Source organism: Pseudescherichia sp. AS216, from assembly GCF_037152055.1.
GTDB lineage: Bacteria > Pseudomonadota > Gammaproteobacteria > Enterobacterales > Enterobacteriaceae > Pseudescherichia.
Genome location: NZ_JBBCMV010000010.1, coordinates 1 through 56,969 on the forward strand (window position 1 = coordinate 1; position 56,969 = coordinate 56,969).

Genomic DNA, 56,969 nt, shown 5'->3' on the forward strand with positions numbered 1-56,969 from the left:
CTTACCGCTTTTAATATCCCGCACCCGCAGCGTTCCGCCGCCGATAATCACATCCGGCGACGCCCCCGACACGGTGCCGCCGCAGGTGGTGCGGTCCCCGGTGCGCACCGCAGGCTGGCCGTTGATAAACACGCTGTCAGACCCCTCCGCCAGATACCGGGGGCCTGAATGTCTGTCACACAGCACCCGGTCCTCTTCCCGCGGCGTGGTGCCCGGGTCGGCGGAGGCCACGGTGGGCTGCCACATCTCACTGCCCGTCTGCCCGGCGGCAGCGAGCAGCATCCCGCCGTAATCGGCGAAGCTGTCCGGGGACTGCGGCTCCGGGCCCGGCATATCCGCCGGGGTGAGCCTGCCCGCCGCCCGGGCCGCCGGCAGGCCGTTGATAATCACATCCGGCGAGCCGGTGACGATGTTACCCGCCGGCGACGGCGGAAAGAGCATGTCCCCCAGCCCCGCCGCCGCCTGCGTGATGTCGTCCGTGACACCGGCCAGGTTCGCCAGGACGCCGCCGATGATGCCGCTTAACACGCAGCCGGAGCCGATGGCCGCCACCCCTGCGGCCGCCGCGCCGGTACCCAGCAGCGGGGCGGCCACGGTGGCGGCGGCGGCGACGGCCGAGCCGGCGACGGCATACGCCACGCCCTCTGCCATAATGCCGGTGATATCGGCGAAGACGGCGGAGTGAATAATCTCATCGCCCTGCCGGGCCGCGTGGTTGTCGCTCATGATTCAGGCTGTGCTCCTGCGCTGATAATAAAATCCGTCTTGTCTAATGGCGGGCATGTCAGAAAGAGACAATTATTACGCTTACCGCTAATAATAAACGGCCGATGTTTTATTAAATAATTCAGCTTATGAGAGATGCACCTGTACTTTACTCTCTGCGTTTTTCTGCGTTTTGTTTTAAAATGCTATTTGTTTTTATCAATAATTCACCCTGTGAATAATACATATTATTACAGGATGCACTAACGCGATAACCGGGCATTGCGGCCACTTCGTCTATTAAGGTACTTTTTAGATATATTTCACACAGGGAAGATATTTATATTGGGCATATATAAAGCAGGAACCCTTTAATATAGAGAAGAGACTAAAAAACTCAGTTTAATTACGGGGATTATTTCTGTTAGCTGCGATTGCTTGCTAAAAAGCCGGGTGGCGCTACGCTTACCCGGCCTACGAAACATGCACTCGTCTGGGAAACTACTTCTCCAGCGGCCAGAGCCAGGCCGCGCCGCGAACGCCGCTGGAGTCGCCGTGCACCGCCTTGCGGATAGGCGTTTCACACTCCCCGCCAAACACCCAGTTTTTGATCAGCTGCGGCACGGTTTTATAGAGCCGGTCGACGTTACTCATGCCGCCCCCCAGCACGATCACATCCGGATCGAGAATATTCACCACGTGCGCCAGCGACTTCGCCAGCCGCAGCTCGTAGCGGCTCAGCGCCAGCTCGGCAACGGCATCCTGCTCGTCCACCAGGCGAATAATCTCGTTGCCCTTCAGCGGCTGACCGCTCAGGCGATGGAAATCCCGGGCGAAACCGGTCCCGGAGATAAAGGTCTCAATGCACCCCTGCTTACCGCAGTAGCAAGGCACCTCTTCCCGGTAGCGCAGCTCGTCTTCGTCCATCCACGGCAGCGGATTATGCCCCCACTCCCCGGCCGTGCCGTTGCCACCGGAGTGAGCGTGACCGTTAAAGGCGATCCCCGCCCCGCAGCCAGTGCCGATAATCACCGCGAAAACGGTCTGCGCCCCGGCGGCTGCGCCGTCGATGGCCTCTGAGACCGCCAGGCAGTTGGCGTCGTTAGCCAGACGCACTTCCCGCCCCAGGCGTTTACTGAGGTCTTTATCAAACGGCTGACCGTTCAGCCAGGTGGAGTTGGCGTTCTTCACTACCCCCGTGTAGGGGGAGATGGAGCCAGGGATCCCCATCCCCACCGTACCCCGCTGCCCCGTCTCTTTCTCTGCCATCTCGACCAGGGTGGCGATCGTCTCGATGGTCTGCTGATAGTCGTCGCGCGGGGTGGGCAGACGGTGGCGGAACAGCTGTTCACCGCTGTCGCCGAGCGCAATAACCTCTGTTTTCGTGCCGCCCAAATCAATACCTATACGCACAGCGATCTCCTTATTTTTAGCAATATCAAGAGAGTAGAACCCCGTCGGGGGATTAGCAATGCAAGCGGCAAGACAATTCGCTATCATGCCCGCTGCATTTAACGACAAGGCTGTGGAAAATATCATGCTGTGGTTCAAAAATTTAATGGTTTACCGTCTCAGCCGCGATATTGCGCTGCGTGCAGAGGAGATGGAAAAACAGTTATCCGCGCTCTCATTTACCCCATGTGGTAGCCAGGATATGGCAAAAACCGGCTGGGTTCCGCCGATGGGTTCACACAGTGATGCTTTGACCCACACCAACAATGGCCAAATCATCATTTGCGCCCGTAAAGAAGAGAAGATCCTGCCGTCATCGGTCGTCAAGCAGACGCTGGAAGCCAAAATTGCCAAGCTGGAGGCCGATCAGGGCCGCAAGCTGAAGAAGACCGAAAAAGATTCGCTGAAGGATGAGGTGCTCCACTCCCTGCTGCCCCGCGCTTTTAGTCGCTTCAGCCAGACCATGATGTGGATCGATACCGTCAATGGCCTGATCATGGTCGACTGCGCCAGCGCCAAGAAAGCGGAAGATACGCTGGCCCTGCTGCGTAAAAGCCTCGGTTCGCTGCCGGTAGTGCCGCTGACGCTGGAAAACCCTATCGAACTGACCCTGACCGAATGGGTACGCAGCGGCAGCGCGGCGCAGGGCTTCCAGCTCCAGGACGAGGCCGAGCTAAAGGCGATCCTTGAAGATGGCGGTGTGATCCGCTGTAAAAAGCAGGATCTGGTGAGCGATGAGATTGCGGTGCACATTGAAGCGGGCAAGCTGGTGACCAAGCTGGCGCTCGACTGGCAGCAGCGTATTCAGTTTGTGATGTGCGACGACGGCTCGATCAAGCGGCTGAAGTTTGCCGACGAGCTGCGCGACCAGAATGATGACATCGACCGGGATGATTTCGCCCAACGTTTTGACGCAGACTTTATTCTGATGACTGGCGAGCTGGCGGCGCTGGTGCAGAGTCTGGTAGAAGGCCTCGGCGGCGAAGCGCAGCGCTAAGGCAGGACGCACTGTCCCCTCAATGCAGGGGACAGGCAGACGCGTTACAGGTAGCGGCAGAGGTAAGCGCTGGCTTCGGCCACCTGCAGATGAAATTCGCTATGGCCCGGCACGTTGAACACCTCGCCAGCAGAATACGTTTTCCACTCGGTATCGCCGGGCAGCAGCACGTTCAGTGCGCCACTCACCACGGTCATCTCTTCCGGCTGAGCCGTCCCAAAGGTGTACTCACCCTCGGCCATCACGCCTACGCTAGCGCGGCCGGTGCTGCTGCTGGTAAAACCAATGGATTTCACTTTACCGGAAAAGTATTCATTACTTTGAAGCATGGGTGGCCCTTATAAATAAGTGTATGGAAAATCACTATAGGGGCCAGCCTTCATCTCTGTCACGCAAAATTTCTGTCACGAAAATGGCTATAGCAGCAGCTCAGAGGCCAGACGGGCCACCAGCACATTAGAGAGCAGCACCGGCACGTCCAGCGCTTTTTGCAGCAGATCACGGTGTTTTTGGTAATAGCCGAGGCAGTCCAATATCAGTACGTCAGCGCCTTTTGCGATCAGCGCTTTTCCGGCGGCGATAAGTTCGTTTTCGTGACCCTGCAGGGGGCTGGCAACGTCATAGTAAGGGGCCTTCTCTAATAGTTGCCACTTCTCCATCTGGCCTTCGACAAGCGTGGCCAAAGGCACAATGACGCCGACCTGATGTCCATCGACAATAGAGGAGACCAGCGGAGGGATGATTCGGTCAGGCTCCAGCAAAATAGCATGACGGACTGACAGGGAAAGCCCGGTAAAACGCTCGGTGCTCATGAGTAAAATGACGTCGTAGTTTTGTTTATCAATGACGCCGATGAGGGCCTGCAAATCGCGCTCTACCTTCTTGCGCGAAACCTGTGCCACTTCACCACTGTTTAGCAGTGCATGAACGGGCCTCTCCCCCGGCTCGATGGCGTAATCCTCATAAACATCCTGAGGATCCATCTTCCCCAGCAAACTAATTTGGGTGATCTGCTGCGCGTCAATGTGCTCGGTCAGGAGCGGCATCACCACATCAACAGGCACCACACCCACGGTGAGGATAGCCAGGGTTGCACTCATCTTTGTTTCCGCCTTTCATAACGTCAGTCTGCTGTTCTTATCATTATGCTACTGACCTATGCTCTCATAACAATTCTGTAACGTTCAACCTCCCGCTTCTTAAAGGCTGTCTGAATTTATGAAGCGGGAGAGTGTGAGTTACGTTTTATCAGGATCCTCATAGCGCCGTTTAGCATCCAGCGCCTCCTGCTCGCTCTCGTGCTCGCTAATCAGCGAGTCGGGTTCCGGATGATCGGCACGAAGTTGATACCAGGTTACCGTCTCCTGCTGGCCTCCTTTCTCAACGGTAACAATGCGGGCTTCACGCGGGTAAGGCGGTCTTGTAGGCATAGCGCTTCCTTTTTTATTGGTAGAGCTATGAGTATAGCTAAAGGCCACGATCTGCAATTAGCTCGCTCGCGCCAGCAGTAGCGCCGCCTGGATATCGGCTACCACCTGCTCCGGCGTCTGGGCAGCATTGACAATATGATGCGCCGCCTCGCGGTAGAGTGCGTCGCGCTGGGCCAGCACCTCGCTGACCTCCTCGCTTATTGGTCTGCCGGTGAGCGTTGGGCGCTGCGCCTCTTCAGGGAAAGCCTCCAGCCGCTCTGCCAGTACCGCTACCGGGGCGCAAAGATAGATGACCACGCCCGTCTCGCGCATAAAGCGGCGGTTAACCTCGCTGAGAATAATTCCGCCGCCGGTAGCAATCACCGTCGCTGGCGCGGAGACGGCCTGCAACGCTGCGGTTTCACGGGCACGGAAACCGGGCCAGCCCTCTTTTTCAACAATCGTCGCGATGGTCATCTGCGCCTGCTCCTGCAGCGCGTGGTCGGTATCTACAAACCGGCAGTCTCGCACCTGAGCCAGCTCAACACCGATGGTGGATTTTCCACAACCGCGAGCGCCAATTAAAAAGATGGGTAACGTCATGACCTGGAGTTCTCCCCTGTTCCACGATCTGTGGAACACAAATAGTTGAAGCGCCATACTATTACACTAGTACGAAAAATACGTAAATAAAACGTTACGAATTTATGATGATACTGCGATGAATGGCGTGTTTCAGAGTGTAAAGATAAAATGGCATCTGTCGCGCCACCTTACTTTAAAGGGCGTCCCGTTGACAAGTCCTGCCGTGCTCGCGCCAGCAACCACTTATCTAACTCGGCGGCAAAATGCTGGCGATCGCGTTGGGAGAGCGTATCCGGCCCGCCGGTCTGTACGCCGCTGGCGCGCAGGGTATCCATAAAATCACGCATCGTCAGCTTCTCACGGATGGTGGCCTCGCTATAGCGTTCGCCCCGTGGGTTAAGCGCCGCCGCGCCTTTCGCCAGCACTTCTGCCGCAAGGGGAATATCGGCGGTGATCACCAGATCGCCCGGGCTACACAGGCGCACAATTTCGTTATCGGCTACGTCAAAGCCCGCCGGCACCCGCAGAGAGCGGATGAATTTTGAAGGGGGTACGCGCAGGGTCTGATTCGCCACCAGCGTCAGCGGCGTCTGCGTACGTTCGGCTGCACGAAACAGGATCTCTTTAATTACATTTGGACACGCATCCGCATCCACCCAAATTGCCATAGCTGCTCCTGAATAGTTTATGGTCACTATGATAAGCTATAACTCCCCCATTAATCACACATTCAGGGAAAAGGCGATGGAGAAAAAGATCGGATTTATCGGCTGCGGCAATATGGGCAAGGCTATTCTGGGCGGGATGATTGCCAGCGGCCAGGTACAGCCAGAGCAGATTTGGGTCTACACCCCGACACCTGAGAAGGTCGCTGCCCTCAGCAGTCAGTATGGCATCAACCCGGCGCAGAGTGCGCAGGAGGTCGCGCAGATCGCCGATATCGTCTTCGGCGCGGTGAAGCCCAACGTGATGATCAAAACGCTGAGCGAGATCACTTCCAGCCTGAATAAAGAGACGCTGGTGGTATCGATCGCCGCAGGCGTCACCCTTGACCAGCTGGCGCGCGCCCTGGGCCACGATCGCAAAATCGTGCGCACCATGCCTAACACCCCGGCGCTGGTCAATGCCGGCATGACCTCCATCACCGCGAACGCGCTGGTGACCCCGGAAGACGTGGCCGACGTGCTGGCTATTTTCCGCAGCTTTGGCGAGGCGGAAGTGGTGGCCGAGTCGATGATTCACCCGGTGGTGGGCGTCAGCGGCTCTGCGCCTGCTTACGTCTTTATGTTTATCGAGGCGATGGCCGACGCTGCCGTGCTGGGCGGTATGCCGCGCGCGCAGGCCTATAAGTTTGCCGCTCAGGCGGTGATGGGCTCGGCAAAAATGGTGCTGGAGACCGGTAAACACCCCGGCGAGTTGAAGGATATGGTCTGCTCACCGGGCGGCACCACGATTGAAGCTGTGCGGGTGCTGGAGGAGCGTGGATTCCGCGCTGCGGTGATTGAAGCGATGACCAAGTGCATGGAGAAATCCGAGGCGTTAAGCAAACTTTGACAGTTGCGGCTGTAGGCCCGGTAAGCATAGCGCCACCGGGCGTCTCTGTGCCGATGCAGTAATGCCGGGCGGCACTGCGTTTGCCCGGCCTACGTTAGGCACGGTGCGGCTTGCAGGTGATAGCAGTATCTACCAAACAACGTCATGCTGCTACTTCCGTGCGGCCGCGACCGCCTTTTTTGGCTTTGTAGAGCGCCACGTCAGCGGCCTTGAGCCAATCCCGGCAGTGCTCCGTGCCGGGGGTGAGCGGCGCGAGGCCAATGCTAATTTGCAGCGCCAGATGTGGAGCGCAGGGTAGCCGGATCTCCGCCAGCGTATCGTGCACCCGGCTCATCGCCGCAAGCGCGCTGTCAACCGGCGTACCACTCATGATCACCGCAAACTCATCGCCGCCGAAGCGTCCGATAATGTCGCTTCCGCGCAGGGTCATCTGCAGATGGCGGCTAATGGCGATAATCGCCTCATCCCCTACGTCATGGCCATAGGTGTCGTTGATGGCCTTAAAGTAGTCCACATCGATCAGCAGTAGGGTCGCCATCCGCTGGTTGCGTCGGCAGCTCTCAAACTCATTACGCAGCAATATTTCCCAGTGCCGCCGGTTATAGAGGCCGGTCATGCCGTCGCGGGTGCTCATAATGCGCAGGCGCTGCTTCTGCCTGGCGAGGCGGGTGAAGGTACGAAAGCTTACCCAGGCAAACAGCGGCGGATAGAGCAGGATAAACGGCAGGCAAAGCCACCACTCCAGCGGCGCGCTGGTGAAGGTTATCGCCGTGCCGGTAAGCTGGAGCATCACCAGGCTCGCGCCCAGCAGCAGGACGATGCCAATACCAAACAGCCGCGGCCCGCCCATGCCCATCAGCATCAGGCTAACCATCATCACCAGCACCGCCGACGGCATGATGTTCATTCCCATCACGCCGATCCAGATCCCTGCCAGGATAGCATCAATCTTGAGGTTATTGATTTCGGCGGCGTGAGGATCGCTTGAGCGGCTCGCCAGCTGCCAGGCAAGATGTGGCCAGATAAAAGACCAGCTTAAGAGAAATAGCCACCAGCCTCCGGCTACGGGCTGGGAGGTCATCGCGCCACCTAAGGGAAAGAAGAGGCATCCAAGGCCAAAAATACGCGGCAGGCGAAGTCGCCGGGCAAAAAGCTGGCCAGACAGGAAGTGCTCGTCCTGGTTAGGGGTCTCGACCCACTCCTTGTTAACAGCAGTTTTAGAATAAAGATTGTTATCATTCATCATTATTGGGAATATTCTGAAACATTTCCCAAAATTATAGAGAGGTGCGGCGGGGAGAAAGTATGATATTTCGGGTGAGAGGAAGATCACACTCACCCAATAGGGTTAAGCTTACCGGGAGCGTGGATGGTGCAAAAGTCTATTAAGATACTGCTGCAACAGCTCGGTGTCCTGATGCGGTACCTGCGAGTCAGGGCCAGCTACCTCCAGCGCACCTTCAATACTTTGAATTAATGCCTGCTGCTCCGGCTGTGCCATATGACGCAGTAGAGCGGTAACCACAATCTCCAGCGCCTCAACCTGCGCCACCAGCTCTTTAGACTCTTCTTCCTTTTCCGCTAGCTTAACCAGCAGCTCTGCAATCAGGTTTTTCATCGCGTACCATCCTCATACACAACACGTTAAGATTTTCAGCCAACGTTATCATGGCATATTACGTAAAAATAACATTTTTAATACTATTTTTGCGAAGCACCCGCGGCGGTTCGTCGGGTCTGCCTGAGTATGATTGCCAGCTGCCAGATATTGATCAGCACAACCACGGCGGTGGCGATGAACACCCAGCGGAAGCCAGCCATTGCAGAGATACTTGCCCCCATCAATGGCCCGGCGACATTGCCCAGATACATAAACGACTGGTTATAGCCAAAGATGCGGCCGGTCACCTGATCGCTGGAGTATTTCAGTAGCAGGGTCTGCACCGCAGGCAGCATTGCCCCGTCAGCAAACCCCAGCATGAAGCGTAAGATACCCAGCTGAAGCGGCGTGGTCACGAACGACATAGCAAAAAAGAGCGCCACCGCGCAGATTAGCGTTGCCATCAGGATCCGCGACGTGCCGATCCGATCGCCGAGCTTGCCAAGGCGCGGGGCCGACATCAGCGCTGAGACGCCCGGCACCGCGGCAATCATGCCGCTCAGAAAGGCGATATTGCTGCTGTCCGGGGCCAGCGACTGGACAAACAGCGCCAGAATCGGCCCCACCGAGCCGTTACAGAGCTGGATCACCATGGTGGTCACGAACAGGCTTACAATGAGCTTCGGATAGGGCAGGCTGGCAAATACCGCTTTGCCGGTCAGGCGCTGCGCCTTGCTGACGTTGGGCCGTACCCCCTCTTTAATCAGAAACAGGGTCACCAGAAAGCTGACCATCAGCAGCGTGGCGGTGATGAAAAACACCGCTCGCAGGCCAACGTGGTCGGCAAGAAAGCCCCCCAGCAGCGGGCCACCGATAACGCCGCTGATCTGCGCCGTGGAGAGCGTGCTGAGCGCCCAGCCGCTGCGCTCGCGCGGTACCTGGGAGGCCACCAGCGCCATCGCGTTGGGAATATAGCCCGAGGTCAGCCCCATAATGGCGCGCAGAAATAGCAGCTGCCAGACGTTAGTGGCAAACGCCTGCAAAAGGATCGCTATCGCCATGCCCAACGAGGCGCGGAGCAGCATCAGCTTGCGCCCCTTACGGTCGGCAAGGCTTCCCCACATCGGCGAGACGATGGCCGACACCATAAAGGTCACGCTGAAGGTTAGCCCGGACCAGATCGACAGCGCCTCGTGTGAGGTCACGCCCATCTCGGCAATATAGAGCGGCAAGAACGGTAAAATCTGGCTGATCGCAAGGCCGGTAAAGAAGCAGCCAAACCAGACCGAAATAAGATTAACCTTCCAGGATTCCATAAGCATCTGCAATTATTCAGGTTTTAACAGCAGGCTCCAGCATAGCATAACTGTAGATTATGCTTAGCGGCACTTAATGGCATAACCCATAGCCACGCATCCCCAGATGAAAATGGTTGGCATGGGCGGCGTTATAGTCTGGCCCCAGGCCGTTACCATAGTAAGCACAGCTGGCGCTCAGCATCGCCCGCAGCCAGGGCTGGGTTTTATCCTGCTTCCAGCCGCGCAGCACCGTTACCTGCTGCCCGTTAGCGAGACGAAAGCCGCTGATGTCCAGCGCCTCGGCGGTGGCGTGCTCGCTCAGCCGGGCGTTGGCGCGATGGTATATATTGCGGCAGGCGTAGCTGCCAAAATGATCGATGCGCACCAGCTCGCTGGACATATACCGCGCGGTCAACGGCCGGGCCTGCTGCTGTACAAAAAGCGCCGAGCTGAGTGCCAGCGGACAGGAGGCGAGAAAGCTGCTGCTGAGCTTAACCGGGCCAAAATCCCGTACCCGGACGGTGTGGGTCAGCGGGCAGGTGCCGGTGCTGTCGGCGACGGGCTGGGAAGCAATCAGCTTCTTTTGGTTAGCTTCCACCAGCAGGGCATCGCACTGCTCGGGGGTCAGCCGCTTGAGCTTAAACTGGGTAATGCGGCCCGGCGGATCGTCGAGGCGCAGCGGCACAAAGGGGTTGTAGTACGAGGGCAGGTGACGATAGCCCACTATCCCCGCACCGACTATAAGCAAAAAAACGATGGCTCCTGTGCCTCTCACGCGCTCCCCCTTTAATCACCTAAAAACATTATGGCAGAAGCGCGCGAATCACGCGTTTTGCCGTGGTAAGGTATCTTTTTTCCGGATAAGAAGAGTGGATGGGGTGATGGCAAAAATGCGGGTAGGGATCGTTTTTGGTGGGAAATCAGCAGAGCATGAAGTATCGCTTCAGTCGGCAAAAAATATTGTCGATGCTATTGATAAGAGCCGCTTCGAGGTGGTGCTGCTGGGGATTGATAAACAGGGTCAGTGGCACGTCAACGATGCGGCTAACTATTTGCAGAACGCCAGCGATCCGGCACGTATCGCGCTGAATCCTTCCGCTATCAGCGTGGCGCATATTCCCGGCAGAGAGACGGCGCAGCTTATCAACGCCGAGAGCGGTACGCCCCTGCCGGAGGTAGACGTAATCTTCCCTATCGTTCACGGCACGCTGGGGGAGGATGGCTCCCTGCAGGGGATGCTGCGGATGGCAAACCTACCGTTCGTGGGGTCCGGCGTGCTCGGATCGGCGGCCTGTATGGATAAAGATGTCACCAAGCGCCTGCTCCGCGATGCCGGACTGAAGATTGCGCCCTTCATTACCCTCACCCGCGCTAACCGTCAGCGATACGCTTTTGCCGAGGTGCAGGCGCAGCTGGGTCTGCCGCTGTTTGTCAAACCGGCTAACCAGGGCTCGTCAGTAGGCGTCAGCAAGGTCACCAGCGAGGCGCAGTACTATGCCGCCGTCGACCTTGCTTTTACGTTCGATCATAAGGTGGTGGTAGAGACCGGCATTAAGGGGCGGGAGATCGAGTGCGCCGTGCTGGGGAACGACAACCCCGAGGCCAGTACCTGCGGTGAGATCGTGCTCAACAGCGAGTTCTACGCCTACGACACCAAATACATCGATGACAACGGTGCGCGGGTGGTGATCCCGGCGGCGATCGATCCGGCAGTGAACGACGCCATTCGCCAGACCGCCGTTGCTGCCTACGAAACGCTGGGGTGCGCCGGTATGGCGCGGGTCGACGTCTTCCTGACCGACGACAACGATATCGTTATCAATGAGATCAACACCCTGCCCGGCTTTACCAATATCAGCATGTATCCCAAGCTGTGGCAGGCCAGCGGCCTCGGCTATACCGATCTGATCAGCCGCCTGATCGATCTGGCGTTAGAGCGCCATCAGGCCGATAGCGCCCTGAAAAGTAGCATGGCTTAATCCTGCGACTCTGCCGCTGTCTCTTCCTCGGGACGGCGGCGAATTATCAATCCCGCCAGCCAGAAACCGATCGCCCAGGTGACCAGGCCGACCGCGTAGCTTTGCCAGCCCTTCGCTTCAAATCCCAGCAGCCCAACCACGCCGTTAAGAATAAAGATCAGCCCGATAGCAAAGGCGTAGTAGTGCCAGTCACGGCGAATTTTGGCAGGCAGTTTCATAGCAGCTCCGGTAGAGAAAAACAGCATCGCTGCATATTACCTACCGCAAGCCCCTGACGCATGCGGAAAATCCGAAATCGTTAATAAAACGCAACAAAAGTCATGAATTTGTGACTGGAGATGTAAAACCTTAAATAGGGCTAATAATAATGCGTAAATTGTCACCAATCTGATATTGACAATCCTCCTGACCTGTCAAAATCAGCCTGAATTACTGGTGTATTACCAGCTCAATAACGCGTATCGGAGGTCACTATGGCAGAATTTATGATGTCGAAGCCCTTTGCCAACGAGAAGAAACGAGACGCCTCCACGCCGGGCAATATCGCTTATGCCGTCTTCGTGCTGCTCTGCTTCTGGGCGGGTGCGCAGCTGCTGAACGCGCTGATACATGCTCCCGGCGTGTTTGAAAATCTGATGCAGATGCAGGAGAGCAACCGGCCACGCATTGATATGGGACTTGGCGTGGGCACGATTTTTGGTCTGGTTCCGTTTCTCATTGGCAGCGCTCTGCTTGGCGTTATCGCCCTGCTGCTGCGCTGGCGTCACTATTAACGTGACGCCCTAATTACATTAATTCCCTTGCATACAGCGCGCCCGACGTTCATCCACGCGCTTCGCAAACCAGGCTGTTGTCAGGTTGCGGGTGATCTTCGGGCTCTCAAGCTGAATTCCCGGGAGCAGCGCTCTCGGTAGCGTCTTCCCACTCTTCTTCTCCGCCAAACGATAGACCCCTTTATAGAGTTCGGTCTCCTCAAACGCCTGACGATCGCCCTGCTCCAGCTGATCGCGGATCTCAGCGTCGCTGAGGCCCAGCTGCGGCCCTAGCTTGCGCACTGCCTGTTCGGTGCTGCCCGCGTCACGGCTACCGTAGAGGATGACGTCCCCGTCCAGCGCCAGCTTCACGCCGCTGGCCTTGCTGACCGCGCTCTGGAAAGCGGCATTGCGGCTGGCGTACCAGCCAGCGTTAAAGTCGGCGAAGCGGTAGAGCGGCTCGCTGTAGCTGGCTGGGTAGTTAAGCAGGTGGTAAGTCCCGAACCACAGACCGCCGCGCCGGGAGAAGACCTCCTGGCGAACGGTGCCCTCCATCTTCCACGGATAACCCCGGCTATGCTGTTCGGCAAAGGCGATGCTGACCTGCATCGGCCCACCTGTGTGCACAGGGTTAAGAGAGCCAAACAGCGTCTGCCCCAGCGGAACGATGTTAATCAGGTCGTCGAAAATCGCACTAAGCTGCTTCTCGGTTTTAACCTTATCGAGCCGCTCGGCGTAGCTTTTGCCGTTGGGCGAGGGAACCTTCAGCGCGGTGCGCACCACAAAAGCCGGAATGTGCAGCCGCCCGGCGCGCTTCTCAATCTCCTGCCAGGCGATTTTGTTCAGCCCCGGTACGGCAGGATCGGCCTGATAGTTCGACTCCTGCTGCGCCACCGCCAGCACCGAGCAGACGTTCTCCCGCGTTGGCGCAAGGGACTGGCTCTTGAACGCGGTGGCAAGATCCTCAGCCCAGGCGTCACGATCCTTGACGCTGGCAGGGATCTTCTGCCGCACCAGCTTCGCCACGTCCACCGCCTTCTCGCCCTCTTTGAGCGGCGGCGGTTGCGAGGTGCTACAGCCGACGAGGATCGCGCCCGCCAGCAGGGTTAAACCGCGTGATGCTTGCATAGCCGCTCCGGTCATTAGCTGAGTGAGGTTGTCGCGTGTACGACATCCTCGCCGTCAAGTTCACGCTCAAAGGTACGTAAACGCTTATAGATAGACATCAGTTCCACCAGCGTGGTCCATGAGTTGATCAGGTACTGGAACGAGCTGCGCACCTGGTCGAAAACGTTGGTGATCTGGGTCATCAGGCCGAGCGTAATCGTACCGGCAACCATCGATGGAAACAGCAGGAACAGGCCGAAAACGTTGTCGATTTGCAGATAGAAAATGCGCGCAATGTTGAAATACATGTAGTGGAAGTAGAGGCGGAAATAGTTCCGCCGCACCGCGCCAAACAGCTCGCGCACGGTCGGCGGCGAGGCGCGCTCAGGATCGTCCTCGCCATAGACCAGCTCCTTACGGTAGGCCGCTTCGACACGCTGGTTCTTAAACTCCAGCCCCGGCAGCTTGATACCTACCACTGCCAGCAGGCCGGTACCGACCAACGACCAGACGATAGCAGCGATCACCAGCCCGTAGGGAACGTGGCCAACGATCGGCAGCTCCGGCACGTGTGGCGACAGGGCAACAAGGATCGGCAGAAACGCAATCAGCTTCATGATGGCGTTGAGCAGGCTGACCCCCATATCCTCCAGCGTCGAGGAGAAGCGCATGGTGTCCTCCTGCACACGCTGGGCCGCACCCTCAATATGGCGCAGGCGGTGCCAGTTGGCCATGTAGTATTCGTTCATCGCCGTACGCCAGCGGAAAACGTAGTGGCTAACGAAGAAGTTATTCAACACCGCGACGGTAACCGCAATCATCGCGATGCCAAGGAACACCCCTGTTTCATGGTAGAACTGGCCGATGGTTACCTTATGCGGCGCGCTGAGGGCGCGCTGGATCAGATCGTAAAACGGCGCGTACCAGGCGTTAATCGCCACGCTGACCTCGACCATAAACCAGGTAACAAAGATAATCAGCGCGGTGCCGAGAATCGACCAGCGCTGCCAGCGGTGCGGGGCGTAAGTAAACCAGAACAGGGCAAACGCGGCCACGCACAGGGCGTAGTAAGCGTAAAAGATCAGGTAGCTGCCGGACCAGAAGCGCGACGCGCCTATCGGGGTCTCTTTAGACGCCCCTAAAATACGGGTTAACCACTCCCCGCCGCCCGCCTGCCAGAAGATGACGGCGATCAGCGACCACAGGATCGCCGAGAGCAAAAACGGCCCCGGCTTGGGGAAAAAAGATTTAAACATGAAATACTCCTGCGACGGCTCACTCTTATTGTGTCGTTAATTCGCTATGGGTATGAAAATACCGAAGCCAGTGAGATTACCACAAGCGCGCTATGTCAAAAGAAGACATTGTGTTGCAGGAAAAAAGCGTCTGTTTACCCGGCGTTACGCTTGACCGCAAAATAAAGCGCTTTTCCGGGCTTTGCATCGCACCGGTAAGTAGTATAAATACCCTCTATCTCTTTAACTTTTGTGATGGATGCTGTCGTTGAAACGTTGCCTGCTCTTATCCACCCTGTTGTGCGCCCTGACCTTTTCATCAGCCAATGCGGCACAGATCTCCCCCGATCCCGAATTTGCGTCCGATATTGTCGATCGCTATGCCAACCATATCTTCTATGGCAGCGGCGCAACCGGCATGGCGATGGTGGCGATCGACGGCAACCAGCGCGTGTTCCGCAGCTTCGGTGAAACGCGTCCGGGCAACAACGTGCGCCCGCAGCTCGACTCGCTGATCCGCATCGCCTCTATCTCCAAGCTGATGACCAGCGAAATGCTGGTGAAACTGCTCGACCAGGGCGTGGTGAAGCTCAACGATCCGCTCAGCAAGTATGCGCCTCCCGGCGCACGGGTGCCGAGCTGGCAGGGAGCGCCGATCACGCTGGTGAACCTGGCGACCCACACCAGCGCCCTGCCCCGCGAGCAGCCCGGCGGCGCGGCGCAACGCTCGGTCTTTACCTGGCCGACGCGCGATCAGCGCTGGAACTGGCTCTCTACCGCCACGCTGAAAACGGCACCCGGCTCGCAGGCGGCCTATTCAAACCTCGCCTTTGACCTGCTGGCCGATGCGCTAGCCAACGCCGCCGGTAAGCCCTACCCGCAGCTATTCGACGAGCAGATCGCTCGCCCGCTGGGGATGAAGGACACCACCTTTACCCCCTCACCGGATCAGTGCCGCCGCCTGATGGTAGCGGAGAAAGGAGCCAGCCCCTGCGACAACACCCTGGCGGCAATCGGCAGCGGTGGGGTCTACTCCACGCCGGGAGATATGATGCGCTGGATGCAGCAGTTCCTCTCCTCGGACTTCTACGCCCGCAGTAACCAGGCCGACCGGATGCAGACCCTGATCTACCAGCGCACCCAGCTCACCCGCGTGATAGGTATGGACGTGCCGGGCAAAGCCGACGCGCTGGGGCTGGGCTGGGTCTACATGTCACCGAAAGATGGCCGACCGGGGATTATTCAAAAAACCGGCGGCGGCGGTGGGTTTATTACCTATATGGCGATGATCCCCAAAAGCAACGTCGGCGTTTTTGTGGTGGTGACCCGCTCTCCCCTGACCCGCTTTAAAAATATGAGCGACGGGGTTAACGATCTGGTCAGCGAGCTGAGCGGCAACCCGCCGCAGATCGTCCCGGCCTCCTGATCCTCTCCCTCCCTCCGGGGTGATTAACGCCTGTTTTGGCGAAACACCCCGGGGTTGATTGGGTTATAATAGCCCCCTGATTCACCAACCTCAGGCATACCATGACCGATTTAATTAACCGCCCGCGCCGCCTGCGCAAGTCTCCCGCGCTGCGTGCCATGTTTGAAGAGACAACGCTGAGCCTCAATGACTTCGTGTTGCCTATCTTTGTTGAAGAAGAGCTGGACGACTATAAAGCCATTGAGGCCATGCCAGGCGTGGTGCGCATTCCGGAGAAGTATCTCGCCCGTGAGATCGAGCGCTTCGCCAACGCGGGCATTCGCTCGGTCATGACGTTTGGTATTTCCCACCACACCGACGCTACCGGCAGCGATGCCTGGAAAGAGGATGGCCTGGTGGCGCGTATGTCGCGGATCTGTAAGGACGCGGTACCGGAGATGGTGGTGATGTCCGACACCTGTTTCTGCGAGTACACCTCTCACGGTCACTGCGGCGTATTGTGCGATCACGGCGTGGATAACGACGCAACCCTGCTCAACCTGGGTAAGCAGGCGGTGGTTGCCGCTGCTGCCGGGGCTGATTTTATTGCGCCATCTGCCGCAATGGACGGCCAGGTGCAGGCGATCCGTCAGGCGCTGGACGCCGCGGGCTTTACCGATACGGCGATCATGTCCTACTCCACCAAGTTCGCCTCCTCCTTCTACGGCCCGTTCCGTGAAGCAGCCGGGACGGCGCTGAAGGGCGATCGTAAAACCTACCAGATGAACCCGATGAACCGCCGGGAAGCGATCCGCGAGTCGCTGCTCGACGAAGCGCAGGGCGCAGACTGCCTGATGGTTAAGCCCGCAGGCGCGTACCTCGACATCCTGCGCGATATCCGCGAGCGTACCGAGCTGCCTCTCGGTGCGTATCAGGTCAGCGGTGAGTATGCGATGATCAAGTTTGCTGCCCAGGCCGGAGCTATCGACGAGGATAAAGTGATCCTCGAAAGCCTTGGAGCGATCAAACGCGCCGGTGCGGATCTGATCTTCAGCTACTTCGCGCTGGATCTGGCCGAACGAAAAATCCTGCGTTAAATCGCCGTGCCCGGTGGCGCTCTGCCTGCCGGGCCCCTAAAGTTCACCTCCCTGTCACATAAACGCCATCTCGCCCTTCTACTGTCTGCCTAAGACGGATGGAGGAGCCACCATGTTTAGTCTCGACAGCGTTCTTGATGACCTCTGGCCACAGGCCAGGCCCGCCCCCTGGCAACGCAATCTGCTAAAACGCCTGCTCTATGAAGAGGAATTTCAGCAGTTCGCCGCCCGCCATCGCCACCTGAAGGGGCTGGATATGGTTGAGCAGATCCTTGAGCACCTTCGCATCCGCAGCACCCTCTCCGCCCACGACCTTGAGCAGATCCCCGAGCATGGCCCACTCATCATTGTCGCCAACCATCCTACCGGCACCCTCGATGGCCTCGCCCTGCTTCATGCCGTCTCCCGCGTGCGGCGGGATGTCAAAGTCGTTACCAACCGGATGCTGAGTCATCTTCAGCCGCTCAGCTCGCTGTTTATTCCCGTCGATAACCTGGGCGGACGCACGCGTAAATCCTCGCTGCTGCAGATGGAAACGCAGCTCCAGCAGGGCGGCGTGCTGATCTTCTTTCCAGCGGGCGAAGTGTCGCGCCTGACTCGCCACGGCATTGGCGACAGCGCATGGCACAGCGGCTTCGTGAAGCTGGCGGCAAAGTTTCATACCCCGCTGCTGCCGGTATTTATTCGCGCTCACAACAGCCCACTCTTCTACGCCAGCACGCTAATCTCCTCTACCCTGCCGATGCTGCTGCTGATGCAGCAGATGTTTCGCCGCCAGGGCAGCAGCCTGCCTATCACCCTCGGCCAGCGCATTCCCTGGGAGAGCCTGCATAGCCCGCACGCCAGCGCCCGCGAGACGGCGGAGCGGTGTCGCCAGCACGTTATCCGTCTGGGTAAAGGTCTGCCGGGGCTGTTTAAAACCGAGTGCGCCATCGCCCGGCCAGAGCCGCGCCTGACCTTGAAACGCGCCCTGGCGCAGGCAGAGTGCCTGGGCCAGACCGCGGATGGCAAGACCATCTACCTTTGGCAGCGCAACGGCGAAGAGGATGTTCCGGTGCTGCGCGAGCTAGGCCGCCTGCGGGAGATCGCCTTTCGCGCCGTGGGTGAAGGCAGCGGGCAGCGGCGTGATATTGACCGCTATGACGATGACTATTTGCATTTGATCCTATGGGACGAGGCGGATCTGGAGATCGTCGGCGCATACCGCTTTATGCCCACAGCGCAGCAGGTAGCGCAGCAGGGAGTGGGCGGGCTGTACAGCTACAGCCTGTTCCACTACGACGATAAAATGGATGCTATTTTGCAGCATGGCATTGAGCTCGGGCGCAGCTTTATTCAGCCGCGCTACTGGGGCCGTCGCGGGCTGGACTATCTCTGGTCGGGAATTGGTGCATACCTGGCGCGCTACCCGCAGTACCGCTACCTCTTCGGCCCGGTGTCGATCTCTGGCGGGCTGCCTCCGGCGGCGCGGGATCTACTGGTGGCCTTCTACCGCCTCTGGTTCCCGCCGGTGCATCCGCTGGCTGCCTCCCGTCGCCCCTGGCCTGCCTCGCTTCCTGAGGTGCTGGCCCAGTTTACCGGCGACGATTACACCGAGGATCTTACCCGCCTGAAGTCGCTGCTTGGCAACCTGGGCTGCGGCATTCCGCCGCTCTACAAGCAGTATTCAGAGCTGTGTACGCCGGGCGGCGTTCAGTTTATCGATTTCGGTAGCGATCCGGACTTCAACCACTGCGTGGATGGCCTGGTGCTGGTGGATCTCACCCATCTGAAAAGCCAGCGCTATGCGCGCTATATCGGTGCGCATCTGGAGCGTGTTTAACGCCCGGTGGCGCGTGGCGGTGCACGGTTTTAAAGCACTTTGCTCATATCGTTGAAATGGCTGGGGTTAATTTTCTGGCATCGCCTTTGCAGGCTCTCGTCTAACTGTGTAACGGCGAGGCAGCAAATGATGACGATACCCACAACCACACTGAAAAGAACGCTCGGCAGCTTCCGTCTCTGGGGGATTGCCGTTGGGCTGGTGATCTCCGGCGAATACTTTGGCTGGAGCTACGGCTGGTCGCAGGCGGGCACGATGGGTTTTCTCGTCGTTGCGCTGGCCATTGCGGCAATGTACTGCGCCTTTATCTTTAGCTTTACCGAACTGACAACCGCGATTCCCCACGCGGGCGGCCCCTTTGCCTATGCCTACCGTGCCTTTGGGCCGACCGGCGGATTTATTGCCGGGTTCGCCACCCTGATTGAGTTTATCTTTGCCCCACCGGCGATTGCGATGGCTATCGGGGCCTACCTGAACGTGCAGTTTCCAGCGCTGGATGCCAAATGGATCGCCTGCGCGGCCTACGTCATCTTTATGACCCTGAACATTCTCGGTGTCGGCATTGCGGCGACCTTCGAATTGATCGTGACCCTGCTGGCGATCTTCGAGCTGCTGGTGTTTATGGGAGTTGTCGCGCCGGGCTTCTCGTGGAGCAACTTCACCGCCCACGGCTGGGCGGGCGCAGAGAATTTTAGCGGCCTCGCCCTCTCCGGCATGTTTGCCGCCATTCCCTTCGCTATCTGGTTTTTCCTCGCCATTGAAGGGGCCTCGATGGCGGCAGAGGAGGCGAAGGATCCTCAGCGCACCATTCCGCGTGCGCTCGGCGGCGGCATTGTGACCCTTACCGTGCTGGCGATTGGGGTGATGGTCTTTGCCGGCGGCGTTGGCGACTGGCGTAACCTCGCCAACATCAACGATCCGCTGCCGCAGGCAATGAAGACCATCGTCGGTAGCAACAGCGGCTGGCTGCATATGCTGGTCTGGCTGGGGCTGTTTGGCCTGGTAGCATCGTTCCACGGCATCATCATGGGCTACTCGCGGCAGATCTACTCTCTGGCACGGGCGGGCTATCTGCCTGCGCGCCTGGCGACGCTGAACCGTAAGACCCGGACGCCGCACCTGGCGATTCTGGCGGGCGGCGTGGTAGGCATTGCGGCTATCTTCTCGGACTCGGTGATCTCTATCAGCGGTATGCCGCTCACCGCCTGTATCGTGACGATGTCGGTGTTCGGCGCTATTGTTATGTATATCACCTCTATGGCCGCGCTGTTCAAGCTGCGCCGCAGCGAGCCGAACCTGATTCGGCCCTTTAAAGCGCCGCTGTTTCCCTATGCACCGGCCTTTGCGCTGGGCATGGCGGTACTCTGCCTGGTGGCCATGGTCTGGTTCAACCCGCTGCTGGCGCTGATCTTCGCAGCCATGATGCTCGGCGGCTACCTGTGGTTTCGCAGTACGGCCACCGCTCGCGAGCGTGCCGGGCTGGATCCGCAGCTGCGCGCCCTCTCCTGAGGAGGCGACATGTATAAAACGACTCTGGCGCACCGCACCTACCGGTTCGCCAGTCTGACAACGCTGCTGGCAAAAGCCTCCCCGGCTCGCTCCGGGGATGTGCTGGCGGGCATCAGCGCCGACTCTGCCGAAGAGCGCATGGCGGCGAAGATGGCGCTGGCCGACGTGCCGCTACGCGATATTCTGGCGAGCCCGCTGATCCCTTACGAAGCGGATGAGGTCACCCGGCTGATTATCGATACCCACGATCGCGACGCCTTCTCCCTCATCAGCCACCTGACGGTGGGCGATTTTCGCGACTGGCTGCTGGATGATGCCACCGATCCCCTTACCCTGAGTCGCGTTGCCCGTGCCATTACGCCCGAGATGGCCGCCGCCGTCAGCAAGCTGATGCGCAACCAGGATCTGATCCTCGCCGCCAGCCGATGCCGGGTGACCACTCGCTTTCGCAACACCATCGGCCTGCCGGGCCATTTGAGCGTACGCCTGCAGCCCAATCATCCCACCGACGACCTGAAAGGCATTGCCGCCAGCATGCTTGACGGACTGCTCTACGGCGCAGGGGACGCGGTAGTGGGCATTAACCCGGCCAGCGACAGCCTGCCGGTGCTGGAGCGGCTCAATTATATGATGGATGACATCATCAGCCGCTTTGCTATTCCTACCCAGTCCTGCGTGCTGACGCACGTCACCAACACTCTGGCGCTGATAGAGCGCGGCGCGCCCGTCGACCTGGTGTTCCAGTCGGTAGCGGGTACCGAGGCGGCAAACAGCGGTTTCGGCATCAATTTGGCTCTGCTGGCAGAGGCCCGGGAGGCCGCATTGAGCCTTGGCCGCGGCACGCTGGGCAATAACGTGATGTACTTTGAGACCGGCCAGGGCAGCTGCCTCTCTGCCAACGCCCATCACGGCGTCGATCAGCAGACCTGCGAGGCGCGGGCCTACGCCGTCGCACGCCACTTCGATCCGCTGCTGGTCAATACGGTAGTGGGATTTATCGGCCCGGAGTATCTCTATGACGGCAAGCAGATTATCCGCGCCGGGCTGGAGGATCACTTCTGCGGCAAGCTGATGGGCCTGCCGATTGGCTGCGACGTCTGCTACACCAACCATGCGGAAGCGGATCAGGATGATATGGACACGCTGCTGACGCTGCTGTGCAACGCCGGGCTGACCTTTTTGATTGGCGTACCGGGGGCGGACGACATCATGCTCAACTACCAGAGCACCTCATTCCACGATGCACTCTATGCTCGTCGCCTGCTGGGACTAAAGCATGCCCCAGAGTTTGGCGAGTGGCTGACGAAAATGCAGATTATCGATAGCGCGGGCCAGCTGCGGCTCACCGGGGCTAACCACCCGCTGCTGAGCGTGCTTCCGCATGAGGGGGTAGACGTATGAACCATCCTGACGCATGGTCTTTACTGCGCGAGTTTACCGACGCCCGGATCGCCCTTGGCCGCAGCGGTGCAAGCCTGCCGACCCGGGAGGTGCTCAGCTTCGGTCTGGCTCATGCCCAGGCTCGCGATGCGGTCCACCAGCCTTTTGACAGCGAGCCGCTGACGCAGCAGCTCTCGGCCCTCGGTCTGCATACCCTGGACGCCCACAGCGCCGCGGCAGACCGCCATATTTATCTCAACCGTCCAGATCTTGGACGTAGGCTGAGCGACGAGAGCCGCGCTGCACTACAGGCCAGCCGGGTGCCTGCCCACGATCTGCTGCTGGTCATTGGCGACGGGCTCTCTTCCCATGCGGTGCATCGTCAGGCGGTGGCGCTGATTACCGCTCTGCTGCCCTATCTGCATACGCTGGGGCTGACCACTGGCCCGGTAGTGCTGGCGCACCAGTCGCGGGTGGCGCTGGGAGATGAGATTGGCGAGACGCTGAAGAGTAAAGCGGTGGCTATGTTGATTGGCGAACGCCCCGGACTATCATCCCCGGACAGCCTCGGCGTCTACCTGACCTGGCAGCCGACACGCACCCGGCTGGACTCGGAGCGCAACTGCATCTCCAACATCCGCCCGGAGGGGCTGCGTCATGAGGCCGCTGCCTTTAAGCTCGCCTGGCTGCTGGAGCAGGCTTTTTTACGCCGCCTGACCGGCGTTAAACTGAAAGATGAGAGCGATAACCCGGCGCTGCATGAACGGGTAAAGCCCAGCCTTGCCGGGTAAATGGCCTTGCGCTATGCCTTCACCTGCTTTACCGGCCAGCAGACCGGTGCGACGCCATTGAGGGCCGGTTTAGCGAACAGATAACCCTGGAAGTGCTTAATGCCGGCAGCTTCCAGCCAGCACCACTCCTCTACCTTCTCGACGCCTTCCGCTACAACGCTGATCTCCAGCTCGGCGCAGCATTTGACGATGGCATTAACGATCGCCTGCTTAGGGCCGTGCAGGTGAATATCGGTCACGATGCTGCGGTCAATCTTTAGCTCCCCCGGCTGAAACTTGGTGAGCAGCGACAGGCCGGCAAAACCTGCGCCAAAGTCATCGATCGCCAGTCCAATGCCCGCCGAGCGGAGCTGCATAATGGCGATGGTAAACTCGTCATAGCCGGAGATCACCTCATCTTCGGTCACCTCGACAATCACCTGCTCGGGAACCAGCCCGTGACGGGTGATCTGCGCCAGCAGAATATCCACCGCGCCGGGAATGTTCACCAGCGACATCGGCAGCAGGTTAATTGAGAGCTTATGGTTGCCAATGCCGATTTTTTTCGCCAGGGCAAACGCCCACTCCTTTGACAGGAGATCGGCCTCGTGAATTTTGTCCGCCGGAATGGAAGCAAAGTAGTCCTGAGGTGAGCCACCGTTTGGGCTGCGGATCAGGGCTTCAAAGGAGCTGATCTGCCCGCGCTGCGGCTCGACGATAGGCTGAATAGCGAACTGGCAAGGCTGATCGGGGAACAGGAACGGCAGGGGTTGCGCCAGGGGGGGATCCACGGGCACAAATGCCCAGCGATCGGGCTCGCTTCGCCCAGGATACTGCTCCCGCCAGCTGCCGCGCAGGAAGGATTTAATAAATTTGTACACTCGCCCGTCGCAGGCAAGCTTGAACTGAAGCGCGCCGGCACTAATGACCGAGCGCAGCACCGATCGTGGACTGTCATAACGGAGATCGAACAGCGACATGCCAAGGTTTTCAAAATGCCGCTTTGGGGCATAGTCGCGCATCAGCTCGACGACGCTATCGTGCCGACTGTCGCCATTGATTTTGGCATACAGGCTATTCACGTGCGTCAACGGACCTTCAAGCACCTGAAGAAAATGGGTCCCGTCGAAAAGTAAAATACCGGAAATTTGCAGTTCCGCATTGCGGCTCTGCGCGACGCACACCAGCTCGCCTAACTTTGACGGATCAAAGTCAGGGCTCAGGCGGCTCCGGTAAATCAGGGTAGAAATCATAATGTTCAGATCCTTTACGACAGGTGACGTAATGAGTATACCTTGCGGTGAAGGCTTTACGCCTTTCTCTGTGCCCGCTTACAGCCCTCTTCTCGTCGAAAAATCAGCATTCTTCACGCCAGTCATCCAGCATGACATTTTGCTGCAATACTTAAGAAGATTTGTTCCATTCATGATGCACAGAAGGAATAGCCAACAATGACAACAGAGCAACAATTTTGCCAGCAATTCATGGAAAAACCGTTGGATTTTCTGGCAAATGAACTGGGTGATCTTTTAACGAGCAAAAAATTACGCCTCACCACGGCGGAGTCCTGCACCGGGGGCCTGCTCGGATCCACGCTGTGCGCAGTGAAAGACACTCCTTCTTTTTTCGGCAGCGGATTTATAACCTTTACGGATGAAGCGAAAATGACGCTGTTAAATGTGAACCCGGAGACACTTGCCAAACATACTGCGGTCAGTAAAGCCACGGTGGAGGAGATGGCAACGGGCGCAGTCAACGTATCCGGTGAGGATATTGGCATTTCCATTAGCGGCTACGGCGGCCCGGACGGCGGCGAAGACGGCACCCCGGCCGGCTCCGTCTGGTTTGGCTGGGCACTGCCGGGCAATAACGTCTATACGTCGCTGCAGCATTTCGAGGGCGACTGCACCGAGGTTCTGGCGCAGGCGGTAAAATACGCCATCGTGATGCTGCTCTTCAGGCTGGGCTATTCGCCCGATAACCACGCTGAACAGTAAACATCAGCGCGTGCTTTCCCCCCGCTGCATCGCCGCTGCGGCTACGACGCCGTTACGGCCTCGCCGTTTTGCAGCATAGAGCGCGGTATCGGCCTGGTTGATCACGCCGCTGGCGATAATATGCAGCGGTCGCTCTTCACGGACCATGCTGCGCTCGTTAAGCGTTGCTATCCCAATGCTGATAGTCAGGTAGCCGGTTGGGCTGGCGGGAAGCGGGATGCGCAGCGCATTGATGCTTTGACGCATTCTCTCCGCCATTGCCAGCGCTCCTGCACTATCGGTGCGCGGCAGGATCACGAGAAACTCCTCGCCCCCATAGCGGCTGACGTTGTCTTCAGACTGACGGCGGGCTGCCACCAGCGCCTCGGCAACCCTACGCAGACACCGATCGCCAGCCTGGTGACCGTAGGTATCGTTATAGCGCTTGAAATAGTCGATATCGGCCAGGCACACCGAGAGCGGAACCCGCTCCTCCAGCGCGTGAGTAATGGCGTTAGAGAGGCATTCATCCATATAGCGACGGTTAAACAGCCCGGTGAGATGGTCATGCTGGGCATGCTGTTGCAGGATCGTATTGGCGCTGGCGAGCTTCTGCTCGGCACGGCGGCGATCGGTAATATCAACCCAGGTCACCGACAGCCCTACGACGTTACCGGATGCGTCGTGAACCGGTACCGAATGGGTATCGTAGCAGCGCGTGTGCCAGACAATCTCCCGGCTGGGGATCTCTACCCCGGTATCCGCAAGGGCAAAAGCGGCTTCAAACTGTTGCCAGCAGCCGGGCATCAGATCGGCAATACGGCTTTCCGGGGCATCGGGAGGTGTATTGTCCAGGTTCATCAGCTGTGCCATCGCCTTGTTGGACATCACCAAATGTCCCTGCCGGTCAATCATGCAGAGCGCAACGGGGGTCTTGTCGTAGATCGTCTCCAGCTGCATAACCCGCTCGTCCAGGGTCGAGATGTTGCGATCGATGCCCCGGTAGCCACGCAGTTCGCCCTGCTCATCGAACAGCGGAACGCCGCTGGTTTCGAGCACCACAATACGCCCGTCAGCGCGGCGGTTACGGTTAACTAATCCAGAGAACGGAATACGTTTAGCCGCGATTTCAGAAAACGCGCGGCCAACGCGCTCGGCTTCGCCGGGCGGCATAAAGTCAAAGGGGGTGCAACCGATCACCTCCTCCGGTGAAACACCCAGCAGGCTGGTGACAACTTTAGAGGACCAGGTATAGCGTCCCTGGGCATCCACTTCCCACACCCAATCAGAATTATTATCAAGGAGATCAATCAGATGCTGTGTATCAACACTGTTGGCGTCAGATGGTTTTTTATCATCATTCATGATTAATACTAACGTTGCCCCCGCTAAAAGGGATTGGGTTACTTAACATTGGGCCTGCCTTTAGCCGAGGACGATCAATTTCTGCAATGACAATAATGCTAATGGATGAAATACACAATTTCTGCGCGTTATTATAAGCCACGTGCCATCACATATTCACGTGACAAATACACTGCGACGAACGAAGCGCTGCCGGATGTGACCTGAGCCAGCCAGCGAGAGGGAAACTGAAGGGGAAAAAAGCGAGCGGGCAGAAACAACATCGCCAGCATTACGCTGGCGACTTATTTGCTGAATGTATCGTGATCGATCGTTTTACTAACCGGGCTGGCTGCATTACGCCGCTGCCGCACCCTTTGGCTGCGTGGCGATATGTCCGGCCCAGAGGCCCGCCACCCACTTAACCCCTTTGGCGGTAAAGCGCGCCTGGGAGAAGGTGTGCTGGTTTTCACCGACGCCAGAGCGCAGCGTGAAATAACCCGCCTGCTGGTGATGCAGCTGTGGCGTCAGCGTGCCGTTAACGCGGTACATGATGTTGCGCTCCAGCAGGAACTGACGGAACTCCGGCTCTTTCACCTTCAGCATCTTGCAGAGCTGGCGAAAACCCAGCGAGTCCTGCACCTCAACGAAGCGGTCAAAAAACTCCGCCTTTGGGACGGACTGAGCCAGCTGCTGCTCGGCTCTCTGGCGCTGCTCGTACTGTTCAGCCCACGCGCGGGCGGCCGCTGCCGGGTTGGTAAAATCAGGCAGCGCTGTTTTGTTTTCGCGCTCCTGCCAGCGATCGAGTACGGCAGCGGTAAAGCCAGGCGACAGACGCGCTACGGCCAACAGAGAGTCACGCTTGTTCAGCAGAAACTCCTGATAGCTTTCGCCATCTCGCTCAAACATGGCCACCCGTACCGGCTCAGATAAACGCTGCGCCGTTTCGAGGCTTTTCACAATACGTTTTACTTCACCGTGGGTTATGCCTGTCAACGCAGCGATTTCACGGCTACTCATCGTTGCCGATTGATCCAGAGAATTAAGGCTTTCAAATGGAATCATCATAGGCTTCACCACTCACTTACTGTAGCACCCGACTGGGTTGTGTGATTATTATACTAATCCCTGTTCAAATATCCAGTAGTTTTTTTGAGCGATTTTAGTTAAGTATTGGCTACGGCTTCGCTTACCTGGCCTCACGTTTATAACCCGTGGTCTACACTCATTTTATGCAGCCCGATCGGCATACGGACTGGCGGTATAAAAATAATAACGGGTGAACAAAAATGAAAAAGATCGCGATTATTGGTGCAGGACCGACGGGTATCTATACCCTCTTTTCCCTGCTGAAAAACAGCACACCGCTCTCCATTTCTATCTATGAGCAGTCCAGCGAAGCGGGCGTTGGCATGCCCTACAGCAGCGAAGAGAATTCGAAAATGATGCTGGCCAATATCGCCAGCATTGAGATCCCACCCATTTTTTCTACCTATATCGACTGGCTGCGCAGTCTGAGTGAAGAGCATCTGGCCCGCTACGGCGTGCAGGCGTCGTCCCTGCATGTCCGCCAGTTTTTGCCGCGCATTCTGCTTGGCGAGTATTTCCGCGACCAGTTTTTGGCGCTGGTCGTGCAGGCAAAACAGCTGGGCTTTGAGATAGACGTGCATGAGTCCTGTCAGGTAACCGACCTTGAGGCCACGCCAGAGGGCGTTCGACTGTGGTGTAAGGATACCCTGGCTGCGGAGCAGTTTGATCTTGCCGTCGTTGCCACCGGCCACGTCTGGCCGGAAGAGAGTAGCGCGACCCGCAACTACTTCCCCAGCCCCTGGTCCGGACTGATGGAGGCCAGCATCCCGGCGTGCAGCATCGGCATCATGGGGACCTCTCTGAGCGGCATCGACGCCGCGATGGCCGTGGCGATCCAGCACGGCACTTTCTATGAGACCGAAGATAAACGCCTGCACTTCGACCTCGATGCGGATAGCAAGGCATTGCAGATGGTGCTCATGTCCCGCTCGGGCATCCTTCCGGAAGCGGACTTCTACTGCCCTATCCCCTACGAACCGCTATCCGTGGTGACAGAGAGCGCAATTGAAAAAGAGATTGCCGCCGGGTCGGAAGGGCTGCTCGATCGCGTCTTTGCGCTGATGGTCAACGAGCTGACGCTGGCGGATCCGCTCTGGAGCAAGCAGATCGCCCTCAGCACGCTGGATGCCGACAGCTTTTTCGCAGCCTGGTTTGCCGATCGTAAAGAGCAGGATCCCTTCCGTTGGGCAGAAGCCAATTTGAATGAGGTGGAGCGCAACAAACGCGACAGACGGACGGTGCCGTGGCGCTACACCATTCTGCGTCTGCATGAGGCTATTCAACCTATCGTTCCCTGGCTTGATGAGCAGGACAGCGCGCGCTTCGAGGCTGGCCTCGCCCGCATCTTTATCGATAACTATGCCGCCGTGCCGTCTCAGTCGATTCGCCGACTGCTGGCCCTGCGCGAGGCTGGAATCCTCAACGTGCGTGCGCTTGGCTCAAACTATGAGATGGAGATTGGCGAGCAGCAAACGACGATCTTCGCTGAGGGCGAGCGGTATCAATACGATGTGTTTATCGATGCACGCGGACAAAGGCCGTTGAAGACGGACGATCTGCCTTTCCCGACGCTGCGCAAGCAACTTGCCGCCACCGGAGAGGAGATACCCACGGTCGGGGATGATTACACGCTCCAGGAGCCCGCCAGCGTTCGCGGACGCATTGCTTTTGGCGCAATTCCCTACCTGATGCACGACCAGCCTTTCGTCCAGGGCATCACCGCCTGCGCGGAGATCGGTGCGGCGATAGCAAGGGCGGTAGCACAGCCAGCGACGCGGACGCGAGGCTGGCTGCAGATGCTGGAGTTGTAGGGATTGCTGTATATCGGATACATATAAAAGAGCAGAGGGAATCATCCCTCTGCTCCTCTTGGCCCTGTTTTACTGTCCCGTACCCTCTTCTACTGGCACTTTTTTCTTCGCCGCAAAGTTATAGATAACCAGCAGCGCAAAGATGCCGGTGATGGTCAGGGTAATTATCCCCTTATCCATAAATTGAGCCATATTGCCGAGAACGATCCCCACCACGCCGAAATCGGTATCAGAGAAGGTGGTGTTGGTGAGTCTACGGAGACGGTATTTCTTGATGATGGGACACCCTGCAAGGTGAATATCGCGATGATAAATAAGCGGTTTTCCCGCTGCGGCAGGATTCGCGGCCGCCTTGATTGTCATGAAGGGTGAGTTATAGGCCTATAGGTAATGAATGGCGTTTAGCGGTATTCAGTCTTTATAGTGATAGCAGCAAGGCATGGAGGGGAGCGCTTAAGCGATCAGGCATAAGCACCTTGCGTTTCAATGACCTCCGCTACATCTGACTGCGCTCGCGGGCAAAATGACGCAATTATATGACGCCATGTCACAAATATGGCACAAGATGAGAACGTAATTTATACCAGACATCAACCTGACTACTTAAGGTTTCAAATAATATAATTAGCATCCTAACCACATTAGCTAAGTGAATAAACCTCTGAGCGATCGTGATATTTTCAGGTCAGCGGAGAGGTGTTATAGATTGAAGTAACAAGAAGGATGTTGGTAGTATAATTATTCTCTTCATACAGGCAGCCCTTTCACCACATCTGTGTATTCTTGCAGTAACGAATAATCACACCAGGCTTCAAATTTTAACTTTCTGGAAAACTATCCCGATACAAAGAAACCAGCCAGTCAATAAAAACCCGAACGCGTGGGGATAACTGGCGATGCTGCGGATAGATGGCAGAAAGCCGCATTGGCGGGCTTTTCCAGTCGCTTAACACTTCCTGCAGCTGCCTGTTCCGTAGCGCATCGGCCACATGGTAGCGAGGCAATTGCACCAGACCACACCCGCGAAGTGCGCTAATCACATAGTTTTCGGCGTCATTTACCGTCATCCAGCCTTTGGTCGGGTAGCTCTTCTCCTTACCGTTAACAATGAGTTCAAAGGGATAATTTGTACCCCGGCTGGTCGAAAAGAAATTGACGCACTGGTGAGAAAGCAGATCGTCAGGGGTCGTTGGTTGGCCGTGTTTACGCAAATACTCCGGGCTGGCACAAATAACCTGAGGCATGGAAGCTAAGGGGCGGGCAATCAGCGAGGAATCAAATAATCTGCCCGCACGTACCGCGCAGTCAACGCCCTCGCGAATCAGATCGACCAGACGATCCCCGCTGCTGATAACCAGTCGGATGTTCGGATAACGGGCGTGAAACTCGTCAATCCGTGGCAGAACGATACGGGTGGCATGCGCCCCATGAAGATTTACACGCAAAATCCCCTGCGGCCGTAAGCCAGAATGGCGAAGAGACGACTCCGCATCGTCCAGCTCGGACAGAATATGAACGCAGCGCTCATAGAACGCCTTGCCATCCAGCGAGGCCCGCACATGCCGGGTCGTCCGCTCCAGCAAACGACACTCCAGATTGTTCTCCAGATTTTTTATCGCATTGCTGGCCGTCGCTCGGGGGATCCCTAGCTGATCCGCAGCCTGGCTGAAGCTTTCCAGCTCAACGATACGGGTGAAAAGCAGCAACGTGTCGAACTTATCCATCTGAAATCCTGGCGGCGATTATTAATCGTAATGGAATTATATTATCAAATATTACCCATTTATCTCTTCCGAGAAAACATTAGTATCGGCCTTAACGAGTTTAGATCTGATATCCCCTCACACCTGGAGAGAACGATGGATAACGCAAACAAAACTGCCCTTGTTACGGGAGGCTCGCGTGGTATCGGCCGCGCCATTGCCGAGCGTCTGGCACATGACGGCTTTACCACAATTGTTAATTACGCGGGCAATGCGGAGGCTGCCCAGCAAACCGTACAGACAATTGTCGCGAAAGGCGGTAGCGCGATAGCGCTTCAGGCGGACGTGGCCAGTGAAGCGGACGTCAGCTGCCTGTTCCGGGAAGCCAAAGCTGTCACCGGCCGACTGGATGTAGTGGTACACAGCGCGGGGATCATGCCCTTGACCAAAATCACCCCCGCCGGGCTTAACGACTTTGACCGGGTGATCCATACCAACCTGCGCGGCGCATTTCTCGTGCTGGCTAACGCCGCCGAAACGGTTTGCGAAGGCGGCAGAATTATCGCCCTCTCAACGAGTGTGATCGCCAAATCCTTCCCGGCCTATGGCCCCTATATCGCGTCAAAAGCCGGCGTGGAAGGGCTTGTGCATGTCCTGGCAAACGAGCTACGCGGCCGCGATATTACCGTCAATGCCGTGGCTCCAGGCCCGACCGGCACCGAACTCTTTTTCAATGGCAAAAGCGAAGAGCAGATCGCCACCATCGCAAAGCTGGCCCCGCTGGAACGCATCGGCACTCCTGAAGAGATCGCCAGCGCGGTCGCGATGCTTGCAGGCCCGGACGGCAGCTGGATCAACTCGCAGGTCATTCGCATTAACGGCGGATTCGCGTAATTCATTCATGGAATGCGGACGTTCTCTGTCCGCTGTAAAAAGGTCAACCATGCTTGTCCGTTTTGCGCCTCTTTCTCCTGCGGCTTCAACGGGAGTAATCGGCCTCTTCACCCTGCTCTGGTCATGCCTGGCGACCGCCAATATGTTGGCTGGCGTAGTGAGGGCCAGCTACAGCTTCTCAGAAGAATTTCCGCTTTTATTGCTCATTCTTTTCCCCCTGTCATTTTGTAATTCTGGCTGACAAGCCGATAAGCTATCTGGATTTAAAGAGTATGAAGAAAACGACCCCACAGGATTTCTCCTGGAATGATTTGAAAACCGTTATCTCTGTTGGCGAGCACGGCAATTTATCACGCGCCGCTGACGCGCTGGGCATCAATCACTCCACCCTGTTTCGTCGGCTAGGTGCAATAGAGTCTTCTCTGTCGTTGGCCCTGTTCCTGCGTCGTCGTTCACAGTATGTTCCCACGAAAGCGGGCGCGGCGCTGATTGCCCTTGGGCATCGCATTGAAGAAGATATCAGCTATGTTCTGCAGAATATTAAAGAGGACGAATGTGGTTTTTCCGGGGAGATAAGAGTGACCACCTCGGACGCCCTGTTACAGGATTACCTTAACCCACTGATCGCATCTTTTATCCGCATCAATCCGCACATTTCATTCCAGGTTTCGACAGGTAATGAGTCAGTGAATTTATTTGATGGCGACGCGGATATTGCTTTTCGTGCCACCACGGATGTCCCGGAGCATCTTTCTGGCCGCAAGGTGGGTTCAGCATGCTGGGCCGTGTACGGTTTACGTGAACACTGGCAGAATAAACAGCTAGACCTCGCGATGCTGGCGGAACATCGCTGGGTCTCCTTCGATTACGCCATGTCCAGGCTGAAAGCGTTTTTATGGATTGAAAAAAACATCCCGGAACAAAATATTATCTTTCGCGGTGACTCTGTGCTCAGCGTGGCCTCGGCAATAGCCAGCGGGATGGGTCTCGGCATCTTACCCTGCATGCATGGCAATCAAATAGAAAAACTAGTCCGGATTAGCCCTACAGTAGAGGGTGTGGGTGAGGATATCTGGCTGCTCGCGCACCCCGACGTGAGAAAATCGGCGAAAATAAGAGAATTTATGAATCACTGTATGCACTATTTATCTGAGAATAGAAAAAAGATTTTCGAACAGCCTTTTTAATCTACTTTTTATATAAAATTCATTAAACCTTCACATCGTTCATTTTTGCAATAACGCCTTTGCAAAAATGAACGGACAAATAAATATTTTGTTTTGTATAGTTTCCCTGCGTTCACGAATCAGGTTATTAATTAACTGAAAAATTTAAATAAACATCGCGGAGAATAGTATGACAATTAAAGCCACGCCTGCTGCTGCAAATAATCTGTTAAGCCCTGAAAACCACGCGCTGATTTTGCTGGATCACCAGAGTCAGATGGCATTCAACGTTAAAAATATCGATATCGGTCTGCTGAGACAAAATACAGCGATTCTCGCCGAAACCGGTAAAGGGTTTAATATCCCGACGCTGGTCTCAACGATTTCGCGCCATGATTTTGCCGGCCCGGTGTTCCCTGAAGTGTCAGCGGTATTCCCGGACGACAACGCGTACGTCAACCGTTCAACCTCTAATGCATGGGAAGATCGTAACTTTGTTGATGCCGTCAACAAACTGGAACGTGACCGCCTGGTGTTTGCCGGTCTGTGGACCTCTGTCTGTCTGAATGGCCCGGTTCAGTCCGCCATTGAACAGGGTTTTGACGTGTATATTGTCACCGACGCCAGCGGCGACATGAGTGCGGAAGCACATGAACGCGCGGTGCAACGCATGATTCAGGCTGGCGCAAAACCGATCACCGCACTCACTTACCTGCTTGAGCTGCAGCGCGACTGGGCGCGTCATGAGACCTACGATCTTACCACCTCGATCAGCCAGAAACATGGTGGCGCGTTTGGTATCGGCATTCAGTATTGTGCAGATATGGTTCATAGCTAAGTCACCTGCCCAGACGGTAATTTGACCGGGGGGAAGTGGAAATACTGCTCGATCGCTCACGGACAGGCGATATTATTCCTGTCCTGTGAGCATCGCCGTCAACGTTAAGAAATAATACAGTGGCGGGAACGTGACAGTCTGCTTTGAGCGAACAACGGTCGTTTGCAAGTCCAGATCATGTATTCTTCAAAGTTATTAAGATGCCCTCATAACAGCCAATAATAAGGCTAAACGTTCACCCCCTGAGCTGCGATCTCCCGTAATCGTGCAATATCTCTTGCTGGAGGTTCGCCATACTGGCGTTTGTAGTCGCGACTGAAATGAGACTGGTCTTCATAACCAACACGATACGCAGCTTGTCCTGCATCGAAGCCTTCACTCAGCATCAGTCGCTGGGCCTCCTGCAATCGAAGCTGTTTCTGGAACTGAACTGGGGACATATTAGTTGCGGCTTTGAAATGAGCATGAAATCCTGAAACGCTCATCCCAAGCTGGTGAGCAATTGTTTCGATGCGAAGTGGCTGGGTATATTGATCTGATAGCATCTTGACTGCTCTTACCATCCGGTGGTCCTGACCGCCGAAGCGAGCAATCTGATTCAATCGGGTAGCCTGGGAGCTTATCAGAAGGCGATAAACAAGCTCACGCAAGATTAAGGGGCTTATAACCCGATACTCATCAGCCGATTTAGAAGCTCGTACCAGTCGTAATGCCGCATCCAGCATGTCCACACCCAGGGTACTTACATCAACGGCTTTTACATCTCCAGACGATTTACTCTTCTGACGAATTATTCCTGAATCCAGAATAACTGAGGTGACAATAGCCGGGTCGAGAAGAAAGCGCATACTCAGATAGGGTTTCTCTCGGGTGGCATTAACGATCCGGGCAAATGCCGGTACACCCATAGTGGCAATCAGGTAGTGAGCCGCGTCATACTGAAATGATTCCTCCCCCAGTATCACCTCCTTGCTTCCTTCTGCCACCACGCAGCAGGATGGTTCAAGAATACCGTGAACGGCATAATGAGGAGATGAGATACGATTAAGATATAAGCCAGGGCGGACTTCAACTTGTCCTTCATCAGGTTGTGCCTGTGCAATAAGTTCAACCAGTTCTGCCCGACAGGCCTCTAAACGCCCCTGTTCCCAACTATTCATATCCCCCCCTTCTCATACTTAAAATTCTAGAGTTAAAGGCAACATCACGTCCACATTTCTTCTGTAGGCCTGGAGAATTAGACAAATATTTTAAAGAATCCTACTACTAAAATTTGAGCGACTAAGGCTAAATTATTAATCAGAATTTATGACAGCAGATAACTAACTTCCTGTTTTGTCAGGAGCGACAATTATCCAGAAGCTGAACAAAACACCAACCCAGAACGGTAAACACGTTGTCCAGAACTACTTTCATTAGCTCAGGCAATAATTATTTCTAAGGTAATGATATGAATATCAGATTTGATGGGAAGGCTGCATTAGTGACTGGCGCGGCATCCGGAATTGGTCTGTCGACTGCCGTCGCTTTTGCGCAATCAGGTGCATCTGTTGTGCTAGCAGATCTGGATTTTAAGGCAGCTGAGTCTGAAGCGCAAAAACTGGTAGATGCTGGCTACAAAGCCATCGCTGTACGTTGTGATGTCACCAGTGAAAGTGATGCAGCGAACGCGGTTGAAATATGTGTTGCGACATTCGGCAGCCTGGATGTTGCATTTAATAATGCGGGATTACATGTTCCTGTGGAAAACACTGCTGATGCACACGCTGCGGATTTTGATTTAGCCATAGCGGTAAACTTACGCGGCGTCTGGAACTGTCTAAAGCACGAGTTGAAACAAATGCGAAAGCAAGGAAGTGGTGCGGTCGTCAATTGCTCTTCTAACAGCGGGTTAGCCGGGATTGCCAATCTGGGAGCTTATACTGCATCGAAACATGGCGTCATCGGCCTAACTAAAAGCGCAGCGCTTGAGTATGCCCCGATGGGGATTAATGTGAATGCTGTATGTCCTGGACCAGTCGAGACACCAATGGTGCAAAGGGCTCTTTCAGCTGCGCCAGAACATATGAATGAGGTTATAAAAGAGATCCCAGCAGGACGTCTTGGCCGTTCAGATGAAATCGCCAGTGCTGTACTTTGGTTATGTAGCGAACAGGCAAGATTTGTGGTTGGTCAGGCCATCGCCGTTGATGGTGGTTTTACTACCAAGTAAACCGATAAAGCTGGATGTCAGGGCTGCTGTTGCAGTCCTGATAAGCGCATAATTCAATCGATTTTGATGTTGCCAACGTAACGTAAGCAAAGTCTGCTCCTGACACAAAGCCGACCATCAGCCCCTCTAAATTAATGAACAAATCTAATAAACCCTAGCTAATTACTCCATCTAATCGAATAAATCACCTTGCGTTATGCTTTTCCTGGACCATAGCTGAAGGATAACGCCATGCAAACTGTAAAACTGAACAACGGCATTGAAATGCCCCTGCTGGGCTTTGGTGTCTTCCAGATGACGGATACCGCCGAATGCGAAAGAGCCGTTATTGATGCCATCGATACAGGATACCGCCTGATCGATACCGCCGCGTCTTACCAGAATGAAACCCAGGTCGGGAACGCACTGAAACAAACCGGTATCGCGCGTAACGAACTCTTTGTCACAACCAAACTTTGGCTTCAGGATACCCATTACGAAGGCGCTAAAGCCCAGTTCGAACGCTCCCTTAATCGGCTACAACTTGATTACGTTGACCTGTATCTAATTCACCAGCCCTATGGTGATGTCCATGGGGCATGGCGTGCTATGGAAGAACTGCAGCAGGCAGGCAAAATTCGCGCCATTGGCGTCAGCAACTTCCATCCTGATCGACTGGCCGATCTTATCGCCTTCAACAAAGTAGCCCCTGCGGTAAACCAGATTGAAGTTAACCCCTTCAACCAGCAGCTGCATGCCGTTCCATGGAACCAAAGCCATGGCATTCAGCCGGAAGCCTGGGCTCCGTTTGCAGAAGGTAAAAATGGCCTGTTCCAGCACCCCGTGTTAACGGCGATGGGTCAGAAGTACGGCAAAAGCGTGGGCCAGGTTGTGCTGCGGTGGATCTTCCAGCGAGGCATCGTTTCGCTGGCCAAATCGGTGCGCAAAGTACGCATGAAAGAGAACATTAACATTCTCGATTTTGAACTCAGCTCTGAAGATATGCTGCAAATTGCCGCCCTCGATACCGCAACCAGTGCCTTCTTCTCTCACCGCGACCCGACAATGGTTGAATGGCTAACTGGCCGCAAACTTGATATTTAAGCCGCAATAAAAGAGGTATTCATTCAATGCAAAAACGTTATCTGGGTAAATCCGGACTCGAAGTCTCCGCTCTTGGACTTGGTTGCATGGGCTTAAGCCACGGCTACGGCCCGGCGACAGATACCCGTCAGGCTATCGAGCTTATTCGCGCTGCGGTTGAACGTGGCGTCACCTTCTTTGATACCGCCGAAGTATATGGCCCCTTCCTAAATGAAGAGGTTGTCGGTGAAGCCTTAAAACCGTTTCGTGACCGTGTGGTCATTGCCACCAAGTTTGGTTTTACCTTCGGTACGGACAACAAGCAGCAGATTTTAAACAGCCGTCCGGAGCATATCCGTGAAGCCGTGGAAGGATCATTATGCCGTCTAAAGACTGATGTTATTGATCTGCTGTATCAACATCGTGTCGATCCGGACGTCCCAATTGAAGATGTTGCGGGAACCGTGAAAGACCTGATCGCGGAAGGCAAGGTCAAACATTTCGGGCTATCCGAAGCGGGCGCGCAAACCATTCGTCGTGCGCATGCCGTACAACCGGTCACTGCGCTGCAAAGCGAATACTCCATGTGGTGGCGCGAACCTGAGCAGGAGATCCTGCCGTTGCTGGAGGAACTGGGCATTGGTTTCGTTCCCTTCAGCCCGTTAGGTAAAGGCTTCCTGACGGGATCGATTAAGCCAGGAACCACTTTTGGGAAAGATGATTATCGCAGTACCGTGCCGCGTTTCGCCGAACAGGCGATTGAAGCTAATGAAAAGCTGGTCTCGTTGCTGGGTGAACTGGCGGCAGAGAAAGGCGTAACCTCTGCGCAAATTGCGCTGGCATGGCTGCTGGCACAAAAGCCGTGGATTGTTCCCATCCCGGGCACCACCAAACTACACCGGCTGGAGGAAAACCTGGGGGCTGCCGACATCATTCTTTCGCAGGATGACTCACTGCAGATAACCCAGGCGCTTGAAACGATTAAAATCGTCGGCGATCGTTACACGCCTGAGCATCAGGCTCGCGTAGGCCGTTAACACCCGGACGGGTCCGCTGCGATTGGCGGACCCATTATTCCGCGTAGCGAAGTGCATCGATCATCAGCGCAAAAGCGGGCGGATGCTGCTTACGGCTCGGGTAGTAGAGGTAATATCCGGGAAAAGATGGGCACCAGTCCTGCAGAATCTGAACAAGCTCTCCTGACTTTATATAATCCTGCACCCTGTCTTCAGGTATACAGGCGATACCAAAACCGGATAACGCCGCATCAATCCTTTCTGCCTGCAGATTAAACGTTACCTGCCCTTCCACTCTGACCCGTAACGGTTTCCCATCCTTCTCAAACTCCCAGTGGTAAAGTCCACCGGCAGTCGGCAGGCGCATATTGATACACCGGTGATTTTGTAGCTCGTGCGGCGTTTCAGGCGCAGGGTTTGCAGCGAAATAAGACGGTGCTCCCACCACAGCCATTCTCATGTCCGGCCCAATTCTTACCGCAATCATGTCATTATCCACGCTTTCGCCCAGACGGATCCCGGCATCAAAACGCCCCTCAACAATATCGACAAAGCCGTTATCCACCACCAGCTCGAGATTAATTTCTGGATATTCCCTGAGGAAGGATTTTAGCTTCGGCCAAACCAGACTTCGCGCGGCATGCTCTCCGGCAGATAAACGGATATTGCCGGAGGCGGTGCCGTTCAGTTGAATAAGCGATTCCAGCTCCTGCTCAAGATCGGCAATACGCGGTTCAAGGCAGGCAATTATTCTCTCACCGGCTTCCGTGGGGGCAACGCTTCGGGTCGTGCGGGTCAGAAGGCGGATATTCAGCCTTTCCTCCAGGGCCTTCATCGCGTGGCTGAGTGCAGACTGAGAAACGCCCAGCTTACCCGCTGCTTTGGTAAAACTTCGCTCCCTCGCCACCACAAGGAAGATTTGCAGTTCGTTGAAATTTTCTTTGAGCATCGGCGATTTCCTTATGGGCAAAATAAAATTGCTGCCTCGTGGAACGGATGTTTTTTACGGCGATGTTTCAATGCCTGAAACACTCACCGATTTGCCAAAAGATATTGATGCTGTCATTTTTACGCTCGGTTCCAATGGCCAGGATCACATTGGTAACGCCTTAATAGTAAGGAATATGGCACAAGAGGAGAACGTGGTTTACATCGACAGCAGGTATGTGGCTGTAATCAGTGGTGCCGATAATAGGAGTCGAACCTACGACCTTCGCATTACGAATGCGCTGCTCTACCAACTGAGCTATATCGGCTTATCCAGGCGCGTCACGAGCGTGACTACGGTAGGCAAGGTTAAGAAAAAGCGTGTGCCTCGTCAACTCCCTTCCCGTTTAGTTGTTGTTTTTTACAGCACAACCTCGCTAATTCAGCACGAAAAGCATGGTCATCAACTCATCTTTTCTTCTGGTTGTGTCTGCCATCACACCAAGCAACATTTTTTTAACATTGGCCCATCCTATCTTTTTTTCCTTTCAAATTCAGCTATCTTGATTGTTAACCGTCCGCGATTAAGCCCCCGCCAGAACAGGCCGATAATAAGACAGACCAGATACCCGATGTGCTGGATAGAGTGGATAAACTAATGCAAAAATTCGCAGTCACCGATGATCTGTCCAGCCCTGACCTGGAGCATAAAAGCACCGCAACCTTTATCAAACGCGCTCTGCTGCTGATGGTCTCGCTCCTGACAGCGCTGTTTGTTATCGCCATTGTCGCTCTGCTTATCATCGTGCGGAATATTAATCAGGATGCCGACAGGCAGAGCGCAATGCTGCTGGAGAAGGCGATCCATAACCGGGTTGATACGCTTACCACGCATATCAAAGACTACGCCTGGTGGGGTGAGGCCTACAGCCATCTGCACCCCAACGTAGATACCGACTGGGCCTATGCCCGTCAGAATATGGGTGCGACGCTCTGGCGTGATTTTACCTACGAAGGGGTGTTTGTGCTGGATGGCAGCAGCCAGACCCGGTACAGCGTCATCAATGGTCAACTGGTTACCCGACCGCTCACTGAATGGTTAGGAGAGAACCCGATCCCCAAACTGCTTCAGGCGATCAATAAACCGGACGCAATGCCGGTAGCCAATACGGTAGTCATGCGAGACGGGCATCCGGCGCTGGCGGCGGCCGCACGCATCACCACCGGCGACGACTCACGGATCGCCCCCCTTCCCGGCCCGGCCTCTACCCTGGTGTTTGTCGACGTGTTGGATGACAAAAAGCTGGCCGCGCTGGGGGAAGAGTACGGTATTGCGCAGGCTCGCGTGCAGCGTAAAGCTGCCCCTAAGCTGGCAGGACGGCGCGGGGTAGCGACGCTGCCCATTGATGGTCATCAGATAACCTTCGAGTGGAAAAGCGAAGATCCGGGGCGGGAGCTAATGCACTACATCCTGCCGCTGCTGATCCTACTGGCGCTCTCTACCGGCGCTATCAGCGTGGTTCTGAGTCGCAACGTGCTCAAAAAAGCACGTATGTATGATGAAAATACCTTCCTGCTGGCCCAGAGTCGCCATGCCCTTACCGCCAGCGAGCGCCGCTTTCGCGACGTGGCGGAAGCCACCACGGACTGGATCTGGGAGACGGATACCGACCTGCATTTTACCTGGCTCTCCGATCGTTTTCCGGGCATTACCGGGCACAGTATCTCGGCCTGGCTGGGACGTCCGGTGACGGCATTTATGGAGGCAGATAACCAGCCGCTGGCGGAGTGGATCAAGCTGCCCGGCCAGACAGGCCATCGTCGGCTGCTGCACTGCCGCTACCTGTCGGCGATGGGCCACCAGCGCTACTGCCATATCGCCATTAAACCCGTTGTTACGCCGGAAGGGATCGTCGGCTACCGGGGCACCGCGACGGATGTCACTCTCGAGGTAGAGGCGCAGGCGCGGGTAGAGTATCTATCCCGGCACGATGAGCTGACCGGGCTACCAAACCGGGTGCGGATGCGCGAGTTCCTTGAGGGCAAGCTGCGGGCGCTGCCTACGCCGGAGCATCCGCTGGCGATGATGAGCCTCGATCTGGATAAGTTTAAGCCGGTTAACGACCTGTTTGGCCACGGCGCGGGCGATGCCGTGCTGCACGAGGTGTCAACCCGACTGCGGAGCTGCGTTCGTGACTACGATCTGGTGGCGCGCCAGGGTGGGGATGAATTTATCCTGATCATCTCTGACATTCAGGACCGCAGCGATATCGAACTTCTCTGCGATCGGATCATCGGCGAGCTGGCACGTCCCTTTGTGATCGGCAGCAATGAGATATTTATCGGGGCCAGCATCGGCATCGCGATGGCTCCGCAGGACGCGGTTGATGCAGGAGAGCTGCTGCGCTTCTCTGATATCGCGCTCTATAAGGCCAAGAACGCCGGGCGCAACCGATGGATGTTTTACACCCCCGAGATGGCCGAGCAGATGGTTCAGCGGCGCGAAATGGAAAACAGCCTGCGCGACGCCCTGAAAAAGCAGCAGTTCCGCCTGGTTTATCAGCCGCGCTACGGCCATAACTCCTCACGTATTATCGCCGTAGAGGCGCTGATCCGCTGGGATCACCCGGAACTTGGCCTGCTGATGCCGGATCAGTTTATCTCCCTGGCCGAGGAGACCGGACTGATTATCCCCCTCAGTGACTGGGTGCTGAAAACTGCCTGTCACGACGCGCAGCAATCCCTGCACGGCCTCTCCGTCTCGGTGAATATCTCTGCCGTGGAGTTCCAGTCGTGGGGTCTGATCGATCGCGTCCGGGATGCGCTCCAGGCATCGCAGCTCGACCCGGCCAGGCTGGAGATCGAAATTACCGAAAACGCCACGCTGTGGAACCCTGAAAGCAGCCTTGAGCTGATGCTGGCGCTGAAAAAGCTGGGGGTGAAGCTGCTGATGGACGACTTTGGTACGGGCTACTCGTCCTTAAGCTATCTGCGCAACTTCCCCTTTGATGGTATTAAGCTCGATAAATCCTTTATCTCCGATATGCCAGAGAGCGACAGTGCCAATACCATCGTTAAAAATATTATCGGCCTGGGTAAAGCCTTCTCGCTAAGCATCACGGCAGAGGGGGTTGAAACCGAGGGGCAGCTACAGAAGCTGATGATGATGGAGTGCGATGAAACCCAGGGCTACCTGATCGGCAAGCCGCTCAGCCTGACGGCGCTCCAGGAGCAGATGGCCGCGCTGGACTCGGCTGCGCAGGAGCGCACAGGCCAGCAGAGCCAGGGATAGCGCGGGCGACGGCGTGCGTCGCCCGCAGACAATCAGGCACGACAGTCAGGTACGACGATCATGCACGAATAGTATCGTCGCCAAAGCCAACCCACTTGTAGGTGGTCAGCGCCTCAAGGCCCATCGGGCCGCGAGCGTGCAGCTTCTGCGTGCTCACCGCCACCTCTGCGCCCAGTCCAAACTGTCCGCCGTCGGTGAAGCGCGTGGAGGCATTGACGTACACCGCAGATGAATCCACCTCGTTCACGAAGCGGTTAGCGTTGCTCAGGGTGCGGGTGAGGATCGCATCCGAGTGCTGGGTGCCGTGCTCACGAATGTGCTCAATCGCCTCATCAAGCGAGGCCACCAGCTTAACGTTGAGATCGAGGGATAAAAACTCATCGTCATACTGCTCCGGCTTCACCGCTTCGACATGCGCCGGACCGCCCTGTAGCGTTTTTAGCGCAGCCGCGTCAGCGTGCAGCGTCACACCGCTTTGCGCCATCTGGGTGCTCAGCGCAGGCAGGAAACGCTCGGCAATCTGCTGGTTCACCAGCAGCGTCTCTACGGTGTTGCAGGTGCTTGGCCGCTGGGTCTTGGCGTTGACAATAATCTTCAGCGCGGGTTCGATCTCAGCGGTGTCATCCACGTAGATATGGCACACGCCGATACCGCCGGTGATCACCGGAATAGTCGACTGCTCGCGGCACAGCTTGTGCAGCCCTGCCCCGCCGCGCGGGATCAGCATGTCGATGTACTTATCCATGCGTAGCATCTCGTTAACCAACGTCCGGTCCGGGCTCTCAATCGCCTGGATAGCACCGGCGGGCAGGCCGCACTCCTCCAGCGCCTGCTGGATCACCTTCACGGTTGCAGCGTTGGTGCGCCAGGTCTCTTTCCCGCCGCGCAGGATCGCCGCGTTGCCGGTCTTCAGGCAGAGGGAGGCCACGTCAACGGTGACGTTAGGCCGCGCTTCGTAGATCACGCCGATCACACCGAGGGGAACCCGGCGGCGCTCAATGCGCAGGCCGCTGTCGAGCAGCCCGCCGTCGATAATCTGGCCGACCGGATCCGCCAGCTTGCAGACCTGACGTACGTCGTCGGCGATGCTCTTCAGGCGTTGCGGGTTGAGCGCCAGGCGGTCAAGCATCGCTTCGCTCAGGCCGTTACGCCGGGCTTCGAGCACATCCTGATCGTTAGCCTGGATAATGTCGTGCGCCTGGGCCTCCAGGTAGTCGGCGATCTTCTCCAGCACGCGGTTTTTTTCTCGGCTGGAGAGCTGCGCCAGCTGATACGAGGCTGCTTTCGCAGCGATGCCCATCTGTTCAAGCATACGTCTGCTCCTTAACGGGTGATCATGTCGTCGCGATGGACGGCAACCGGGCCATACTCGTAGCCGAGAATGGCGTCGATCTGTTGTGAGTGCTGGCCAGCGATGCGCCGCAGCGCGTCGCTGTTGTAGCGGGAGACGCCGTGGGCAATGTCCCGCCCTTCCAGATTACGGATACGGATCACTTCACCACGGGAGAAGTTGCCTGTCACGCTTTTGATCCCTTTTGGCAGCAGCGAACTGCCTTTTTCAAGGATCGCCATCGTGGCCCCTTCGTCTACGGTGAGTTCGCCCGCTGGCGGTGCGCCAAAGATCCAGCGCTTGCGGCTCTCCAGCGGCGAGGTCTGGGCGTGGAAGCGCGTTCCTACCGGCACGCCGTTGAGGGCGTCACCGATAACCCCCGGCCGGCTGCCGGCGGCGATAATGGTCTCGATGCCCGCCCGGCAGGCAACGTCGGCAGCCTGTAATTTGGTGCCCATGCCGCCGGTGCCGAGGCCGGAGACGCTGTCCCCGGCAATCGCACGCAATGCATCGTCAATGCCGTGGACGTCGGCGATCAGCTTGGCATCCGGATTATTGCGCGGATCGGCGGTGTAGAGGCCCTGCTGATCGGTGAGCAGCAGCAGCTTATCCGCCCCGCCCAAAATGGCGGCCAGCGCAGAGAGATTGTCGTTATCGCCGACTTTGATCTCTGCGGTAGCCACGGCGTCGTTCTCGTTGATCACCGGCACAATGCTGTTATCCAGCAGCGCACGCAGGGTATCGCGGGCGTTGAGGAAGCGCTCGCGGTCCTCCATATCGGCACGCGTCAGCAGCATCTGGCCCACGTGGATCCCGTAGATGGAGAAGAGCTGCTCCCAGAGCTGGATCAGGCGGCTCTGCCCGACCGCAGCCAGCAGCTGCTTGGAAGCGATGGTAGCGGGCAGCTCCGGATAACCCAGGTGCTCGCGTCCGGCGGCGATCGCCCCGGAGGTGACGATAACAATACGATGCCCTGCGGCATGCAGCTGCGCGCACTGGCGTACCAGCTCTACAATATGGGCGCGGTTCAGGCGGCGCGATCCGCCCGTTAACACGCTGGTGCCGAGTTTTACCACCAGCGTCTGGGTGTCACTCATGATTCTCTGCCGTTTTACGAATAAGGAAATGTGATGTCAGTCTGACGTTGTAACAGGAGTGAGGCCGCTTGCCAATAACCTCGGTCAAAAGGGGGAGCGATTGCTGCGTGGATCGGCAAGCCTAACGGCAGATCCTTACACTTTTATTGCAGAAATAAATAAACATCAATTTTTAAAATTATTCCTGGATTGTCATAAATCTTTCATTTCCAAACGTTAAAACCCTCTCTGTTTTCAGCAGGTATAAGCCTGACGAATATTAGAGCGTCTTTTGTTTAAATCGGGAATCAAAATGAAAAAGAGTACTCTGGCATTAGTGGTAATGGGTCTGGCTGCTTCCGCATCTGTACAGTCCGCAGAAGTTTTTAATAAAAATGGCAACAAGCTGGACGTTTACGGCAAAGTAAAAGCCATGCACTACTTCAGCGATGACAACAGCAACGACGGCGATAAAACATACGTTCGTTTCGGCTTTAAAGGCGAAACACAAATTAACGATCAGATTACGGGCTTCGGTCGCTGGGAAGCGGAGTTTGCCGGTAACAACGACGAAAGCACCTCCGGACAGAAAACCCGTCTGGCCTTTGCCGGTGTGAAAGTTAAAGATTTTGGTTCCCTGGACTATGGCCGTAACCTGGGCGTGCTGTACGACGTGGCGGCCTATACCGATATGTTCCCTGAGTTCGGCGGTGACGGCCTGGCCCGTACCGACAACTTTATGACCAAACGCACCAGCGGCGTGGCAACCTACCGTAATACCGACTTCTTCGGCGTGGTAGACGGTCTGGACCTGACTCTGCAGTACCAGGGCAAAAACGAAAACGGCCGCAGCAGCGTGGTGAAGCAGAACGGTGACGGCTTCGGTACCTCTCTGGCCTATGATTTCGGCGGCAGCGACTTCTCTGTCGTGGGTGCCTACGCTAACTCTGACCGCACCAACGCACAGAACCAGATGCGTCTTGGTCGTGGCGCGAATGCGGAAGCCTGGGCTGCTGGCGCGAAGTATGACGCCAACAACGTCTACGCAGCGGCATTCTACGGCGTCTCCTACAACATGACCCCGATCTCCTCCTCGGCTGGCTTTGCCAACAAGGCGGATAACTTCGAAGCCGTGCTTCAGTACCAGTTCGACTTCGGTCTGCGTCCATCCGTGGGCTACGTCCTGACCAAAGGCAAAGATATTGAAGGCTTTGGTGACGAAGATCTGGTCAACTATATCGATGTAGGCGCAACCTACTACTTCAACAAAAACATGTCCGCTTTTGTTGATTATAAAATCAACCAGATTGACGACGATAACCGCCTGGTTACCACCAATGACGACGTCGTTGCGCTGGGCGTAACCTATCAGTTCTAATTCTGAATAACAAAAAGGCCCTTCATGTCGGTGAAGGGCCTTTTTTATTTATGGCGTCAGATTAATCAGGCGCTGCGTTTGACCGCATCGTTTTTAAAGTCGTCGGCAGGCTCCAGCTTTAATTCCAGCGATGCCAGCAGCTCGCGGGCGCGCTCGTGGAAAGTCTGCAGCGTCAGCTCAAGACGATCGGTCACTTCCGCATCTTTAATATCAACCGGCTCCCAGTGGCCCTCTTTATTAAAGAGGCCAAACTGGTAGGTATAGGTGAAGCGTTTTTCCTGGGCTTCCATTATCATCCACCAACCCCAAAACTCACGCTTTTCAGGGGCTGGTTTCACGTTGACGCATACGGCAAGGCAGTCAAAAAAGAAACGGTTCCCTTCGCACTGCTCCTCGCGGATGTAAGGGCCAAGCGCCATAAACTTCTTGATCAGTCTGCTTTTCGGGTGTCCACTCGGTAACGTCATTGCGATCTCCTTTTGTGATGCAACTGTTTTACCAAATCAATGGAATTAAGTAACGCATTAACGCAATCTATGCTTCATCCAGGCAGTAATTTCCTGCAGTGACTTATCAAAATTGCGATAAACCGGCTTAAACGGGATCTCCAGCAGCTTGCCGTCGGCAGAGGAGGAGGCAATAAGCCGGGACTCCTCTTCCGGACTGAAGGGATCGTTTTTCCAGAAGCCGGAGAGCATTGGCGTCGGACAGCGGCGTCCCAGCAGGCCCTGCGTTTTTAACGAGTAGCGGTTCAGCTCTACGCGCAGCGCCTCGTCTGAGGCATCATGCATCCCGAGACAGCTGGCCAGCACGTCGAGGTACATCTCCGGCACCCCGCTGAGACGCTGAGAGTCGGTGAGCAGCGAGTGCACCACCGGCCCGAGGCAGGCTACCGCTTTCAGGCGCGGTGACTCAAGGTAGGCCAGCCGGACGGCAACGTTCGCCCCGAAGCGGAAGCCAAACGCGGCTACGCGGGTGTGATCGATCCACGGAATGTCCGGCAGCGCTTTCAACACGTGCTGATGCAGCATGCTGGAGTCCTGGGTCAGCTTCCACTTTGAGGAGAAACCGACCGACGGCATATCGAGCGTCAGCATCGCGATGCCGTTCGGCGCGAAGTAACGTTCAAACAGGGTGTAGTAGTCGCTCTGGAGGCTATCAAGGCCGCCGCACACCAGCACCGTCGGGAACGGGCCGTCGCCTTTTGGCATATGTAGAAACCCCACCAGCGGCGAGCCGCCGGGAATAGCGAACTCCAGCTCGCGCAGCGTGCCCGGCAGACGGCGAGCGGCCTCTTCATAGGCGCGGTTGGCCAGGGCCTGCGCCTGCTCGGCCAGATCGTCGCCTTTCAGATGCGGGTAAGCCGCAATGCTGTAGAGATTAGAGGCGTGAAGCCATTGGCGACCGCTAAGGGCATCGTCCTGGGTCTGGCTGGCCTTCTGCTGCCACTGCATCGCCTGGGTCGCCCACTCGTAGATCCAGTTGCCGCCGCGATAGCCCACCACGGTGTCATAGAGATCGCTGTCGGTACGCTCGGCCTGGCTCATGACGATCCGCGCCTGCACGTCGAGGATTTCACGCGGATCGACCCCGCGCCAAACCCACAGCAGGCGGTTGATCATCCGATACCAGTGCGGAACGTTGGCCCCGTCCAGCGCGGAGTCCATAGCAGGAGGGTTTCCCCGCTGAAAACGGCGCACCAGCGTCGAGGTTTCGGGATGTTTGAAACGGGGTTTGAACAGGGTTTCGCTGAGGTTAGCCTGGGACATTGCGCGCAGCCTCCATGATTACGTCACTTCACCTATTGTAACCTGCCGGGCGCTAAATAACAGAACGCCCGGCATAACCGGGCGTAAAGTTAAGAAAAAAGCAGCTTAGCGGCCAGAAATAGGCGGTACGAAGACCACGCCCATATCCCACGGCTGCTCAATCCAGGTATCCTGCGGGATATCGATCACGTAATCATTCACCAGCGGGCGACCGGCCGGCTTGGCGAAAATAGTGACGAAGTGGGCTTTCGGGTACATCTCACGGATAGCCACGGCGGTACCCCCGGTATCCACCAGATCGTCAATTACGATAAAGCCTTCACCGTCGCCTTCAGCACGTTTCAGCACTTTCAGCTCGCGCTGGTTGTCGTGGTCGTAGCTGGAGATGCAAACGGTATCAACATGGCGAATACCCAACTCACGGGCCAGCAGGGCAGCCGGTACTAAACCACCACGGCTGACGGCAATGATGCCTTTCCACTGTTCTGACGGCATCAGGCGCGCGGCCAGCTTGCGGGCGTGAATTTGCAACATGTCCCAGGTGACGACGTATTTTTCGCTCATGTGAAGTGTCCCAGCCTATTGTAAAACGGCTTAAATGTGTTCAGGGGAAAATGGGTTGCGCGAGATTATAGAGATCTGACGCACTAAAAACCAGTATTACGCGGCCCGCCCTGTGCTTTTTACACGTGTCACACTCAGACAGGCAATAAAGTGGTATTCTGAATTTCTCTCACCCGCATAGCGCGTGATGCTCTGTTATCGCTAATCCTGTGCCCTGCCCCCTTGTTCTGCAGGCCATTGACATGGAGAATCATTATGTCTGAACTGTCTCAACTATCCCCCCAGCCGCTGTGGGATATTTTTGCCAAGATCTGCTCTATTCCGCACCCCTCTTATCATGAAGAACAGCTTGCTGAACACGTTATGGGCTGGGCGAAAGAGAAAGGCTTTCATGCCGAGCGCGACCAGGTCGGCAACATCCTGATCCGCAAACCTGCCACCGCTGGCATGGAAAACCGCAAGCCGGTGGTGTTACAGGCGCACCTGGATATGGTGCCGCAGAAAAATCACGACACCGTGCACGACTTTACCGTCGATCCGATTCAGCCCTACGTTGACGGCGAGTGGGTAAAAGCCCGCGGCACGACCCTGGGCGCGGATAACGGTATCGGCATGGCCTCGGCGCTGGCGGTGCTGGCAGACGACGCTGTGGCTCACGGCCCGCTGGAAGTACTGCTGACCATGACTGAAGAAGCCGGTATGGACGGCGCATTTGGTCTGCAGGCTGGCTGGTTACAGGCTGATATCCTGATCAACACCGACTCTGAAGAAGAGGGTGAGATCTACATGGGCTGTGCTGGCGGCATCGACTTTATCTCCACGCTGGCTCTCTCCCGCGAAGCGGTTCCCGCTGGCTTGGAGACCTTCCGCCTGACGCTGAAGGGCCTGAAAGGCGGCCACTCCGGCGGCGATATCCACCTCGGTCTTGGCAACGCTAACAAGCTGCTGGCCCGCTTCCTCGCTGGCCACGCTGCCGAGCTGGATCTGCGTCTGCTGGACTTCAACGGCGGCACGCTGCGTAACGCGATTCCACGCGAAGCTTTCGCCACCGTTGCCGTTGCCGCAGATAAAGCTGAACAGCTGAAGACGCTGGCGGAGGCGTACCAGGCTATCCTGACCAACGAACTGGCGATCAAAGAGAAGAACCTGACCGTGCAGCTGGAGAGCGTTGCCTCTGATAAAGCCGCGCTGACGACCGCTTCCCGCGACGCGTTTGTTCAACTGCTGAACGCCACGCCGAACGGCGTGATCCGCAACTCTGACGTCGCGAAAGGCGTGGTGGAAACCTCCCTGAACGTGGGCGTGGTGACCATGCAGGACGAGAGCGCAGAGATCATCTGCCTGATCCGCTCCCTGATCGACAGTGGTAAAGAGTACGTGGTCAGCATGCTGGAGTCGTTAGGCACGCTGGCAGGCGCGCAGACCTCGGCGAAAGGCAGCTATCCAGGCTGGCAGCCGGATGCAAAATCTCCGGTAATGCAGCTGGTGCGTGAAACCTATCAGCGTCTGTTCGACAAAACGCCGAACATCCAGGTGATCCACGCTGGTCTTGAGTGCGGCCTGTTCAAAAAGCCGTACCCGGATATGGACATGGTCTCTATTGGGCCAACCATCACCGGTCCGCACTCTCCGGATGAGCAGGTACACATTGAAAGCGTGGGCCAGTACTGGACCCTGCTGACCGAACTGCTGAAGTCCATTCCAGCGAAATAGACAGTAACGCCCGGTGGCGGCTTCGCCTTACCGGGCCTACAGAGATCGAGCTACAGGCCCGGTAGGCATTACGCCGCCGGGCTTTTTACAACCCCAGCACTAACTGCCTTTCAAGCTGCGGATCGAGCAGCGTCACATGCAATCCCACCAGCCGTACGCCTCGCTCTCCCCGCCGCTCATCCCATACATTACGGGCAGTGGCGATCAGATCCTCTTTATTCAGCTGCGGCCAGACGTGCTCCTGGGTAGTCTGCTGAAAATCGTTAAACTTGAGCTTTACCCCCTGACGGGCGATCAGCAGATCCGGCTTAACGGCGGCCAGCCGCCGCTCCAGCTCCGGGTAGAGGCGCTCGATAATCGCCACACACTCCTCCCATTCGTGGATATCTTCCGCCAGGGTTCGTTCCACGCCCACCGACTTGCGCAGCCGCTCACCGGTGATCTCTCGCTCGTCAATGCCCTGGCTACGCTCCCAGAGCACGCGGCCAAACTTTCCGAAGCGTTTGAGGAGCATGGCGAGATCGCTCTTCTGCACGTCTTCGCAGGTGCGCAGGCCGAGCGTCTCCAGCTTTGCGGCCGAGACTTTGCCCACGCCCGGGATCTTCGCCAGCGGCAGCGTCTTCAGAAAGGCGGGCACCTCGTCCGGGGTAATGACGTACTGGCCGTTGGGCTTGTTGAGGTCAGAGGCGATCTTAGCCAGAAACTTAACTGGCGCAACGCCCGCCGAGGCGGTGAGCTGCAGCTCGTTAAAGATGCTCTGGCGGATCTCCTGGGCCATCAGGGTGGCCGAGCCGTGGCAGTGCACGCTGTCGGTCACGTCGAGAAAGGCTTCATCCAGCGAGAGAGGTTCAATGCGTGAGGTATAGCGGGAGAAGATCGCCTGAATATGCCGCGAGGCTTCTTTATAGGCATCGAAGCGCCCCGGCAACAGGGTGAGATGCGGGCAGAGCTTGAGCGCCATTCCGGTAGGCATCGCGCTGCGGACGCCAAACTTGCGCGCCGGGTAGTTCGCGGTGCTGATGACGCCCCGCCGCTCACGGCTTCCGCCGATGGCGATAGGGATATTTCGCAGGGCGGGATTGTCGCGCATCTCAACCGCTGCGAAAAAGCAGTCCATATCAACATGTATTATTTTTCGCATCTGCTTAGTTTGCCTGGGAAGTCTCTGCCCTCACTGGATAAGTATACAGCCTTTGCGGATAAAATGAGAAGCACCGCTTATGCACAAGCTTAGCTAACGGTCTTGAATAGCGGTATGATGGGGCCTGAGCAAAACAATTTGTAAACTCCGCCTGGCGGGCTTGCGAAAAAATATGGGGGTGATAATGTGAGCGCTCCTAATACAGATTAGTCTTATTTCGGATCTCTTTTGCCGTCCTGGCAATATGGTAACCGCTTTATCAAGGAACAAGTAGTATGCGCATAATCGCATTATTCATTGCGATGCTTACAATACCGTGCGTCTCGTTTGCCGGCCTGCTCAGCAGCAACAGCTCAACAACGCCCGTTAGTAAAGAATACAAGCAGCAGTTAATGGGTTCCCCGGTCTATATCCAGATCTTTAAGGAAGAGCGCACGCTTGAGCTGTACGTCAAGATGGGCGAGCAGTACCAGCTGATGGATAGCTACAAGATCTGTAACTACTCCGGCGGTCTCGGTCCGAAACAGCGTCAGGGCGATTTCAAAAGTCCGGAAGGGTTCTATACCGTTCAGCGCAGCCAGCTTAAGCCGGATAGCCGCTTCTATAAGGCGATCAACATCGGCTTCCCTAATGCCTACGATCGCTCGCACGGCTATGAAGGAAAATACCTGATGATCCACGGGGCATGTGTTTCGGTAGGCTGTTACGCCATGACCGATTCCGGTATCGATGAGATCTTCCAGTTCGTCACCGGCGCACTGGTGTTTGGCCAGCAGGGCGTGCAGGTAAGCATCTATCCGTTCCGCATGACCGACGCTAATATGGCGCGCCATAAGAACTCTTACTATGCGGACTTCTGGAAGCAGCTGAAGCCAGGCTATGACTACTTCAATACCCTCCACCAGCCGCCGGTCGTCTCGGTGGTGGATGGCCGTTATGTGGTGAGCAAGCCGCTTAACAACAGCGGCGCGATCCAGCCTCAGCTGGCATCAAACTACACGCTCCCCGAGACAAAATAGCACCCACTCCCCTGGCATGATCTTGTGCCAGGTTTCATTGCCGGTAAGCGGCTGGGTAGCAATCACAGAGACCACGTCATTGGGCGTGGTCTCTTTTTGAAAGTCGATCTCAACATCCTGATCCAGCAGCTTGGCTACGCCAAACGGCGCTCTACGGGTGATCCAGAACAGATTCGTTGAGCAGAATGCCATCACGTAGCGTCCGTCCGACAGCAGCATATTGAACACGCCCTTCTCACGCAGCTCCCCCGCCAACGAGGCAATGTACTTAAACACCGCCGCCATATTGCCTGGCGTGCGCGGATAGCGGGCGGTGAGCTTATGCAGCAGCCAGCAAAACGCCTTCTCGCTGTCGGTCTCGCCAACCGGACGGAAGTTGCCGGTCTCCAGCGTTTTATACCCCGTCAGCTGCCCGTTGTGGGCGTAGGTCCAGTTGCGTCCCCACAGCTCGCGGGTAAAGGGATGGGTATTCTCCAGCGACACCTCTCCCCGATTGGCCTGACGAATATGGGCCACCACTGAACAAGACTTAATCGGGTAATCCTGAACCAGTTTCGCTATCGGAGAGTTGTAGCTGGGCTGCGGATCTTTGAACGTGCGACAGCCCTTGCCTTCGTAAAAGGTGATGCCCCAGCCGTCTTTGTGCGGCCCGGTTCCCCCACCCCGCTGAACCAGCCCGGTAAAACTAAAGCAAATATCGGTAGGCACATTGGCGCTCATCCCGAGCAGTTCGCACATACAACACCTCCACAGCTTATCGGGGGCCTAGCCCCCGTACGACGTCTTAAGCCTTCACCATCTCTTTTTCGATCAGCTGAATCAAGATGTGGATCACTTTGATATGAATTTCCTGAATGCGGTCGGCGTAGCCAAAGTGCGGAACGCGGATCTCAATGTCGGCGCTACCGGCCATTTTGCCGCCGTCTTTGCCAGTCAGGGTAATTACCTTCATCCCTTTTGCGCGCGCAGCGTCGATGGCTTTGATGACGTTGCCGGAGTTGCCGGAGGTGGAGATACCCAGCAGCACGTCGCCCTCGCGGCCTACCGCTTCTACATAGCGGGAGAAGATGTAGTCGTAGCCAAAGTCGTTACCGACGCAGGAGATGTGGCTGACGTCAGAGATAGCGATAGCCGGGTAGCCCGGACGGTTCTCGCGGTAGCGACCGGTCAGCTCTTCGGCAAAATGCATCGCATCACAGTGGGAACCGCCGTTGCCGCAGGAGAGCACTTTGCCACCGGCTTTGAAGCTGTCGGCCAGCAGTACCGCGGCGCGCTGGATGGCGTGAATATTGGCGTCATCCTGCAGAAAGTTAGCCAGCGTCTCTGCTGCTTCATTCAGTTCGTTACGAATCAGATCCTGGTACATAAGATGTCCTTCAGAATAGATAAATTTTACGTGCGCAGTTTACCGGATAGCACCACACGCGAGAAGCTAAAGCCACACTTATCACCGGACGTTTTAGGTATACGTGCTCTCATCATCATCAACAATGTGAACCAGGTTGTAATTACTTTGTAAACACATTGCTAAATATAGTCGCATCCACTACAACAATAACATCCTAAGTGGTCAGACCTCCTACAAGCCAGGGAGCAATTGTTTATGATGATTTTGAGTCTTATCGCAACCGTCGTACTGATTGGCGCGCTGTTTTACCATCGCGTCAGCCTGTTTTTAAGTAGCCTGATCCTGCTGGCCTGGACCGCCGCGCTCGGCGTTTCCGGCCTGTGGTCTATCTGGGTGCTGGTACCGCTCGCCATTATCCTGGTGCCGTTCAATCTGCCCGCGATGCGTAAATCGATGATCTCCGCCCCGGCATTTCGTGGCTTCCGCAAGGTAATGCCGCCGATGTCGCGCACCGAGAAAGAGGCCATTGACGCCGGGACCACATGGTGGGAAGGCGATCTGTTCCGTGGTAATCCGGACTGGAAAAAGCTGCATAGCTATCCGCAGCCGCGCCTGACGGCCGAAGAGCAGGCGTTTATTGACGGGCCGGTGGAAGAGGCCTGCCGCATGGCGAATGATTTTCAGATCACCCATGAGATGGCCGACCTGCCTCCCGAACTGTGGGCGTATCTGAAAGAGCACCGCTTCTTTGCGATGATCATCAAAAAAGAGTACGGCGGCCTTGAGTTCTCGGCCTATGCCCAGTCTCGCGTGCTGCAGAAGCTCTCTGGCGTCTCTGGTATTCTGGCCATCACCGTCGGCGTGCCTAACTCCTTAGGCCCAGGCGAATTGCTGCAACACTACGGTACCGAAGAGCAGAAAAACCATTATCTGCCGCGTCTGGCCCGTGGGGATGAGATCCCCTGCTTTGCACTGACCAGCCCGGAAGCGGGTTCCGATGCCGGTGCTATCCCGGATACCGGTGTCGTCTGCATGGGCGAGTGGCAGGGCGAGCAGGTGCTCGGCATGCGCCTGACCTGGAACAAACGCTATATCACGCTGGCCCCCATCGCGACCGTGCTGGGCCTGGCGTTTAAACTCTCCGACCCGGAAAAACTGCTGGGCGGCGACGAAGAGCTGGGCATTACCTGTGCGCTGATCCCTACCAACACGCCCGGCGTGGAGATTGGCCGTCGCCACTTCCCGCTTAACGTTCCATTCCAGAACGGTCCGACCCGCGGACAGGATATCTTTGTACCCATTGACTACATCATTGGCGGGCCAAAAATGGCCGGTCAGGGCTGGCGGATGCTGGTGGAGTGCCTGTCGGTAGGCCGCGGCATTACCTTGCCGTCCAACTCTACGGGTGGTCTGAAGTCGGCTGCGATGGGTATCGGCGCTTACGCTCACATTCGTCGCCAGTTCCGTATCGCCATTGGCAAGATGGAAGGCATCGAGGAGCCGCTGGCACGCATTGCCGGTAACGCCTACGTGATGGATGCCGCCGCGTCGCTGATCACCTACGCCATCGTACTTGGTGAAAAACCTGCGGTGCTCTCTGCTATCGTCAAATATCACTGTACCCACCGTGGTCAGCAGTCGATTATTGATGCCATGGATATCGCTGGCGGCAAAGGTATTATGCTCGGTGAGGGCAACTTCCTTGCCCGCAACTACCAGGGCGCACCGATCGCTATCACCGTGGAAGGGGCTAACATCCTTACCCGCAGTATGATGATCTTCGGCCAGGGGGCGATCCGCTGCCACCCTTATGTACTGGATGAGATGGCCGCTGCTCAGAGCAACGATCTTAACGCTTTCGATAAGCTGCTGTTCAAACACATCGGCCACGTGGGCAGCAACACGGTGCGCAGCTTCTGGCTTGGCCTGACTCGCGGCCTGACCAGCAGCACGCCAACCGGGGATGCGACCCGCCGCTACTATCAGCACCTTAATCGCATGAGCGCCAACCTGGCGATGCTGTCGGATGTCTCGATGGCGGTGTTGGGCGGTAGCCTGAAACGTCGGGAACGCATCTCGGCACGTCTGGGGGATATTCTGAGCCAGATCTTCCTCGCCAGCGCGACGCTGAAACGCTACGACGATGAAGGCCGTCACGAAGCCGATCTGCCGCTGGTCCACTGGGGCGTGCAGGATGCGCTCTACAAGGCTGAGCAAGCGATGGACGACCTGCTGGCAAACTTCCCGAACCGTGGCGTTGCCGCCCTGCTCCGCGCGACCATCTTCCCTACCGGGCGTCACTACCTTGCCCCGTCGGACAGGCTGGACCATGCGGTGGCGAAGATCCTGCAAACACCGTGTGCCACCCGCTCCCGCATTGGCCGCGGTCAGTACCTGACGGCCAGCGAGCATAACCCTGTCGGCCTGCTGGAAGACGCCCTGCTGGACGTGATGGCTGCGGATCCGATCCACCAGCGCATCTGTAAAGAGTTCGGTAAAAACCTGCCGTTTACCCGTCTGGATACGCTGGCTAAAGAGGCGCTCGATAAAGGGATCATCAGTGCTGACGAAGCGCGGATCCTGACCAAAGCCGAAGAGAGCCGCCTGCGCAGTATCAACGTGGATGATTTTGAGGCAGACGCGCTGGCTACCCAGCCGGTCAAGCCCCTGCTCCCTATGCTGCCGGAAAAAGTGCGTAAAATCGAAGCCGCGTAACGTTATCTGTGCTGCAACCGACCCTGCCTCCGGGCAGGGTTTTTTATTGCCACACATTCACGTTTTGCCGTGGTAGAGTGTTCGGACGCTACAAAAATGGGGAGACTCATCGTGCCTGGTTTTAAAATTACGCTGTTGCAACAGCCGCTGGTGTGGATGGATGGCCCGGCTAATCTGCGGCACTTCGATCGCCAACTGGAAACGATTATCGGGCGCGACGTTATCGTTCTGCCGGAGATGTTCACGACGGGTTTTGCTATGCAGGCCGCGCAGCAGTCGCTGCCGCAGAGTGAAGTGATTGCATGGATGCAGGCCAAAGCCCAGCAGACCAATGCCCTGGTTGCCGGTAGCGCAGCGCTGCAGAGCGAGCGCGGGCCGGTAAACCGCTTCCTGCTGGTTGAGCCGGAGGGCAAGGTGCATAGCTATGATAAGCGTCATCTGTTTCGCATGGCTGATGAGCATCACCACTACGAAGCCGGTACCGAGCGCGTGGTGTTTGAGTGGCGTGGCTGGCGCATTCTGCCTCTGGTCTGCTACGACCTGCGCTTCCCGGTCTGGTCACGCAACCGCAACGACTATGACCTCGCCCTGTACGTAGCTAACTGGCCTGCGCCGCGTTCGCTGCACTGGCAGGCGCTGCTGGTGGCACGGGCCATTGAGAACCAGGCCTATGTTGCGGGCTGTAACCGCGTCGGCACCGACGGCAACGGGCATCACTATCGCGGCGACAGCCGAATTGTCAGCCCACAGGGTGAGATCCTCGCTACCGCCGAGCCACATCAGGCGACACGTATTGATGCCGAGCTGTCGCTGGCCGCACTGAAAGATTATCGCGAAAAGTTCCCGGCCTGGCAGGATGCCGATCCCTTTACGCTGGAGAAGTGATGTCACTAACGGGTACGCCGCTGCCCGTTTGGAGAACAAAAACGA

52 protein-coding genes, 1 tRNA gene and 1 pseudogene are annotated in these 56,969 nt (G+C 56.6%); 24 read left to right on the forward strand and 30 right to left on the reverse strand.

The genetic code is table 11. The annotated features are described in order from the left end of the window. On the reverse strand, positions 1-726 hold a 726-nt coding region (locus tag WFN61_RS19840; protein WP_337039123.1), incomplete at its 3' end, for a PAAR domain-containing protein. A gap of 480 nt (positions 727-1,206) precedes the next feature. Beyond that, positions 1,207-2,118, reverse strand: a complete 912-nt coding sequence (mak, locus tag WFN61_RS19845) for a fructokinase (protein WP_257756690.1) — start codon at positions 2,116-2,118, stop codon at positions 1,207-1,209. A gap of 124 nt (positions 2,119-2,242) precedes the next feature. Here mak and rdgC point away from each other — a divergent pair, with 124 nt between their 5' ends. Further along, complete coding sequence (gene rdgC, locus WFN61_RS19850; protein ID WP_144819352.1) at positions 2,243-3,154, forward strand: recombination-associated protein RdgC; 912 nt, start codon at positions 2,243-2,245, stop codon at positions 3,152-3,154. Between the two features lie 44 nt (positions 3,155-3,198). Here the strand turns inward: rdgC and ppnP are convergent, their stop codons facing one another. The 5 genes from ppnP to WFN61_RS19875 all read right to left on the reverse strand — a co-directional run bounded on the left by ppnP (position 3,199) and on the right by WFN61_RS19875 (position 5,816). Next, a complete protein-coding gene (ppnP, locus tag WFN61_RS19855; protein ID WP_042391556.1) occupies positions 3,199-3,483 on the reverse strand; it encodes a pyrimidine/purine nucleoside phosphorylase in 285 nt (94 codons plus the stop codon). Between the two features lie 87 nt (positions 3,484-3,570). Continuing rightward, positions 3,571-4,254, reverse strand: a complete 684-nt coding sequence (locus WFN61_RS19860; RefSeq protein ID WP_312633996.1) for an AroM family protein — start codon at positions 4,252-4,254, stop codon at positions 3,571-3,573. Positions 4,255-4,392: 138 nt separating this feature from the next. After that, positions 4,393-4,584 carry a YaiA family protein gene (locus WFN61_RS19865; RefSeq protein ID WP_144819350.1) on the reverse strand — a complete coding sequence of 64 codons (192 nt, stop codon included), beginning with the start codon at positions 4,582-4,584 and terminating at the stop codon, positions 4,393-4,395. Positions 4,585-4,641: 57 nt separating this feature from the next. Next, positions 4,642-5,166 carry a shikimate kinase AroL gene (gene aroL / locus WFN61_RS19870; protein ID WP_144819349.1) on the reverse strand — a complete coding sequence of 175 codons (525 nt, stop codon included), beginning with the start codon at positions 5,164-5,166 and terminating at the stop codon, positions 4,642-4,644. A gap of 170 nt (positions 5,167-5,336) precedes the next feature. Further along, positions 5,337-5,816 carry a YaiI/YqxD family protein gene (locus tag WFN61_RS19875; RefSeq protein ID WP_144819347.1) on the reverse strand — a complete coding sequence of 160 codons (480 nt, stop codon included), beginning with the start codon at positions 5,814-5,816 and terminating at the stop codon, positions 5,337-5,339. Between the two features lie 76 nt (positions 5,817-5,892). Between WFN61_RS19875 and proC the strand changes: the two genes are divergently transcribed. After that, positions 5,893-6,702 (forward strand): pyrroline-5-carboxylate reductase, encoded by an 810-nt coding sequence (proC, locus tag WFN61_RS19880; RefSeq protein ID WP_144819345.1) that lies wholly within the window; start codon positions 5,893-5,895, stop codon positions 6,700-6,702. A gap of 142 nt (positions 6,703-6,844) precedes the next feature. Here proC and adrA read toward each other — a convergent pair whose 3' ends face one another. The 4 genes from adrA to WFN61_RS19900 form a co-directional block, all read right to left on the reverse strand. Next, a complete protein-coding gene (gene adrA, locus WFN61_RS19885; RefSeq protein ID WP_257758252.1) occupies positions 6,845-7,960 on the reverse strand; it encodes a diguanylate cyclase AdrA in 1,116 nt (371 codons plus the stop codon). Positions 7,961-8,056: 96 nt separating this feature from the next. After that, a complete protein-coding gene (gene iraP, locus WFN61_RS19890; RefSeq protein WP_144819343.1) occupies positions 8,057-8,320 on the reverse strand; it encodes an anti-adapter protein IraP in 264 nt (87 codons plus the stop codon). 83 nt (positions 8,321-8,403) lie between these two features. Further along, entirely contained in the window at positions 8,404-9,618 is a 1,215-nt protein-coding gene (locus WFN61_RS19895; protein ID WP_257758251.1) for a multidrug efflux MFS transporter, read from the reverse strand. A gap of 73 nt (positions 9,619-9,691) precedes the next feature. Next, the gene (locus WFN61_RS19900; RefSeq protein ID WP_144819341.1) at positions 9,692-10,375 is read right to left on the reverse strand and encodes an extensin-like domain-containing protein; all 684 of its coding nucleotides are present in this window, start codon (positions 10,373-10,375) and stop codon (positions 9,692-9,694) included. A gap of 106 nt (positions 10,376-10,481) precedes the next feature. On the opposite strand from WFN61_RS19900, the gene ddlA reads away from it, so the two are divergent. Further along, positions 10,482-11,579: a D-alanine--D-alanine ligase gene (gene ddlA, locus WFN61_RS19905; RefSeq protein WP_312633995.1), complete on the forward strand. Its 1,098-nt coding sequence runs from the start codon at positions 10,482-10,484 to the stop codon at positions 11,577-11,579. Here ddlA and WFN61_RS19910 read toward each other — a convergent pair. Next, the gene (locus tag WFN61_RS19910) at positions 11,576-11,797 is read right to left on the reverse strand and encodes a DUF2754 domain-containing protein (protein WP_103821603.1); all 222 of its coding nucleotides are present in this window, start codon (positions 11,795-11,797) and stop codon (positions 11,576-11,578) included. The genes ddlA and WFN61_RS19910 overlap by 4 nt on opposite strands. 255 nt (positions 11,798-12,052) lie before the next feature. Between WFN61_RS19910 and WFN61_RS19915 the strand changes: the two genes are divergently transcribed. Beyond that, a complete protein-coding gene (locus WFN61_RS19915; protein ID WP_042391545.1) occupies positions 12,053-12,352 on the forward strand; it encodes a DUF2755 family protein in 300 nt (99 codons plus the stop codon). An 18-nt stretch (positions 12,353-12,370) separates the two neighbouring features. Here WFN61_RS19915 and WFN61_RS19920 read toward each other — a convergent pair whose 3' ends face one another. Together WFN61_RS19920 and sbmA are read right to left on the reverse strand one after the other, a co-directional pair. Continuing rightward, positions 12,371-13,459, reverse strand: coding sequence for a DUF1615 domain-containing protein (locus WFN61_RS19920; RefSeq protein ID WP_337039124.1), 1,089 nt, complete (start codon positions 13,457-13,459; stop codon positions 12,371-12,373). A 14-nt stretch (positions 13,460-13,473) separates the two neighbouring features. After that, complete coding sequence (gene sbmA / locus WFN61_RS19925) at positions 13,474-14,694, reverse strand: peptide antibiotic transporter SbmA (RefSeq protein WP_144819335.1); 1,221 nt, start codon at positions 14,692-14,694, stop codon at positions 13,474-13,476. Positions 14,695-14,941: 247 nt separating this feature from the next. Here sbmA and ampH point away from each other — a divergent pair, with 247 nt between their 5' ends. From ampH to eutC, 6 genes are all read left to right on the forward strand, one after another. Further along, positions 14,942-16,099 carry a D-alanyl-D-alanine-carboxypeptidase/endopeptidase AmpH gene (gene ampH / locus WFN61_RS19930; protein WP_312178113.1) on the forward strand — a complete coding sequence of 386 codons (1,158 nt, stop codon included), beginning with the start codon at positions 14,942-14,944 and terminating at the stop codon, positions 16,097-16,099. 101 nt (positions 16,100-16,200) lie between these two features. Then, positions 16,201-17,175: a porphobilinogen synthase gene (gene hemB / locus WFN61_RS19935; RefSeq protein ID WP_144819329.1), complete on the forward strand. Its 975-nt coding sequence runs from the start codon at positions 16,201-16,203 to the stop codon at positions 17,173-17,175. A gap of 112 nt (positions 17,176-17,287) precedes the next feature. Then, the gene (locus tag WFN61_RS19940) at positions 17,288-18,997 is read left to right on the forward strand and encodes a lysophospholipid acyltransferase family protein (protein WP_312633994.1); all 1,710 of its coding nucleotides are present in this window, start codon (positions 17,288-17,290) and stop codon (positions 18,995-18,997) included. A 129-nt stretch (positions 18,998-19,126) separates the two neighbouring features. Continuing rightward, the gene (eat, locus tag WFN61_RS19945; RefSeq protein ID WP_337039134.1) at positions 19,127-20,506 is read left to right on the forward strand and encodes an ethanolamine permease; all 1,380 of its coding nucleotides are present in this window, start codon (positions 19,127-19,129) and stop codon (positions 20,504-20,506) included. Positions 20,507-20,515: 9 nt separating this feature from the next. After that, a complete protein-coding gene (locus WFN61_RS19950) occupies positions 20,516-21,907 on the forward strand; it encodes an ethanolamine ammonia-lyase subunit EutB (protein ID WP_312235393.1) in 1,392 nt (463 codons plus the stop codon). Further along, positions 21,904-22,677, forward strand: a complete 774-nt coding sequence (eutC, locus tag WFN61_RS19955; RefSeq protein WP_144819321.1) for an ethanolamine ammonia-lyase subunit EutC — start codon at positions 21,904-21,906, stop codon at positions 22,675-22,677. The genes WFN61_RS19950 and eutC overlap by 4 nt, the downstream gene beginning before the upstream one ends. Before the next feature lie 11 nt (positions 22,678-22,688). Here the strand turns inward: eutC and WFN61_RS19960 are convergent, their stop codons facing one another. Further along, positions 22,689-23,909, reverse strand: a complete 1,221-nt coding sequence (locus WFN61_RS19960; RefSeq protein WP_144819319.1) for a diguanylate phosphodiesterase — start codon at positions 23,907-23,909, stop codon at positions 22,689-22,691. A 198-nt stretch (positions 23,910-24,107) separates the two neighbouring features. Here WFN61_RS19960 and WFN61_RS19965 point away from each other — a divergent pair, with 198 nt between their 5' ends. Next, positions 24,108-24,653: a 2-oxo-tetronate isomerase gene (locus tag WFN61_RS19965; RefSeq protein ID WP_144819317.1), complete on the forward strand. Its 546-nt coding sequence runs from the start codon at positions 24,108-24,110 to the stop codon at positions 24,651-24,653. Between the two features lie 3 nt (positions 24,654-24,656). Here WFN61_RS19965 and WFN61_RS19970 read toward each other — a convergent pair whose 3' ends face one another. Both WFN61_RS19970 and WFN61_RS19975 read right to left on the reverse strand, forming a co-directional pair. Then, complete coding sequence (locus WFN61_RS19970) at positions 24,657-25,997, reverse strand: sensor domain-containing diguanylate cyclase (protein ID WP_257756666.1); 1,341 nt, start codon at positions 25,995-25,997, stop codon at positions 24,657-24,659. Between the two features lie 336 nt (positions 25,998-26,333). Continuing rightward, positions 26,334-27,044: a phage antirepressor KilAC domain-containing protein gene (locus WFN61_RS19975; RefSeq protein ID WP_144819313.1), complete on the reverse strand. Its 711-nt coding sequence runs from the start codon at positions 27,042-27,044 to the stop codon at positions 26,334-26,336. Between the two features lie 221 nt (positions 27,045-27,265). Between WFN61_RS19975 and WFN61_RS19980 the strand changes: the two genes are divergently transcribed. Next, positions 27,266-28,876: an FAD-NAD(P)-binding protein gene (locus WFN61_RS19980; RefSeq protein WP_337039125.1), complete on the forward strand. Its 1,611-nt coding sequence runs from the start codon at positions 27,266-27,268 to the stop codon at positions 28,874-28,876. Between the two features lie 69 nt (positions 28,877-28,945). Here the strand turns inward: WFN61_RS19980 and WFN61_RS19985 are convergent. Both WFN61_RS19985 and WFN61_RS19995 read right to left on the reverse strand, forming a co-directional pair. Then, positions 28,946-29,128, reverse strand: a pseudogene (locus WFN61_RS19985) (PTS ascorbate transporter subunit IIC); the annotation flags it as partial. A 566-nt stretch (positions 29,129-29,694) separates the two neighbouring features. Further along, positions 29,695-30,600, reverse strand: a complete 906-nt coding sequence (locus WFN61_RS19995; RefSeq protein ID WP_313572899.1) for a LysR family transcriptional regulator — start codon at positions 30,598-30,600, stop codon at positions 29,695-29,697. A 135-nt stretch (positions 30,601-30,735) separates the two neighbouring features. Between WFN61_RS19995 and WFN61_RS20000 the strand changes: the two genes are divergently transcribed. From WFN61_RS20000 to WFN61_RS20010, 3 genes are all read left to right on the forward strand, one after another. Then, entirely contained in the window at positions 30,736-31,473 is a 738-nt protein-coding gene (locus tag WFN61_RS20000) for an SDR family oxidoreductase (protein WP_337039126.1), read from the forward strand. 272 nt (positions 31,474-31,745) lie between these two features. Continuing rightward, a complete protein-coding gene (locus WFN61_RS20005; RefSeq protein WP_313572897.1) occupies positions 31,746-32,660 on the forward strand; it encodes a LysR family transcriptional regulator in 915 nt (304 codons plus the stop codon). Positions 32,661-32,829: 169 nt separating this feature from the next. Next, the gene (locus WFN61_RS20010) at positions 32,830-33,477 is read left to right on the forward strand and encodes an isochorismatase family protein (RefSeq protein WP_312926488.1); all 648 of its coding nucleotides are present in this window, start codon (positions 32,830-32,832) and stop codon (positions 33,475-33,477) included. Between the two features lie 227 nt (positions 33,478-33,704). Here WFN61_RS20010 and WFN61_RS20015 read toward each other — a convergent pair whose 3' ends face one another. After that, positions 33,705-34,637 (reverse strand): AraC family transcriptional regulator, encoded by a 933-nt coding sequence (locus WFN61_RS20015; RefSeq protein WP_312926489.1) that lies wholly within the window; start codon positions 34,635-34,637, stop codon positions 33,705-33,707. A 290-nt stretch (positions 34,638-34,927) separates the two neighbouring features. Between WFN61_RS20015 and WFN61_RS20020 the strand changes: the two genes are divergently transcribed. The 3 genes from WFN61_RS20020 to WFN61_RS20030 all read left to right on the forward strand — a co-directional run bounded on the left by WFN61_RS20020 (position 34,928) and on the right by WFN61_RS20030 (position 37,788). Further along, positions 34,928-35,689, forward strand: coding sequence for an SDR family NAD(P)-dependent oxidoreductase (locus tag WFN61_RS20020; protein ID WP_313572896.1), 762 nt, complete (start codon positions 34,928-34,930; stop codon positions 35,687-35,689). A gap of 231 nt (positions 35,690-35,920) precedes the next feature. After that, positions 35,921-36,772 carry an aldo/keto reductase gene (locus WFN61_RS20025; RefSeq protein ID WP_337039127.1) on the forward strand — a complete coding sequence of 284 codons (852 nt, stop codon included), beginning with the start codon at positions 35,921-35,923 and terminating at the stop codon, positions 36,770-36,772. Between the two features lie 26 nt (positions 36,773-36,798). Beyond that, positions 36,799-37,788 carry an aldo/keto reductase gene (locus WFN61_RS20030; protein ID WP_337039128.1) on the forward strand — a complete coding sequence of 330 codons (990 nt, stop codon included), beginning with the start codon at positions 36,799-36,801 and terminating at the stop codon, positions 37,786-37,788. A 34-nt stretch (positions 37,789-37,822) separates the two neighbouring features. Here the strand turns inward: WFN61_RS20030 and WFN61_RS20035 are convergent, their stop codons facing one another. Next, complete coding sequence (locus WFN61_RS20035) at positions 37,823-38,716, reverse strand: LysR family transcriptional regulator (protein ID WP_337039129.1); 894 nt, start codon at positions 38,714-38,716, stop codon at positions 37,823-37,825. Positions 38,717-38,947: 231 nt separating this feature from the next. Beyond that, positions 38,948-39,023 (reverse strand) — tRNA-Thr (locus tag WFN61_RS20040). Positions 39,024-39,352: 329 nt separating this feature from the next. Between WFN61_RS20040 and WFN61_RS20045 the strand changes: the two genes are divergently transcribed. Further along, on the forward strand, positions 39,353-41,986 hold the full coding sequence (locus WFN61_RS20045; RefSeq protein ID WP_337039130.1) for a bifunctional diguanylate cyclase/phosphodiesterase: 2,634 nt from the start codon (positions 39,353-39,355) through the stop codon (positions 41,984-41,986). Positions 41,987-42,044: 58 nt separating this feature from the next. Here the strand turns inward: WFN61_RS20045 and proA are convergent, their stop codons facing one another. Both proA and proB read right to left on the reverse strand, forming a co-directional pair. Further along, complete coding sequence (gene proA, locus WFN61_RS20050) at positions 42,045-43,298, reverse strand: glutamate-5-semialdehyde dehydrogenase (protein WP_144819274.1); 1,254 nt, start codon at positions 43,296-43,298, stop codon at positions 42,045-42,047. Positions 43,299-43,309: 11 nt separating this feature from the next. Further along, positions 43,310-44,413 carry a glutamate 5-kinase gene (gene proB / locus WFN61_RS20055; protein ID WP_257756642.1) on the reverse strand — a complete coding sequence of 368 codons (1,104 nt, stop codon included), beginning with the start codon at positions 44,411-44,413 and terminating at the stop codon, positions 43,310-43,312. 292 nt (positions 44,414-44,705) lie between these two features. On the opposite strand from proB, the gene phoE reads away from it, so the two are divergent. After that, the gene (phoE, locus tag WFN61_RS20060; RefSeq protein WP_144819272.1) at positions 44,706-45,770 is read left to right on the forward strand and encodes a phosphoporin PhoE; all 1,065 of its coding nucleotides are present in this window, start codon (positions 44,706-44,708) and stop codon (positions 45,768-45,770) included. A gap of 65 nt (positions 45,771-45,835) precedes the next feature. Here the strand turns inward: phoE and crl are convergent, their stop codons facing one another. From crl to gpt, 3 genes are all read right to left on the reverse strand, one after another. Beyond that, the gene (crl, locus tag WFN61_RS20065; protein ID WP_312274535.1) at positions 45,836-46,237 is read right to left on the reverse strand and encodes a sigma factor-binding protein Crl; all 402 of its coding nucleotides are present in this window, start codon (positions 46,235-46,237) and stop codon (positions 45,836-45,838) included. 57 nt (positions 46,238-46,294) lie between these two features. After that, positions 46,295-47,539, reverse strand: a complete 1,245-nt coding sequence (gene frsA, locus WFN61_RS20070) for an esterase FrsA (protein ID WP_238083252.1) — start codon at positions 47,537-47,539, stop codon at positions 46,295-46,297. Between the two features lie 105 nt (positions 47,540-47,644). After that, on the reverse strand, positions 47,645-48,103 hold the full coding sequence (gpt, locus tag WFN61_RS20075) for a xanthine phosphoribosyltransferase (RefSeq protein WP_042395309.1): 459 nt from the start codon (positions 48,101-48,103) through the stop codon (positions 47,645-47,647). A gap of 255 nt (positions 48,104-48,358) precedes the next feature. Here gpt and pepD point away from each other — a divergent pair, with 255 nt between their 5' ends. Beyond that, the gene (gene pepD, locus WFN61_RS20080; protein ID WP_337039131.1) at positions 48,359-49,816 is read left to right on the forward strand and encodes a cytosol nonspecific dipeptidase; all 1,458 of its coding nucleotides are present in this window, start codon (positions 48,359-48,361) and stop codon (positions 49,814-49,816) included. Between the two features lie 85 nt (positions 49,817-49,901). On the opposite strand, the gene dinB is transcribed toward pepD, so the two are convergent. Further along, positions 49,902-50,957 carry a DNA polymerase IV gene (dinB, locus tag WFN61_RS20085; RefSeq protein WP_337039132.1) on the reverse strand — a complete coding sequence of 352 codons (1,056 nt, stop codon included), beginning with the start codon at positions 50,955-50,957 and terminating at the stop codon, positions 49,902-49,904. Positions 50,958-51,232: 275 nt separating this feature from the next. Between dinB and dpaA the strand changes: the two genes are divergently transcribed. Then, entirely contained in the window at positions 51,233-51,976 is a 744-nt protein-coding gene (dpaA, locus tag WFN61_RS20090; RefSeq protein WP_144819262.1) for a peptidoglycan meso-diaminopimelic acid protein amidase, read from the forward strand. Here the strand turns inward: dpaA and WFN61_RS20095 are convergent. Next, positions 51,947-52,714, reverse strand: coding sequence for a class II glutamine amidotransferase (locus WFN61_RS20095; RefSeq protein ID WP_042396149.1), 768 nt, complete (start codon positions 52,712-52,714; stop codon positions 51,947-51,949). The genes dpaA and WFN61_RS20095 overlap by 30 nt on opposite strands. Before the next feature lie 46 nt (positions 52,715-52,760). Continuing rightward, complete coding sequence (gene lpcA / locus WFN61_RS20100) at positions 52,761-53,342, reverse strand: D-sedoheptulose 7-phosphate isomerase (protein ID WP_042396145.1); 582 nt, start codon at positions 53,340-53,342, stop codon at positions 52,761-52,763. Positions 53,343-53,579: 237 nt separating this feature from the next. On the opposite strand from lpcA, the gene fadE reads away from it, so the two are divergent. Continuing rightward, positions 53,580-56,039, forward strand: coding sequence for an acyl-CoA dehydrogenase FadE (gene fadE / locus WFN61_RS20105; protein WP_144819260.1), 2,460 nt, complete (start codon positions 53,580-53,582; stop codon positions 56,037-56,039). A 111-nt stretch (positions 56,040-56,150) separates the two neighbouring features. Next, positions 56,151-56,924 (forward strand): amidohydrolase, encoded by a 774-nt coding sequence (locus tag WFN61_RS20110; protein ID WP_144819258.1) that lies wholly within the window; start codon positions 56,151-56,153, stop codon positions 56,922-56,924. Positions 56,925-56,969 lie beyond the last annotated feature (45 nt).

Excerpts from the sequence above, each read along its gene's own strand:
- eat (WP_337039134.1), top strand. The coding sequence starts at position 19,127 with ATGACGATACCCACAACCACACTGAAAAGAACGCTCGGCAGCTTCCGT.
- WFN61_RS20035 (WP_337039129.1), bottom strand. The coding sequence starts at position 38,716 with ATGCTCAAAGAAAATTTCAACGAACTGCAAATCTTCCTTGTGGTGGCG.
- WFN61_RS20025 (WP_337039127.1), top strand. The coding sequence starts at position 35,921 with ATGCAAACTGTAAAACTGAACAACGGCATTGAAATGCCCCTGCTGGGC.
- WFN61_RS20045 (WP_337039130.1), top strand. The coding sequence starts at position 39,353 with ATGCAAAAATTCGCAGTCACCGATGATCTGTCCAGCCCTGACCTGGAG.
- WFN61_RS19960 (WP_144819319.1), bottom strand. The coding sequence starts at position 23,909 with ATGATTTCTACCCTGATTTACCGGAGCCGCCTGAGCCCTGACTTTGAT.
- WFN61_RS19995 (WP_313572899.1), bottom strand. The coding sequence starts at position 30,600 with ATGGATAAGTTCGACACGTTGCTGCTTTTCACCCGTATCGTTGAGCTG.
- WFN61_RS19865 (WP_144819350.1), bottom strand. The coding sequence starts at position 4,584 with ATGCCTACAAGACCGCCTTACCCGCGTGAAGCCCGCATTGTTACCGTT.
- eutC (WP_144819321.1), top strand. The coding sequence starts at position 21,904 with ATGAACCATCCTGACGCATGGTCTTTACTGCGCGAGTTTACCGACGCC.
- frsA (WP_238083252.1), bottom strand. The coding sequence starts at position 47,539 with ATGTCCCAGGCTAACCTCAGCGAAACCCTGTTCAAACCCCGTTTCAAA.
- WFN61_RS19950 (WP_312235393.1), top strand. The coding sequence starts at position 20,516 with ATGTATAAAACGACTCTGGCGCACCGCACCTACCGGTTCGCCAGTCTG.
- phoE (WP_144819272.1), top strand. The coding sequence starts at position 44,706 with ATGAAAAAGAGTACTCTGGCATTAGTGGTAATGGGTCTGGCTGCTTCC.
- WFN61_RS19980 (WP_337039125.1), top strand. The coding sequence starts at position 27,266 with ATGAAAAAGATCGCGATTATTGGTGCAGGACCGACGGGTATCTATACC.
- WFN61_RS19860 (WP_312633996.1), bottom strand. The coding sequence starts at position 4,254 with ATGAGTGCAACCCTGGCTATCCTCACCGTGGGTGTGGTGCCTGTTGAT.
- WFN61_RS19965 (WP_144819317.1), top strand. The coding sequence starts at position 24,108 with ATGACAACAGAGCAACAATTTTGCCAGCAATTCATGGAAAAACCGTTG.
- dinB (WP_337039132.1), bottom strand. The coding sequence starts at position 50,957 with ATGCGAAAAATAATACATGTTGATATGGACTGCTTTTTCGCAGCGGTT.
- WFN61_RS20030 (WP_337039128.1), top strand. The coding sequence starts at position 36,799 with ATGCAAAAACGTTATCTGGGTAAATCCGGACTCGAAGTCTCCGCTCTT.
- WFN61_RS20015 (WP_312926489.1), bottom strand. The coding sequence starts at position 34,637 with ATGAATAGTTGGGAACAGGGGCGTTTAGAGGCCTGTCGGGCAGAACTG.
- WFN61_RS19895 (WP_257758251.1), bottom strand. The coding sequence starts at position 9,618 with ATGGAATCCTGGAAGGTTAATCTTATTTCGGTCTGGTTTGGCTGCTTC.
- WFN61_RS19910 (WP_103821603.1), bottom strand. The coding sequence starts at position 11,797 with ATGAAACTGCCTGCCAAAATTCGCCGTGACTGGCACTACTACGCCTTT.
- sbmA (WP_144819335.1), bottom strand. The coding sequence starts at position 14,694 with ATGTTTAAATCTTTTTTCCCCAAGCCGGGGCCGTTTTTGCTCTCGGCG.
- hemB (WP_144819329.1), top strand. The coding sequence starts at position 16,201 with ATGACCGATTTAATTAACCGCCCGCGCCGCCTGCGCAAGTCTCCCGCG.
- proC (WP_144819345.1), top strand. The coding sequence starts at position 5,893 with ATGGAGAAAAAGATCGGATTTATCGGCTGCGGCAATATGGGCAAGGCT.
- crl (WP_312274535.1), bottom strand. The coding sequence starts at position 46,237 with ATGACGTTACCGAGTGGACACCCGAAAAGCAGACTGATCAAGAAGTTT.
- iraP (WP_144819343.1), bottom strand. The coding sequence starts at position 8,320 with ATGAAAAACCTGATTGCAGAGCTGCTGGTTAAGCTAGCGGAAAAGGAA.
- WFN61_RS20000 (WP_337039126.1), top strand. The coding sequence starts at position 30,736 with ATGGATAACGCAAACAAAACTGCCCTTGTTACGGGAGGCTCGCGTGGT.
- WFN61_RS19875 (WP_144819347.1), bottom strand. The coding sequence starts at position 5,816 with ATGGCAATTTGGGTGGATGCGGATGCGTGTCCAAATGTAATTAAAGAG.
- ddlA (WP_312633995.1), top strand. The coding sequence starts at position 10,482 with ATGGCAAAAATGCGGGTAGGGATCGTTTTTGGTGGGAAATCAGCAGAG.
- pepD (WP_337039131.1), top strand. The coding sequence starts at position 48,359 with ATGTCTGAACTGTCTCAACTATCCCCCCAGCCGCTGTGGGATATTTTT.
- gpt (WP_042395309.1), bottom strand. The coding sequence starts at position 48,103 with ATGAGCGAAAAATACGTCGTCACCTGGGACATGTTGCAAATTCACGCC.
- ppnP (WP_042391556.1), bottom strand. The coding sequence starts at position 3,483 with ATGCTTCAAAGTAATGAATACTTTTCCGGTAAAGTGAAATCCATTGGT.
- proA (WP_144819274.1), bottom strand. The coding sequence starts at position 43,298 with ATGCTTGAACAGATGGGCATCGCTGCGAAAGCAGCCTCGTATCAGCTG.
- fadE (WP_144819260.1), top strand. The coding sequence starts at position 53,580 with ATGATGATTTTGAGTCTTATCGCAACCGTCGTACTGATTGGCGCGCTG.
- rdgC (WP_144819352.1), top strand. The coding sequence starts at position 2,243 with ATGCTGTGGTTCAAAAATTTAATGGTTTACCGTCTCAGCCGCGATATT.
- lpcA (WP_042396145.1), bottom strand. The coding sequence starts at position 53,342 with ATGTACCAGGATCTGATTCGTAACGAACTGAATGAAGCAGCAGAGACG.
- WFN61_RS19920 (WP_337039124.1), bottom strand. The coding sequence starts at position 13,459 with ATGCAAGCATCACGCGGTTTAACCCTGCTGGCGGGCGCGATCCTCGTC.
- WFN61_RS19940 (WP_312633994.1), top strand. The coding sequence starts at position 17,288 with ATGTTTAGTCTCGACAGCGTTCTTGATGACCTCTGGCCACAGGCCAGG.
- WFN61_RS20020 (WP_313572896.1), top strand. The coding sequence starts at position 34,928 with ATGAATATCAGATTTGATGGGAAGGCTGCATTAGTGACTGGCGCGGCA.
- aroL (WP_144819349.1), bottom strand. The coding sequence starts at position 5,166 with ATGACGTTACCCATCTTTTTAATTGGCGCTCGCGGTTGTGGAAAATCC.
- WFN61_RS20010 (WP_312926488.1), top strand. The coding sequence starts at position 32,830 with ATGACAATTAAAGCCACGCCTGCTGCTGCAAATAATCTGTTAAGCCCT.
- proB (WP_257756642.1), bottom strand. The coding sequence starts at position 44,413 with ATGAGTGACACCCAGACGCTGGTGGTAAAACTCGGCACCAGCGTGTTA.
- WFN61_RS19975 (WP_144819313.1), bottom strand. The coding sequence starts at position 27,044 with ATGATGATTCCATTTGAAAGCCTTAATTCTCTGGATCAATCGGCAACG.
- WFN61_RS20095 (WP_042396149.1), bottom strand. The coding sequence starts at position 52,714 with ATGTGCGAACTGCTCGGGATGAGCGCCAATGTGCCTACCGATATTTGC.
- WFN61_RS19915 (WP_042391545.1), top strand. The coding sequence starts at position 12,053 with ATGGCAGAATTTATGATGTCGAAGCCCTTTGCCAACGAGAAGAAACGA.
- dpaA (WP_144819262.1), top strand. The coding sequence starts at position 51,233 with ATGCGCATAATCGCATTATTCATTGCGATGCTTACAATACCGTGCGTC.
- WFN61_RS20005 (WP_313572897.1), top strand. The coding sequence starts at position 31,746 with ATGAAGAAAACGACCCCACAGGATTTCTCCTGGAATGATTTGAAAACC.
- WFN61_RS19970 (WP_257756666.1), bottom strand. The coding sequence starts at position 25,997 with ATGAATGATGATAAAAAACCATCTGACGCCAACAGTGTTGATACACAG.